General features: G+C 67.7%; 59 protein-coding genes, 1 tRNA gene and 2 pseudogenes. 39 read left to right on the forward strand and 23 right to left on the reverse strand.

What is annotated here, in order from left to right:
• Positions 1-77 precede the first annotated feature (77 nt).
• From fdh to AWC17_RS16465, 7 genes are all read left to right on the forward strand, one after another.
• Positions 78-3,413 (forward strand): formate dehydrogenase, encoded by a 3,336-nt coding sequence (gene fdh, locus AWC17_RS16435; RefSeq protein ID WP_244193500.1) that lies wholly within the window; start codon positions 78-80, stop codon positions 3,411-3,413.
• Entirely contained in the window at positions 3,376-4,347 is a 972-nt protein-coding gene (locus AWC17_RS16440) for a 4Fe-4S dicluster domain-containing protein (RefSeq protein ID WP_046186952.1), read from the forward strand. The genes fdh and AWC17_RS16440 overlap by 38 nt, the downstream gene beginning before the upstream one ends.
• 7 nt (positions 4,348-4,354) lie before the next feature.
• On the forward strand, positions 4,355-5,452 hold the full coding sequence (gene nrfD, locus AWC17_RS16445; RefSeq protein WP_085164862.1) for an NrfD/PsrC family molybdoenzyme membrane anchor subunit: 1,098 nt from the start codon (positions 4,355-4,357) through the stop codon (positions 5,450-5,452).
• A gap of 45 nt (positions 5,453-5,497) precedes the next feature.
• On the forward strand, positions 5,498-6,484 hold the full coding sequence (locus AWC17_RS16450; protein ID WP_046182794.1) for an LLM class F420-dependent oxidoreductase: 987 nt from the start codon (positions 5,498-5,500) through the stop codon (positions 6,482-6,484).
• A gap of 179 nt (positions 6,485-6,663) precedes the next feature.
• Positions 6,664-7,218 (forward strand): type 1 glutamine amidotransferase domain-containing protein, encoded by a 555-nt coding sequence (locus tag AWC17_RS16455; protein ID WP_046182793.1) that lies wholly within the window; start codon positions 6,664-6,666, stop codon positions 7,216-7,218.
• A 99-nt stretch (positions 7,219-7,317) separates the two neighbouring features.
• Positions 7,318-8,007: a HemK2/MTQ2 family protein methyltransferase gene (locus AWC17_RS16460; protein ID WP_046182792.1), complete on the forward strand. Its 690-nt coding sequence runs from the start codon at positions 7,318-7,320 to the stop codon at positions 8,005-8,007.
• Positions 8,004-8,252 (forward strand): CDGSH iron-sulfur domain-containing protein, encoded by a 249-nt coding sequence (locus AWC17_RS16465; protein WP_082122912.1) that lies wholly within the window; start codon positions 8,004-8,006, stop codon positions 8,250-8,252. The genes AWC17_RS16460 and AWC17_RS16465 overlap by 4 nt, the downstream gene beginning before the upstream one ends.
• On the opposite strand, the gene AWC17_RS16470 is transcribed toward AWC17_RS16465, so the two are convergent.
• From AWC17_RS16470 to AWC17_RS16495, 6 genes are read right to left on the reverse strand one after another with little or no spacing between them, the layout of a single operon-like run.
• On the reverse strand, positions 8,200-9,219 hold the full coding sequence (locus AWC17_RS16470) for an iron-containing redox enzyme family protein (protein ID WP_046182797.1): 1,020 nt from the start codon (positions 9,217-9,219) through the stop codon (positions 8,200-8,202). The two genes, AWC17_RS16465 and AWC17_RS16470, sit on opposite strands and share 53 nt — an antisense overlap.
• Positions 9,220-9,262: 43 nt before the next feature.
• The gene (locus AWC17_RS16475; protein ID WP_046182791.1) at positions 9,263-11,485 is read right to left on the reverse strand and encodes a SpoIIE family protein phosphatase; all 2,223 of its coding nucleotides are present in this window, start codon (positions 11,483-11,485) and stop codon (positions 9,263-9,265) included.
• Positions 11,482-12,108: a SpoIIE family protein phosphatase gene (locus tag AWC17_RS16480; RefSeq protein ID WP_046182790.1), complete on the reverse strand. Its 627-nt coding sequence runs from the start codon at positions 12,106-12,108 to the stop codon at positions 11,482-11,484. The genes AWC17_RS16475 and AWC17_RS16480 overlap by 4 nt, the downstream gene beginning before the upstream one ends.
• On the reverse strand, positions 12,101-12,511 hold the full coding sequence (locus AWC17_RS16485; RefSeq protein ID WP_046182789.1) for an anti-sigma regulatory factor: 411 nt from the start codon (positions 12,509-12,511) through the stop codon (positions 12,101-12,103). The genes AWC17_RS16480 and AWC17_RS16485 overlap by 8 nt, the downstream gene beginning before the upstream one ends.
• Entirely contained in the window at positions 12,501-12,890 is a 390-nt protein-coding gene (locus AWC17_RS16490; protein ID WP_046182788.1) for an STAS domain-containing protein, read from the reverse strand. Before AWC17_RS16490 ends, AWC17_RS16485 begins: the two co-directional genes overlap by 11 nt.
• A gap of 22 nt (positions 12,891-12,912) precedes the next feature.
• Complete coding sequence (locus tag AWC17_RS16495) at positions 12,913-13,815, reverse strand: STAS domain-containing protein (protein WP_046182787.1); 903 nt, start codon at positions 13,813-13,815, stop codon at positions 12,913-12,915.
• A 162-nt stretch (positions 13,816-13,977) separates the two neighbouring features.
• On the opposite strand from AWC17_RS16495, the gene AWC17_RS16500 reads away from it, so the two are divergent.
• Positions 13,978-14,346, forward strand: a complete 369-nt coding sequence (locus tag AWC17_RS16500) for an STAS domain-containing protein (RefSeq protein WP_141224653.1) — start codon at positions 13,978-13,980, stop codon at positions 14,344-14,346.
• Positions 14,347-14,533: 187 nt separating this feature from the next.
• On the forward strand, positions 14,534-15,034 hold the full coding sequence (locus tag AWC17_RS16505) for a DUF6328 family protein (RefSeq protein WP_046182796.1): 501 nt from the start codon (positions 14,534-14,536) through the stop codon (positions 15,032-15,034).
• Here AWC17_RS16505 and AWC17_RS16510 read toward each other — a convergent pair.
• Positions 15,002-15,693, reverse strand: a pseudogene (locus AWC17_RS16510) (HAD family hydrolase). The gene AWC17_RS16505 and the pseudogene AWC17_RS16510 overlap by 33 nt on opposite strands.
• A 410-nt stretch (positions 15,694-16,103) precedes the next feature.
• Here AWC17_RS16510 and AWC17_RS16515 point away from each other — a divergent pair.
• The 3 genes from AWC17_RS16515 (at position 16,104) to AWC17_RS16525 (ending at position 18,225) form a co-directional block, all read left to right on the forward strand.
• Positions 16,104-16,394, forward strand: coding sequence for a hypothetical protein (locus AWC17_RS16515; RefSeq protein WP_052742728.1), 291 nt, complete (start codon positions 16,104-16,106; stop codon positions 16,392-16,394).
• A 75-nt stretch (positions 16,395-16,469) separates the two neighbouring features.
• A complete protein-coding gene (locus AWC17_RS16520; RefSeq protein WP_046182785.1) occupies positions 16,470-16,772 on the forward strand; it encodes a DUF4193 domain-containing protein in 303 nt (100 codons plus the stop codon).
• 97 nt (positions 16,773-16,869) lie between these two features.
• Positions 16,870-18,225 (forward strand): cytochrome P450, encoded by a 1,356-nt coding sequence (locus AWC17_RS16525; protein WP_085164864.1) that lies wholly within the window; start codon positions 16,870-16,872, stop codon positions 18,223-18,225.
• Between the two features lie 27 nt (positions 18,226-18,252).
• Here AWC17_RS16525 and AWC17_RS16530 read toward each other — a convergent pair whose 3' ends face one another.
• Both AWC17_RS16530 and AWC17_RS16535 read right to left on the reverse strand, forming a co-directional pair.
• Positions 18,253-18,828, reverse strand: a complete 576-nt coding sequence (locus tag AWC17_RS16530; protein WP_046182784.1) for a hypothetical protein — start codon at positions 18,826-18,828, stop codon at positions 18,253-18,255.
• A gap of 298 nt (positions 18,829-19,126) precedes the next feature.
• Positions 19,127-19,663, reverse strand: a complete 537-nt coding sequence (locus AWC17_RS16535) for a hypothetical protein (protein ID WP_052742727.1) — start codon at positions 19,661-19,663, stop codon at positions 19,127-19,129.
• Between the two features lie 163 nt (positions 19,664-19,826).
• Here AWC17_RS16535 and AWC17_RS16540 point away from each other — a divergent pair, with 163 nt between their 5' ends.
• Complete coding sequence (locus AWC17_RS16540; RefSeq protein ID WP_167385593.1) at positions 19,827-20,732, forward strand: S1 family peptidase; 906 nt, start codon at positions 19,827-19,829, stop codon at positions 20,730-20,732.
• Positions 20,733-20,758: 26 nt separating this feature from the next.
• Here the strand turns inward: AWC17_RS16540 and AWC17_RS33875 are convergent, their stop codons facing one another.
• Entirely contained in the window at positions 20,759-20,893 is a 135-nt protein-coding gene (locus tag AWC17_RS33875; RefSeq protein WP_264055616.1) for a hypothetical protein, read from the reverse strand.
• A 58-nt stretch (positions 20,894-20,951) separates the two neighbouring features.
• Between AWC17_RS33875 and AWC17_RS33565 the strand changes: the two are divergent.
• Positions 20,952-21,149 (forward strand): annotated as a pseudogene (locus tag AWC17_RS33565) (tyrosine-type recombinase/integrase); the annotation flags it as partial.
• A gap of 106 nt (positions 21,150-21,255) precedes the next feature.
• Here AWC17_RS33565 and AWC17_RS16550 read toward each other — a convergent pair.
• From AWC17_RS16550 to ponA2, 4 genes are all read right to left on the reverse strand, one after another.
• A tRNA-Pro gene (locus tag AWC17_RS16550) sits at positions 21,256-21,329 on the reverse strand.
• 61 nt (positions 21,330-21,390) lie between these two features.
• On the reverse strand, positions 21,391-22,506 hold the full coding sequence (gene cds1, locus AWC17_RS16555; RefSeq protein WP_046182780.1) for an L-cysteine desulfhydrase Cds1: 1,116 nt from the start codon (positions 22,504-22,506) through the stop codon (positions 21,391-21,393).
• Entirely contained in the window at positions 22,503-23,462 is a 960-nt protein-coding gene (locus AWC17_RS16560) for a metallophosphoesterase (RefSeq protein WP_046182779.1), read from the reverse strand. The genes cds1 and AWC17_RS16560 overlap by 4 nt, the downstream gene beginning before the upstream one ends.
• A 79-nt stretch (positions 23,463-23,541) precedes the next feature.
• Entirely contained in the window at positions 23,542-25,971 is a 2,430-nt protein-coding gene (gene ponA2 / locus AWC17_RS16565) for a transglycosylase/D,D-transpeptidase PonA2 (protein WP_046182778.1), read from the reverse strand.
• A 361-nt stretch (positions 25,972-26,332) separates the two neighbouring features.
• Between ponA2 and AWC17_RS16570 the strand changes: the two genes are divergently transcribed.
• Positions 26,333-26,683, forward strand: a complete 351-nt coding sequence (locus AWC17_RS16570) for a WhiB family transcriptional regulator (RefSeq protein ID WP_046182777.1) — start codon at positions 26,333-26,335, stop codon at positions 26,681-26,683.
• 21 nt (positions 26,684-26,704) lie between these two features.
• Here AWC17_RS16570 and bagB read toward each other — a convergent pair whose 3' ends face one another.
• Together bagB and bagA are read right to left on the reverse strand one after the other, a co-directional pair.
• Entirely contained in the window at positions 26,705-27,874 is a 1,170-nt protein-coding gene (gene bagB / locus AWC17_RS16575; RefSeq protein ID WP_046182776.1) for an ATPase BagB, read from the reverse strand.
• Positions 27,871-28,890: an ATPase BagA gene (gene bagA / locus AWC17_RS16580; RefSeq protein ID WP_046182775.1), complete on the reverse strand. Its 1,020-nt coding sequence runs from the start codon at positions 28,888-28,890 to the stop codon at positions 27,871-27,873. Before bagA ends, bagB begins: the two co-directional genes overlap by 4 nt.
• 77 nt (positions 28,891-28,967) lie before the next feature.
• Between bagA and sp36 the strand changes: the two genes are divergently transcribed.
• From sp36 to AWC17_RS16590, 3 genes are read left to right on the forward strand one after another with little or no spacing between them, the layout of a single operon-like run.
• Positions 28,968-29,129 carry a Sp36 family protein gene (gene sp36 / locus AWC17_RS32110; RefSeq protein ID WP_007166633.1) on the forward strand — a complete coding sequence of 54 codons (162 nt, stop codon included), beginning with the start codon at positions 28,968-28,970 and terminating at the stop codon, positions 29,127-29,129.
• A complete protein-coding gene (locus AWC17_RS16585) occupies positions 29,130-29,594 on the forward strand; it encodes a RidA family protein (protein ID WP_046182774.1) in 465 nt (154 codons plus the stop codon).
• Positions 29,591-30,382, forward strand: coding sequence for an MBL fold metallo-hydrolase (locus AWC17_RS16590; RefSeq protein ID WP_046182773.1), 792 nt, complete (start codon positions 29,591-29,593; stop codon positions 30,380-30,382). The genes AWC17_RS16585 and AWC17_RS16590 overlap by 4 nt, the downstream gene beginning before the upstream one ends.
• Before the next feature lie 82 nt (positions 30,383-30,464).
• Here the strand turns inward: AWC17_RS16590 and crp are convergent, their stop codons facing one another.
• On the reverse strand, positions 30,465-31,139 hold the full coding sequence (crp, locus tag AWC17_RS16595) for a cAMP-activated global transcriptional regulator CRP (protein WP_046182772.1): 675 nt from the start codon (positions 31,137-31,139) through the stop codon (positions 30,465-30,467).
• Between the two features lie 95 nt (positions 31,140-31,234).
• Positions 31,235-31,630 (reverse strand): hypothetical protein, encoded by a 396-nt coding sequence (locus AWC17_RS16600; RefSeq protein ID WP_046182771.1) that lies wholly within the window; start codon positions 31,628-31,630, stop codon positions 31,235-31,237.
• Positions 31,631-31,803: 173 nt separating this feature from the next.
• Here AWC17_RS16600 and nth point away from each other — a divergent pair, with 173 nt between their 5' ends.
• The 4 genes from nth to marP are packed head-to-tail and all read left to right on the forward strand — an operon-like array spanning position 31,804 to position 35,176.
• A complete protein-coding gene (gene nth / locus AWC17_RS16605; protein ID WP_046182770.1) occupies positions 31,804-32,484 on the forward strand; it encodes an endonuclease III in 681 nt (226 codons plus the stop codon).
• 12 nt (positions 32,485-32,496) lie between these two features.
• The gene (locus AWC17_RS16610; RefSeq protein ID WP_085164866.1) at positions 32,497-33,141 is read left to right on the forward strand and encodes a TlpA disulfide reductase family protein; all 645 of its coding nucleotides are present in this window, start codon (positions 32,497-32,499) and stop codon (positions 33,139-33,141) included.
• 29 nt (positions 33,142-33,170) lie between these two features.
• The gene (locus AWC17_RS16615) at positions 33,171-33,971 is read left to right on the forward strand and encodes an NUDIX hydrolase (RefSeq protein WP_046186692.1); all 801 of its coding nucleotides are present in this window, start codon (positions 33,171-33,173) and stop codon (positions 33,969-33,971) included.
• 11 nt (positions 33,972-33,982) lie between these two features.
• Positions 33,983-35,176 carry an acid resistance serine protease MarP gene (gene marP / locus AWC17_RS16620; protein ID WP_141224656.1) on the forward strand — a complete coding sequence of 398 codons (1,194 nt, stop codon included), beginning with the start codon at positions 33,983-33,985 and terminating at the stop codon, positions 35,174-35,176.
• Here marP and AWC17_RS16625 read toward each other — a convergent pair.
• Positions 35,169-36,122 (reverse strand): alpha/beta fold hydrolase, encoded by a 954-nt coding sequence (locus AWC17_RS16625; protein WP_046186690.1) that lies wholly within the window; start codon positions 36,120-36,122, stop codon positions 35,169-35,171. The genes marP and AWC17_RS16625 overlap by 8 nt on opposite strands.
• The gene (locus tag AWC17_RS16630) at positions 36,123-36,650 is read right to left on the reverse strand and encodes a phage holin family protein (protein ID WP_046186693.1); all 528 of its coding nucleotides are present in this window, start codon (positions 36,648-36,650) and stop codon (positions 36,123-36,125) included.
• 204 nt (positions 36,651-36,854) lie between these two features.
• Between AWC17_RS16630 and AWC17_RS16635 the strand changes: the two genes are divergently transcribed.
• Positions 36,855-37,553, forward strand: coding sequence for a chymotrypsin family serine protease (locus tag AWC17_RS16635; protein WP_047322467.1), 699 nt, complete (start codon positions 36,855-36,857; stop codon positions 37,551-37,553).
• A gap of 5 nt (positions 37,554-37,558) precedes the next feature.
• On the opposite strand, the gene acs is transcribed toward AWC17_RS16635, so the two are convergent.
• Positions 37,559-39,517 carry an acetate--CoA ligase gene (gene acs, locus AWC17_RS16640; RefSeq protein WP_046186028.1) on the reverse strand — a complete coding sequence of 653 codons (1,959 nt, stop codon included), beginning with the start codon at positions 39,515-39,517 and terminating at the stop codon, positions 37,559-37,561.
• A gap of 115 nt (positions 39,518-39,632) precedes the next feature.
• Between acs and AWC17_RS16645 the strand changes: the two genes are divergently transcribed.
• The 6 genes from AWC17_RS16645 (at position 39,633) to AWC17_RS16670 (ending at position 46,138) form a co-directional block, all read left to right on the forward strand.
• Positions 39,633-40,175 (forward strand): DUF4232 domain-containing protein, encoded by a 543-nt coding sequence (locus tag AWC17_RS16645; protein ID WP_197083486.1) that lies wholly within the window; start codon positions 39,633-39,635, stop codon positions 40,173-40,175.
• A 171-nt stretch (positions 40,176-40,346) separates the two neighbouring features.
• Positions 40,347-41,975 (forward strand): peptide ABC transporter substrate-binding protein, encoded by a 1,629-nt coding sequence (locus AWC17_RS16650; RefSeq protein WP_197083485.1) that lies wholly within the window; start codon positions 40,347-40,349, stop codon positions 41,973-41,975.
• A 3-nt stretch (positions 41,976-41,978) separates the two neighbouring features.
• Positions 41,979-42,905 carry an ABC transporter permease gene (locus tag AWC17_RS16655; protein ID WP_046186025.1) on the forward strand — a complete coding sequence of 309 codons (927 nt, stop codon included), beginning with the start codon at positions 41,979-41,981 and terminating at the stop codon, positions 42,903-42,905.
• Complete coding sequence (locus AWC17_RS16660; protein WP_046186024.1) at positions 42,898-43,761, forward strand: ABC transporter permease; 864 nt, start codon at positions 42,898-42,900, stop codon at positions 43,759-43,761. The genes AWC17_RS16655 and AWC17_RS16660 overlap by 8 nt, the downstream gene beginning before the upstream one ends.
• Positions 43,749-45,368, forward strand: coding sequence for a dipeptide ABC transporter ATP-binding protein (locus tag AWC17_RS16665; protein ID WP_047322468.1), 1,620 nt, complete (start codon positions 43,749-43,751; stop codon positions 45,366-45,368). Before AWC17_RS16660 ends, AWC17_RS16665 begins: the two co-directional genes overlap by 13 nt.
• An 11-nt stretch (positions 45,369-45,379) precedes the next feature.
• Positions 45,380-46,138 carry a hypothetical protein gene (locus AWC17_RS16670; protein ID WP_047322469.1) on the forward strand — a complete coding sequence of 253 codons (759 nt, stop codon included), beginning with the start codon at positions 45,380-45,382 and terminating at the stop codon, positions 46,136-46,138.
• Positions 46,139-46,581: 443 nt separating this feature from the next.
• Here AWC17_RS16670 and AWC17_RS16680 read toward each other — a convergent pair whose 3' ends face one another.
• The gene (locus AWC17_RS16680) at positions 46,582-47,415 is read right to left on the reverse strand and encodes an HAD-IB family hydrolase (RefSeq protein ID WP_046186897.1); all 834 of its coding nucleotides are present in this window, start codon (positions 47,413-47,415) and stop codon (positions 46,582-46,584) included.
• Positions 47,416-47,904: 489 nt separating this feature from the next.
• Here AWC17_RS16680 and ssd point away from each other — a divergent pair, with 489 nt between their 5' ends.
• The 10 genes from ssd to AWC17_RS16735 are packed head-to-tail and all read left to right on the forward strand — an operon-like array spanning position 47,905 to position 55,170.
• A complete protein-coding gene (gene ssd / locus AWC17_RS16690) occupies positions 47,905-48,957 on the forward strand; it encodes a septum site-determining protein Ssd (protein WP_082123223.1) in 1,053 nt (350 codons plus the stop codon).
• On the forward strand, positions 48,954-50,114 hold the full coding sequence (locus AWC17_RS16695; RefSeq protein WP_047322470.1) for a TadA family conjugal transfer-associated ATPase: 1,161 nt from the start codon (positions 48,954-48,956) through the stop codon (positions 50,112-50,114). Before ssd ends, AWC17_RS16695 begins: the two co-directional genes overlap by 4 nt.
• Positions 50,111-50,911 carry a type II secretion system F family protein gene (locus AWC17_RS16700; protein WP_047322471.1) on the forward strand — a complete coding sequence of 267 codons (801 nt, stop codon included), beginning with the start codon at positions 50,111-50,113 and terminating at the stop codon, positions 50,909-50,911. Before AWC17_RS16695 ends, AWC17_RS16700 begins: the two co-directional genes overlap by 4 nt.
• Positions 50,908-51,504, forward strand: a complete 597-nt coding sequence (locus AWC17_RS16705) for a type II secretion system F family protein (protein ID WP_197089747.1) — start codon at positions 50,908-50,910, stop codon at positions 51,502-51,504. Before AWC17_RS16700 ends, AWC17_RS16705 begins: the two co-directional genes overlap by 4 nt.
• Before the next feature lie 15 nt (positions 51,505-51,519).
• A complete protein-coding gene (locus AWC17_RS16710) occupies positions 51,520-51,723 on the forward strand; it encodes a DUF4244 domain-containing protein (RefSeq protein WP_046186205.1) in 204 nt (67 codons plus the stop codon).
• A 50-nt stretch (positions 51,724-51,773) separates the two neighbouring features.
• Entirely contained in the window at positions 51,774-52,049 is a 276-nt protein-coding gene (locus AWC17_RS16715; RefSeq protein WP_231588663.1) for a TadE family type IV pilus minor pilin, read from the forward strand.
• 31 nt (positions 52,050-52,080) lie between these two features.
• Positions 52,081-52,368 (forward strand): Rv3654c family TadE-like protein, encoded by a 288-nt coding sequence (locus AWC17_RS16720; RefSeq protein ID WP_308292889.1) that lies wholly within the window; start codon positions 52,081-52,083, stop codon positions 52,366-52,368.
• Between the two features lie 38 nt (positions 52,369-52,406).
• Positions 52,407-53,192, forward strand: a complete 786-nt coding sequence (locus AWC17_RS16725; protein WP_046186203.1) for a prolipoprotein diacylglyceryl transferase — start codon at positions 52,407-52,409, stop codon at positions 53,190-53,192.
• On the forward strand, positions 53,189-53,623 hold the full coding sequence (locus AWC17_RS32115) for a hypothetical protein (protein WP_141224657.1): 435 nt from the start codon (positions 53,189-53,191) through the stop codon (positions 53,621-53,623). The genes AWC17_RS16725 and AWC17_RS32115 overlap by 4 nt, the downstream gene beginning before the upstream one ends.
• A gap of 5 nt (positions 53,624-53,628) precedes the next feature.
• On the forward strand, positions 53,629-55,170 hold the full coding sequence (locus tag AWC17_RS16735; protein ID WP_046186207.1) for a radical SAM protein: 1,542 nt from the start codon (positions 53,629-53,631) through the stop codon (positions 55,168-55,170).
• Here the strand turns inward: AWC17_RS16735 and AWC17_RS16740 are convergent.
• On the reverse strand, positions 55,167-56,204 hold the full coding sequence (locus tag AWC17_RS16740; RefSeq protein ID WP_046186201.1) for a PAS domain-containing protein: 1,038 nt from the start codon (positions 56,202-56,204) through the stop codon (positions 55,167-55,169). The genes AWC17_RS16735 and AWC17_RS16740 overlap by 4 nt on opposite strands.
• Positions 56,205-56,350 lie beyond the last annotated feature (146 nt).

Genomic DNA, 56,350 nt, shown 5'->3' on the forward strand with positions numbered 1-56,350 from the left:
TTTGGCCACCTCCACACCGACCAACAAACCCACAATCGGCCGTGCCAACCGGCAGCGGCTTGACATAGGAGAAACGCATGGCCCCGAAAAACACCCTGCGGAAACTTTTCCTGGAATGGCCCGTCCTGCGTCAGCTGCGTTCGGGAGACAAGTTCGGCCGCGGCTCGGCCGTCACGTCGAAGCAGACCCGCGCCATCACGCCGCGCACGACGACGGCCGACCGCGTGGTGCAAAGCATCTGTCCCTACTGCGCGGTCGGTTGCGGTCAGCGGGTGTACGTCAAGGACGAGCGGGTGGTCGGAATCGAGGGCGACCCGGACTCGCCGATCTCGCGAGGCCGCTTGTGCCCCAAAGGTGCTGCCAGCGAACAGCTGGTGAATTCGCCGGGCCGGCAGCTGCAGGTGCTCTACCGCGCGCCGCGGGCGACCGAATGGCAGCCCCTCGAGCTGGACACCGCGATCGACATGATCGCCGACCGGTTCGTCGAATCCCGCCGCCACACCTGGCAGGACATCGACAAGAAGGGCAACCTGTTGCGCCGCACCATGGGGATCGCCGCGCTGGGCGGTGCGACCCTGGACAACGAAGAGAACTACCTCATCAAGAAGCTCTTCACCGCCGCGGGCGCCATTCAGATCGAGAACCAAGCCCGTATTTGACACTCCGCCACGGTTCCCGGTCTGGGAGCCTCCTTCGGGCGCGGTGGCGCCACCCAAACACTGCAGGACATGGCCAACGCCGATTGCATCGTCATCCAGGGCTCCAACATGGCCGAGTGCCACCCGGTCGGTTTCCAGTGGGTCGAGGAGGCTCGCGCCCGCGGCGCGCGGGTGATTCACGTCGACCCGCGATTCACCCGAACGTCGGCGGTGTCGGACAGACACATCCCGATCCGGGCCGGTTCGGACGTGGTGCTGCTCGGCGCGCTCATCAACCACATCCTCACCAATGATTTGTGGTTCTCCGAGTACGTCGTCGCGTACACCAACGCCGCTACCCTGATCAACGAAAAGTTCAGGGACACCGAGGATCTGAATGGCCTGTTCTCTGGGTTCGACTCCGAGACCGGGCAATACGACAGGTCGACGTGGGCGTACGACGAACCAGAGAACGGCCAGATCGAGTCCGCCGGCGGCGGCCACACCCACGGTGCCACCGCATCGCCCAGCGCGGCCGGCGACGAGCACGGCAGCGGCGGCCCCCCGCTCGCGCACGCCCGGGTGAAGCGCGACGAAACCCTGCAGCACCCGCGCACCGTCTTCCAGATCCTCAAGCGCCACTACGCCCGGTACACCCCGGAGATGGTCACAAACGTTTGCGGCATCAGCCGCGCGGACTTCGACTACCTCGCCCGCTCCATCGTCGAGAACTCCGGGCGAGAGCGCACCACCTGCTTCGCCTACGCCGTCGGATGGACGCAGCACACCCTGGGGGCCCAATTCATCCGCACCGCAACGATTTTGCAACTCCTGCTGGGCAATGTGGGCCGCCCGGGCAGCGGCATTATGGCGCTGCGCGGCCATGCCACCATTCAGGGCTCCACCGACATTCCGACGCTGTTCAACCTGCTGCCCGGCTACCTGCCGATGCCCAAGGCGGGCACGCACGACACCCTGGCCGACTATCTCGGCGCGGTGGGATCGAAGAAACAGAAAGGCTTTTGGGCCAACGCCGACACCTACGCGATCAGCCTGCTCAAGGCGTGGTGGGGGGAGGCGGCCACGAAGGACAAAGACTGGGCCTACGACTACCTGCCGCGGCTGTCCGGCCCGCACGGCACCTATCAGACCGTCATGGGCATGTTGGCCGACGAGGTCGAGGGCTACTTCCTGCTGGGCCAGAATCCCGCGGTCGGGTCGGCGCACGGCCGGATGCAGCGCCTCGGCATGTCCCACCTCAAGTGGCTGGTGGTCCGCGACCTCAACCTCATCGAGTCGGCCACCTGGTGGAAGGACGGCCCCGAAATCGCCTCGGGCGAACTGAAAACCGAGGACATCGAGACCGAGGTGTTCTTCCTGCCCGCGGCCACGCACGTCGAGAAGGCGGGATCGTTCACCCAGACCCAGCGACTGGTGCAGTGGCGGCACAAGGCCGTCGAGCCGCCGGGACAGTGCCAGAGCGAATTGGCCTTCTTCTACGAGCTGGGCAACCGCATCCGGCAGCGGTTGGCCGGATCAACCGACGAGCGTGACCGGCCCCTGCTGGACCTCACGTGGGACTACCCGACCGACGAAAGCGGCGACCCGGACGGCGAAGCCGTGCTGGCCGAAATCAACGGCTACCACGTCACCGACGGCACGCCCTTGTCGTCGTACACCGAGTTGCGCGCCGACGGATCGACCGCCGCCGGTTGCTGGATCTACACCGGCGTCTATGCGAACGCCACCAACCAGGCGGCGCGCCGCGTTCCGCACGGCGGTGAGTCGCCGAGCCAGCACGAGTGGGGCTGGGCGTGGCCGGCCGACCGGAGAATTCTCTACAACCGCGCCTCGGCCGATCCGGACGGCAAGCCGTGGAGCGAACGCAAGAGGTACGTGTGGTGGGACACCGTGCAGCAACGGTGGGTCGGTTACGACGTGCCCGACTTCGTGGCCGACCGGGCGCCGGGCAGCCGGCCCGATCCGGATGTCGGAGGGCCCGATGCGCTCGCCGGGGACGACCCGTTCATCATGCAGGCCGACGGTAAGGGCTGGCTGTTCGCGCCAAAGGGTTTGGTCGACGGGCCGCTGCCCACGCACTACGAACCGCAGGAGTCGCCGGTCGCCAACGCGTTGTATCCCCAGCAGCGGAACCCGGGACGAATCACGTTCCCGCGCAAGGACAATCTGAGCGCGCCCAGCGCAGGGGAGCCCGGGGCCGACGTGTATCCGTACGTGTTCACCACCTACCGGCTCACCGAGCATCACACCGCCGGGGGGATGAGCCGGTGGCTGCCCTACCTGTCGGAGCTGCAACCGGAGATGTTCTGCGAGGTGTCCCCGGAGTTGGCCGCCGAACGCGGTCTCGAGCCCTACGGGTGGGCCACCATCATCTCGCCGCGCTCAGCGATCGAGGCCCGGGTCCTGGTCACCAAACGTGTTGCGCCGCTGGTCATCAGCGGCCACACGGTGCACCAGATCGGGCTGCCATACCACTGGGGCGTCGGCAGCGACGCCGTGGTCAGCGGGGACGGGGCCAACGACCTGCTCGGCGTGACGCTCGACCCCAACGTCCAGATCCAGGAGTCGAAGGCCGGCTCCTGCGACATCCGGCCGGGGCGCCGGCCGCAGGGCGAGGACCTGCTGCGCCTGATCGCCGAGTATCAGTCCCGCTCGGGGGTCACCACCGAGACCGGCAACGTCCGGATCAGCGACGGCGTATGGGAAGGGGGAGCCGATGGGTCAGCTGAGCGGACCGACCGACCCGACGAGTGACGCCGGCTGGATAGAACCCAAGCCGCGCAAGGGATTCTTCACCGACACCTCCATCTGCATCGGTTGCAAGGCCTGCGAGGTCGCGTGCAAGGAGTGGAACCGCAACCCGCGCGACGGCGACCTCGAGCTGCTGGGTTCGTCCTACGACAACACCGGATCGCTGGGTGCCAGCACCTGGCGGCACGTCGCCTTCATCGAGCAGGGCCGCGACCGGATCGAAGAGGCGCGCGAATCCGGGCGCGCGCTCACCGATTTGGGCATGCCCGCGCTCCCCGGGGCCGCACCGAGGCCAGACATCACACCGCCGGACACTCCCGAGTTCCGCTGGCTGATGTCGTCGGACGTGTGCAAGCACTGCACGCACGCCGGCTGCCTGGACGTCTGCCCGACGGGCGCGTTGTTCCGCACCGAGTTCGGTACCGTCGTAGTGCAGGACGACGTCTGCAACGGGTGCGGCACCTGCGTGGCCGGATGCCCGTTCGGCGTGGTCGAGCGGCGAAGCGACGGCACGTATACGACACCGGCGCAACGACCGGACCGTCCCGCCGAGAAACCCGTCTCCGGGGTGGCCCAGAAGTGCACCCTGTGCTACGACCGCCTTGTCGAAGACCAGATCCCGGCCTGCGCCAAGACCTGTCCGACGACGTCGATCAAGTTCGGAGACCACGACGATCTGGTGGTCAAGGCCCGGGAGCGGGTCGCCACGCTGCATGCCCAGGGTCTGACGGAGGCCCGCCTCTACGGCGCCAACGAGCACGACGGCGTGGGCGGCACCGGGTCGATCTTCCTGCTGCTCGACGAGCCGGAGGTCTACGGCCTGCCGCCCGACCCGCGCGTGTGCACGGCCGACCTGCCCCAGATGTTCAAACGAGCGGGCGTTGCCGCGGCGGGGATGTTCGCCGCCGCGGCGCTGGCCTTCTGGAAAGGCCGGTGAAAAACCCATGAGCACTTCGGAATACGACAGCCTGCGCCCGCCGGAGCCTGCGGGCGACAAGCGCCGCAAAGGAAAGCGGGCGGGCCGCCCACCGACTCGGAAGGGTGGCGGCGACGGCTCGCGCGAAATGCCGATGGTGCCCGAGGCCGAGTTCAGTTCCTATTACGGGCGTCCGGTGGTCAAGCCCGCGCCATGGGGGCACGAAGTGGCGGCGTACTTGTTCTTGGGCGGCGTCGCTGGCGGATCCGGCCTGCTGGCGGCCGGTGCCCAGCTCACCGGGCGAAACACTCTGCGCCGCAACACAAGGCTGTCCGCCCTGATCGCGGTGCTGCTCGGCGCGGTCGCGCTGGTCAAGGACCTGGGCCGGCCCGAGCGTTTCGTCAACATGCTGCGGACGGTCAAGCTCACCTCACCGATGAGCATCGGCTCGTGGATTCTCTGCTTCTTCAGCGCGGGCATCGGGATCGCGGCGGTCTCCGAGGTCGACCGGATGACGGGTGAGCGAATCCCGTTGGGGCCGTTGCGACCCGTTCTGCGCGCCGTGGAGGGACCGGCCGGATTGGAAGCCGCCGCCTTCGCGCCGCCGCTTGCCGTCTACACCGCGGTGCTGCTCACCGACACTGCGACACCCACCTGGAACGCTGCGTATAGGGACCTGCCGTTCGTGTTCGTTAGCTCGGCGAGCCTGGCCGCATCGGGATTGGCGATGATCACCACCGGAGTCTCCGAGGCCGGGCCCGCCCGCAGGCTGGCCGTCATCGGTGCAATCGGTGACCTGATCTCCGCCAGGTTCACGGAATACCGGATGGATCCGGTGACCAGAGAACCGCTGCACCAAGGCACGCCCGGCCGGCTGCTGGCATGGAGCGAACGCCTGGCCGCCGTGGGCGGTCTTGGCGCATTGCTGGGCGGGCGACACCGCGGTGTCGCCGCCCTGTCCGGCCTGGCATTGCTGACGGCGTCGGCAATGCTGAGGTTCGGGTTCTTCGAGGCGGGACTGGAGTCGGCCCGCGATCCCCGCTACACGATCGAGCCCCAGAAGCGCAGGCTGGCGGCCCGCCGGGCCCGCGGAGCCGCCGGCGACTCGATCACCACCGCGGGCTGAGCGTCGAGCGGTTTGCGCCCGGCGCACCGGGGTACGTATAGGAACATGACGAATTTTGGCTACACTCTGATGACCGAGCAGAGTGGACCCAAAGACCTTGTACAGCAATCCGTTTCGGCCGAAGAGCGGGGTTTCGACTTCGAGGTGTGCAGCGACCACTTCTCCCCCTGGCTGGTGTCACAAGGGCATGCGCCCAACGCCTGGGCCGTGCTGGGAGCGGTTGCGCACGCCACCGAACGGGTGGACCTCTACACCTACGTGACGTGCCCCACGATGCGCTATCACCCGGCCGTCGTCGCCCAGCAGGCCGCCACCGTGCAGATCCTGTCCGACAACCGCTTCACCCTGGGCCTGGGCACCGGCGAGAACCTCAACGAGCACATCGTCGGCAAGGGCTGGCCGACCGTCGAGCGTCGGCAGGACATGTTGCGCGAAGCCATCAAGATCATCCGCGAGCTGTTCGGCGGCCACCTGGTGAACTTCCGCGGCGACTACTTCCAGGTCGACTCCGCACGCCTGTGGGACGTGCCCGAGGTCCCGGTCGGCATCGCGGTGGCGATGGGCGGCACCAAGGCCATCGACAGATTCGGCCGGCTGGCCGACCACTTCGTCGCGGTGGAGCCCGACGGGGAGCTCGTCGACGCGTGGCACGCCGCGCGTCAGGCCGCCAACCTCGCCGGCGGCGGCCGCGTGGTCGGCCAGATCCCGGTGTGCTGGGACCCCGACCGCGACACCGCCGTCAAACGCGCCCACGAGCAGTTTCGTTGGTTCGCCGGCGGCTGGAAGGTCAACGCCGACCTGCCGACGCCGGCCGGTTTCGCCGGCGCGACCCAATTCGTCCGACCCGAAGACGTGGCCGATTCCATCCCCTGCGGCCCCGACCTCGATGCGATCGTCGAGGCCGTCCGGCCGTATTGGGAGGCCGGGTTCACCGACGTGGCGCTCGTCCAGGTCGGTGGGGAGTCGCAGGACCTCTTCCTGTCCGAAGCCGCCGAACCTTTGCTTGCCGCGCTGCGGAGCGCAGCAAACTAATCGACGTTTGGGCGTTACTCGCCCGGGTATCCGGCTTCCATCGTGGACATCCGGTGAGTAGGGGTCGGTGCGGCACCATCCCGGCCGCACCGCTCACACTTCAAGAACAACGAGGACCGGCCGACCAAAATCATCCTCAATCCGACGTAATCGAAAGAGTGGGGTAAAACGGAATAGCTATGGCAAATGAATTGAAAGGCAAGAAAGTCGCGATTCTCGCGGCCGATGGCGTAGAGAAGGTAGAACTCGAACAGCCTCGCGCGGCGCTCCGAGAGGCCGGCGCCCAAGTCGAGTTGCTTTCGCTGAAGACCGGAGAAATCCAGGCTCGCAACCACGATCTTGAGCCGGCCGGCACCTTCGAAGTCGACCGGGCGGTCTCGGACGCGTCGGTATCCGAATTCGACGGACTGGTACTTCCGGGCGGCACCGTGAATCCGGACAAGCTGCGGATGGACAGCTCTGCGGTCTCCTTCGTGCGGGACTTCGTCGGTTCCGGAAAACCGGTCGCCGCGATCTGTCATGGCCCCGTGACGCTGGTGGAAGCCGGTGTGGCAGAGGGCCGGACGCTGACGTCGTATCCGTCCATCCGCACCGACCTTCGCAATGCGGGCGCAAACGTGGTGGACGAAGAGGTCGTCGTCGACGGCAATTTGATCTCCAGCCGCTCACCGTCGGATCTGCCGGCGTTTTGCGCGGCCATTGTCAAGCAATTCGCCGATGCGCCTGCAGGTTAGCGCCAAAAAGTGTTTCCCCGCTCCGTTTGAACCCATCGGTTTGCGGGCATTACCCAGGCCAAGCAGTGATCGCCGCGGCGATCTGTCGGAAGGCCAAAGTTGACCACAATATATCCAGGACCCGCTGTCTCGGCTGCTTCGACGGTTTATCAGCCGCAAGATGATTCGCGATTGCTGGTAGATGTGATGCACGAGAGTGCGCTCATTCGGGGACGGCGCGTTCTCGACCTATGTACGGGTAGCGGATTCGTCGCGATTGCCGCCGCCGAGATGGACGGCGCCAGCGTCACGGCCTTCGACATCTGCCCGCATGCGGTGGGCTGTTCGCGCGGCAACGCGACGGCCGCCGGCGTGAATGTCGATGTCCGGAAGGGCACGTGGGGCGACGCCCTCGACTGCGCGCCGTTCGACGTCGTGGTGTCGAATCCGCCGTATGTGCCGACACCGCCGCACGACGACACGGCGGCGATCAGCCCGAGTGCGGGGCCGTCGTGGGCCTGGAACGCCGGCCCGGATGGGCGAATGGTGCTGGATCCGCTGTGTGAAGCGGCGCCGAAGTTGCTGTGCGACGGCGGTACCCTACTTCTCGTACACTCGGCGCTCGCCGGTGTCCAACAATCGCTGGATTCCCTGAAATGGGCCGGCATGGACGCGAAAGTCGTTGCATCCAAATGGATACCGTTCGGCCCCGTGATGACGGCGCGGGCAACCTGGTTGGAGAGCGTCGGCTTGATACCCCGCGGACGCCGCGAAGAAGAGCTGATCGTGATCCGGGCGGACAAGCGGTGACCGCCACCCGGGTCCAGGTGGTGGCGGGCGGGCCGGTGCTGGTGTCCGGCCCGGTGCGCATCGAGATGCCCAACGGGGAGGTCGTCGAGTCCGACCGGTTCATGGTGGCGATCTGCACCTGCCGGCGCAGCGAGACGTACCCGTTGTGCGACACCAGCCATCGCAGGTGCCGGAACATCGGGCGCCGAACCTCTAGTCCAGCTCCCTCCGCAACGACGTCCGATCCTGCTGCCACGACGCCATAACCGTGTCGGCCAACCGGTTTTCGACGGCGGCGTGGGCGCGGATCCCGAACACGACGTCGCGATCCAGCTGTGGCTCCCGGGCGACGAGGTCGCCGACCACGTCGATGCGCACCACGTGCTCGTGCACCGCGTCGGCCTCGACATGCTCGGCGTAGAACTCGACGCAGGCCGACGGTGCCTCCATCCGCTGGAGGGCCTGCACCATCCGGCGGGATCCCGGCGGAGAGGTGATCTCGGTCGACGCAAAGTGCCCGATGGCGGCCCCACGCAGCTCGCGGTGCAGCCCGAACAGGGACATCAGGTTCACCGCCGCCAACGCTTCGGCGCCGACGACGTCCACGTAAGCCAGATACGTCGTGTCGAGGTTCGCGGCCGCCATCAGATCGGCGTAAAGCTGCTGGTGCAGCCGGGGACCCTGCCCGGCGCCGTACTCGTCGAATTCGATTGCCACGAAAGCCGCTTTCGCGACACCCATCAGTCGCGGGATGGCCCACGCGTGCGGGTCGCCCTCTTTGAGGTGATACACAGACCGGTGTACGAAGTATTCGCGCATCTGCTGCCAGGTACCGGTGTCGCGCAAGTAGTAGGACGGGCCGGTGCCGTCGACCGGTTCGACCGAGATGGCGTCCATTTCGGCGGCCGCCGTCTGATCTGATGCGATGGGCCCGACATCGCGGCGCACGCCCGCCAAGAAAACGCGTTCCAGTTCGCCGCGTAGCGCCAGCAGCGCCGGATTCCACTCCCAGCCGGGGTCCACGCCCGCGAAGCCGCGGTAGTGCAGCTCGTAGCACATGCACAGCGCCAGCTGTAAATCCAGGCCGTAAGGGTCCGAGTCGCGCACGGAAGCGCCGATGCGGGTCAGGTGGTCGTGTGACGGCGGTCCAGTCAGGGCGTGGCGAACGGCGGTCGACAGCGGCCCGTGTGCCGCCGGCAGGGCGGGTTCGGTCGTGATTGATGCGCGGGTCACGCCCACGTCTACCCGCAATCCAGGGACCACAAACGGTGTGGCGTCACCGCTGCCCGGCCCCATCCGGCAGACGGAAGATGATGTCGGCGGTCGTGCCCGTGGGGGTGCAGTCGAGCTCCATCGCGTTACTGAGCGCCCTCATCAGCAGTAGGCCCCGCCCACCGTTGCCCGGGTTGGCGGCCGGTGTCTTCCACGATCCGTGGTCGGTGATCCGGGCGCGGATTTCGCCGTCTGCGAGTTCCACGTCGAGCAGCATCGTGCCAAGGGGGTGCCCGGAGTATGCGTGCTCGACGCAGTTCGTGCAGGCTTCGTTGATGACCAACACGATGTCGGCGGCCAACTCATCCCCGACGTCGGCGGTGCGCAGCCAATCGGCCACCCGATGCCGGATGCCGACCAATCGATCTGCGCTGGCCTCACTTTCGATCCGAAGTGGGGACTGCTGGTGTCGGTAGATCACCATCGCCACATCGTCGTCATACCCCGCCGCGGGGGCCAGCTCACGCAGGACCGCGTCCGCGACGGAGTCCAACGGCAACGTCGTCGTCTTCACCAGAACCGCTGCGGCTCGGGCAATCCCGTCGTCAATGGACTCGTGTTTGCGCTCGACCAGCCCATCGGTGAACAGCATCAAGGTGGAGCCGGGTGGCAACACCCGGCTGGTTTGCGGGCGAGGCTCCGTCCGGCGGACCGCGAGCGGGACCGACGCGGCATCGGTCAATAACGTCGTCGTGCCGGGCTCGGACCCGACGAGCACGGCGGGCATATGGCCGGCGTTGCTGTACTGCAGGACCCCGGATTCGGTATCCAGGATCGCCAGGAAGACCGTGGTGCAGTACGCATTCGGAATGAGCGATGCCGCCGAGTCGAGTTGCTCGAGCAACAACGCGGGCTCGGCCCCGTTGATCAGCAGCGCTCGCGCCGAGCTGCGTAATTGACCCATGACCGCCGCCGCCGGCAGGCCACGACCCACGCAGTCGCCGACGACGATGCCGATGTGATGATCGGCGATCGGCAGCACGTCATACCAGTCGCCACCGATTTCCAACGGCGGGACCGCGGGCTCGTAGCGCACGGCGAACCCCGGCGGCGGCTGCATCGTCGGCAGCAGGGCGCGCTGCAACGTCAGCGATGTCTCGCGGGCGCTTTCGAATTGGCGGACATGCTGCATGGCCAGGCTGAGGTGACCGATGAGAACCGTGACCAGCAGCCGGTCTTCGGCACTGACCCAGCGCGGTGAGCGCAGCTCCAGCCACAACGCCACGTCGCCCGCGCCGGAGAGCACCGCCACCAATCCCTGTGCCTTACCCGGATTGTCGGGCCGCTCAACCGTTTTGGCCGTCAGCGGCAGCTGATGACGAGCCTCCTCAAAGGTATGGCGCAACCACGGATCCAGCGTCCGCCAGGATGTTTCGGCCGGCTCGCCCGCCACCTGGACAGTCGGTTCGCCCTCACCGTTCGGCCAGGAGATCGCGACGACCCGTTGCACGTCGATCGCCGCGCTGCACTCGTCGAGGGTGGTGGACAGCAGCTCGTCCACGCTCTTGGCCACAGCCACCGCTGTCGCCAGGCGCAGGACCGCGCTTTCCCGTGCGGCGAAAGCCCGTTCGGCGGTGATGTCACGCATCGTGCCCACGAAGACGTCCTGGTCGCTGCCGCTTCCCTGGACCGCGTTGATGCTCACCGTCACCCAGACCAGGTGCCCGTCGCGATGCCGAATCGGTGTCTCGTAGGCGGTGGTGCCGATGCTCTTCACCAGCCCTTGCTGCTGGCGGGCACCCCTTTGGTCGACCAACCACGGGTGCGGCCACCGGTAGGGCAAACCCTCGGCGGGATAGCCGAGAATTTCGATCAGGGCGTTGTTCATCTCGATCACGGAGCCCTCGTGGTCGCTGACGAAGAACCCCTCCTGCAACGAATTGACCAGCGCGGTGCGGAATTTGTCGCGGTCGGCCAGCCCCTCGGCGCGGGCGCGCTCGCGCGCGAAGCGCCGGGTGCCGTCGAGAAACCCGCGGGTGGCGATGTCGAGCGGGACCAAGGTCTGCAACAGGAATTCCAGCGCGATCGGTGCGTCGATCTGAATGTCCTTGGCCAGTTCGAGGATCAGCTGGACGTGGCGCTCGATGATGGCGAGCATGCTGACTTCTTCTTGCAGGGCCCGGCGCCCGAGCTCGTACGCGATCCCCAGGCTGTCCTCGTCGCGCGCCTTCAGATAGGTGCGCAACGCCCCGGCGTACTGGGCGTGGAAGTCGTGGTCGTCGCTCATGTCGAGGCTCCCCGATGACGGGCGGTCAGCACCAGGGCATCGTCAGTTTCCTTGGCGTCCTTACCGAGAAGTTCTTCAGCGATGGCGACAGCGGGGGCCGAGAAGTCGATGTGGTCCAGGTAGTTTTCGGCAATTCCGTCGGTACTTATCACGAGCAGGTCACCGGGACGGATCGAAACAACCTGAGCCGGCCTGATTTCCGGTATGCGGTAGCCGACGATTCCCGCGGTCAGCCGCGCGCTGGATCGGATTTGGACGCCAGACGGGGACTTCGCGACCAGGTCGGCGGTGACGTTGCCGACGCCCGTCCAGCTCAGCGTGTTGGCCGCAAAGTCCACCCGCGCCAACGTCATCGCGACCCCTCTGGTGCCCTCCAACACACGGTGGCAGAGTTGGATCAAGACTTCGAGCCGCTCCGAGCTGGAGCGTTTGACCGCCTCGACGGCGCGCAGCGCAGCGGTTGCGGCATCCGGACCGTGGCCGAGGCCGTCCACCACGCCGAACAGAGCGGCCTCACGATCAATTTCGACGGCGAGACCCCGGTCTCCTGAGATGTACTCGCTGGGCAGGGGACGCCCCGCCCTTGCCCACTCGATCGGTCCGAACCGGCCGTGTTCATGCATGGGGCGGGACCCATTTCCACATCTCGACGACCGTTCCCCGGCCGAGCGCGGACTCCACGAACAACCTGTCCATCAGCCGGCGGGAGCCGGGCAGGCCCATCCCCAACCCGCGGCCGGTCGAATATCCGTCCTCCATCGCCCGCTCGATGTCGGCGATGCCGGGTCCCTGATCCTCGGCGCGCACCACCACGGCCTTGCGGCCCTCCCGGTCGCCCACGAAGACCCGGACGGTGCCGCGACCGGCGTAACTGGTGATGTTCCGCGCGATCTCGGAGATCGCCGTGGCGATCATCGTGACGTCGGTGAGAGAGAATCCGAGATCGAGTGCGAGTTGGTGTCCGGCCTTGCGGGCGGCGACGATGTCGTCAGATTTATGGATGTCGACGACGATGTCACCCGCCACCGTCGCGCCCGATCGTCGACTTCCCCACTCCGCCTTGGCGATTCAGCAGCGCGAGGCCCTCTTCGAGGTCCAGCGCCGTGTTCATGTCATCGAATGCAAGGCCCAGCTGGACCATCGCGAAGGCCACCTCTGGCTGCAGGCCCACGATCACCGTGTCCGCGCCCCGCAGTCGGGTCATGTGCGCAATGGTCCGCAGCGATCGGGCGGCGAACGAATCCATCACGTCGATGGCGGTGACGTCGACGATGATGCCCTGCGCGCGGAACTGGCTGACCCGCTCCATGAGGTCGAAGCGAAGGCGTTCGGCGTCGGAGTCGGTGAGGGCGGCCTGCACCGAGGCGATGAGAATCGAGCCCTGTTTCAGAATCGGTACTGGCATGGGGTGCTCGTGTCGATCGCGGTTATCCGGTCTGCTCGCCCGTGCGCGTGACTTCGTAGCCCAGTAGGCGCTCGGCTTCCTCGATGCCACCCTGCAGGTCGCCGACGGCGTTCATCTTCGACAGGTCCAGCCCGATCGTCACCAGCGTCAGCGCGATTTCGGAGGACAGGCCGGTGATGATCACGCTGGCGCCCATCAGGCCCGACGCGTCGACCGTCTGCACCAGGTGGTTTGCCACCGTGGAGTCGATGGTCGGCACACCGGTGATGTCGATGACCACCACTTTCGCACGGTTCGCGCGGATGGCTCTCAGCAGTTGCTCGGTGACCTGGCGGGCGCGCTGAGAATCGAGCACACCGATGATCGGGAGAATCAGCAGCTGTTCACGCACCTGCAGCACCGGCGTCGACAGCTCGCGGATCGCCTCCTGCTGCTGGCGGATGATGCGCTCGCGCTCCTGCACGAAGCTGACGCCGACGGTGTTGGCGATGCGGTTGGCCGCCGGTTCGTAGGCGTCCAGAACCCGGTTGAGCATCTCGAACTCGGTCTGGTACTTCTCGAACAGCGACCGCGCCAGCACGTCACGCAGCAGCAGCACGATGCCGAGCACTTCGTCGGTCTCCACGCCCCGGGGAATGATGCGCTCCGACAGGTCGCGCGCGTAGGCCTGCAGCGCCTCGACGCTACCGGTCTCGAGCACCTCCACGTAGTTGTCGTAGACGGCGGTCGCCTCGGAGAACAGCTCCTCCGGGGTCATCGCGGTGAGCAGCTCGGCCTCGGTGATCCTGCGCGCCCATTCCTCCCGCAGAACGGTTCGGTTCTGCCGCAGGTGCTGGACCAGCTGGGGCAGCAGGCCCTCGCTGGAAATGGTTACCGCCTGCGCGGTGGCGCCAGCGCTGCTGAACTCCGACGGCGAATCTGACATGTGGCCTCCCGACTACCGGTCCGCGCCCCGCCGTGTGCAGGCTCGATTTTGCGAGACTAGCGTGGGTTGTCGCGGGGCAGGTGTTGAGGGCATATTCTTCTCGCAGTTCGCAACGCAGGCTAGGCTTGCACCACACTTAAAGCCCAGGACAAAGGATCGCCATTGTCAGCTCCTGATTCGATTACCACGTTGGTCGAGGACCACGATGGGGTGTCCGTGGTCAGTGTCAGCGGTGAAATCGATTTGGTCACGGCGCCGGCCCTGGAACAGGCCATCGGCGCCGTCGTTGCGGAGAACCCAACGGCACTGGTCATCGATCTTTCCGCGGTGGAGTTTCTCGGGTCGGTGGGGCTGAAGATCCTGGCGGCGACGTACGAGAAGCTGGGCACGGCGACGGGGTTCGGGGTGGTTGCCCGCGGTCCGGCCACCAGGAGGCCGATTCACCTGACCGGTCTGGACAAGACCTTCCCGCTGCATCCGACGCTGGACGACGCGCTGACCGCGGTGCGGGACGACAATATCAGCCGCTAGTCGCGTTATCCCCGCGCCGACGTTGTGGGACAACATGTTTGGCGAAATCGCCGGCGTGCATCGAGGTATACGGATTCCAAATAGGCGGACGCCGAATCAATTCAAATTGCAGCAGCGGATGACGATTCTCGCGGCCCTTCGGCGCGAAACGGCGCTGGCACATACGACAGGTGCGATGATCACGGCTATGGACGTCGATCATCCGCAAGACGACCAGCGGTGGGATAGCAACCAGCGTGGCGAAACCGAAATCCAACGGCTGGACCGCAATTGGAACAGCCTGCTGCAGGAGCTGCGCGTGGTGCAGACCGGTGTGCAATTGCTGACCGGTTTCCTGCTGACGCTGCCGTTCCAGCAGCGTTTCGACGTTCTGGACCCGCCGATGCGCAACCTCTATCTCGCGACGGTGGGATGCTCGGTGGGCGCAACGGTGCTGCTGATCGCCCCGGTCGGCATGCATCGGCTGCTCTTCCGGCGCCACCGCCTGCAGGTGCTGGTGTCCGGCGCGCACCGCTGTGCGTACGCCGGGCTGGCGCTGCTCGGCCTGGCGCTGACCGGGATGACGATCATCGTCTTCACCGCGGTGGCCGGGAGCAGTCCGGGCCTGATCGCGGGAGTGTGTGCGCTGGCGCTGTTTGCGTTCTTCTGGTGGCTGCTACCCCTGCTGCTGCGCACTCACGGCATCTGACGCGAGTGCGGCGATGCGGGTCGAGTCCAGATGCTCGAGCAGGTCCTGCGGATCGGTGAAGATCGGGGACGCACCCGCCGCCTGCAGTTCCTCGCGGGCGATCCCGCCGCTGAGCAGGCCGATGCAGGACAATCCGGCGCCCGCCGCGGCATGCGCGTCCCACACGGCGTCCCCGACGAACACGGCATGGTCGGCGTCAACCCCGGCTCTTTCCAGCGCGACCTGCACGATGCCGGGGTCGGGCTTGGCGGTGTCGACGTCGCGCGACGACGTCGTTTCGAAGATGACGTCGTCAGAGTCGAGGACCTTGCGCAATATCTCCAGTTCGTCGTCGGGCGCCGAGGTGGCCAGCACGACCTGCAGCCCGAGCTCGGCGACGCGGTGCAGCAGCGCGCGGGCACCCGGCAGCGGTGCGAGCAGGGGGTGCTCTCCCGGTAGTAACGGCTGTGCCCGTCGCTCAGCCGCTCTTGGACGTCGTCCGGGGCGTCGTTGGAGAGCGTTCGCACCAGCGTGGAGCCGTCCATGCCGATGCAGCGGTGGATCTGCCAGGCGGCCACGGGTAGGCCCTCGGCGTCGAAGGCGCGTTGCCACGCGTAGACGTGCAGATAGTTGGAGTCGACCAGACTTCCGTCGACGTCGAACAGGACGGCGGGTTTCATCTGCGCGGCATACCCAGGCCGCGGCCGGCTGACACCAGTGCGCGGTGTCCTTTGGGTTTCAAGGTGGCGGGTCACCGCCGTGCGTGATCCGCGTGACGGTTGCGGCTCCATAGCCGCCGGTGGCCGCCCCGGACAGCCCAACCGCACGCCGCGCGAATCGCCCTGATACACAGACTTTCTCACGTGAAGTTGGATTACCCATGAGTCGACCCGGTCGATCACCAACGGAACGGTGTGGTTGCTGCGCATGCGCCGTAGGGTGCGCGACGCCGAACTGGCCTCGCACGCCGCGAATTCCGATGAGCCCGCCCCTTGCCGAGCAGTTGACCCGTGAGCTAACGAACACCGATCCGCGCGCGGCCGCCCGCCGAGACGTTTAATCGCCGGGGTGACCGGGTAAGAGCGGGGTCATGGTCGCACCCGTTTCGCTGCGAGCAGCAAACTACCCGGTCGAGTACGAGCGTGATTTCCCTCTGCCCGGCGTCGCGGCCGTGGCGGTCTGGGCGGTCAGTTTGGCGATCGGGCTGTTCGAGCTGTGGGTCGGGCATGAGAGGGTGGCCATCGGGGCGCTGATCGTGTCCGTCGTCGCGCCGTGGTTGGGCCTGGCGCTGGTGCATCACCCCGCGGTTGCCCGGCACCTGAGGCGGCTCAATTGCCGGCGGCGCGACTTTTTCGAATCGTTCGGTGTAACTCGCGCCTGAATGGGGTACTGCCTGCGCCAACGGGTGAGTACAGGAAAGTGCGTCAACCCGGCTCATTTGCAGGAAGGAACTGCCATGACGAGCGCAAGCGACTATGACGCACGCCGGGTGTCCGACATGGAAACCCAGGACAAGTCCCCGATACGCGAGCTAGCACCGACCTTGCAGGGATCCGCCACCGCGGTGGTCGACGAGGACCCCAACGATGTGCACTTCTTCGAGCTGCCCGGCGCCGACCTGTCCGGTGAAGAGCTGTCGGTGACGGTGATTCCCCAGCGGTCCGACGAGTTCACTTGCTCGAGCTGTTTTTTGGTGCAGCACCGCAGCCGGTTGCGCAGCTCGAATGCGGGCCTGTCCATCTGCGCCGACTGCGCGTAAGGCCGCCACCCTGGTCAGGGTCACGCGCTTGGCGATAACCGCGCCTTGACCAAAGGAGAAACGCCGTGTTTGTGTCGTCAGCGTGGCAGCAGCGGCGATGGGCCGGCGGCACAGGCCGGACGTTCTGACGCGTCCGCCAGGCCTGCCCGCGCCGCGCCCACTCCGCTCGGCCTGCGCCGCGGCGTACGCCATCGCCTATCTTGTCGGCGGCGAGCGCCGGATGCTGCGGTTGATTCGCCGATACGGGCCCATCATGACCATGCCCATCCTCAGCCTGGGCAACGTGGCGATCGTGTCCGACCCGGAACTGGCCAAGCAGGTTTTCAGCGCCGCACCGGACGTCCTACTTGGCGGAGAGGGAGTCGGCCCGGCGGCGGCGATCTACGGGTCCGGGTCGATGTTCGTTCAGGAGGAGCCGGAGCATCTCCGGAGACGCAAGCTCTTGACCCCCGCACTGCACGGCGCGGCGCTGAGCAACTACGTCCCGATCATGCAGGACGCGGCCCGCGCGGCGATGCACAGCTGGCCCGTCGACCGCCCGTTCGAGATGCTGACCGCGGCCCGGGCCCTGATGCTGGACGTGATCGTCAAGGTCATGTTCGGGGTGGATCATCCCGACGAGGTGCGCCGCTTGGGCGCGCCCTTCGAACGCCTGCTGAATCTCGGTGTCTCCGAAGAATTAACGGTGCGGTATGCGTTGCGCCGGCTCGGCGCGTTGCGGGTCTGGCCGCGCCGCGCCCAGGCGGGCAAGGAGATCGACGACGTCGTCCTGCCGCTCATCGCCGAACGGCGAAACGATCCCCGGCTCGGGGAACGCTCCGACATCCTGGCGTTGCTGATGTGCGCACGGGGGGAAGAAGGAGAATGCTTGTCGGACAGCGATATTCGCGACGACGTGATCACCCTGATGCTGGCGGGCCACGAAACTACCGCGACCACGTTGGCCTGGTTATTCGACCTGCTGCTGCACCATCCGGATGCGCTGCGGCGCGTCCGGTCCGAAGCCTGCAGCGGTGCGGAGGACTTCACGATGGCGGTGATCAACGAGACGTTGCGGATACGCCCCCCGGCCCCATTGACGGCCCGCCTTGCCGCGCAACCACTTACGATCGGAGGCTACCGGATCGACGCCGGCACCCGCGTCGTCGTCCACATCGTCGCGATCAACCGCAACCCCCGCAGCTACGATCAACCGAACGACTTCTGCCCGGAGCGGTTCCTGGGTGCCCAGCCGCCGACATACGCATGGGTCCCGTTCGGGGGTGGCGCGAAACGCTGTCTTGGGGCGAGCTTTTCCCTGCGGGAGTTGATCACCGTGCTGCACACGCTGCTGCGTGAAGGCGAGTTCAGCGCCGTGGACGACAGGCCCGAACGAATCGTCCGGCGCTCCATCATGCTGGCCCCCGGGCGCGGCACGAGGGTGCGGTTCAGGCCCATTCCGTCATCGTTGTAGCTGCTGTGGGCTTGGCGCGGAATCGATTTAGGCCTGCGCCCATTCGCGTTCACACACGGCGCAACGCCGGGTGACCATCGCCCAGTCTGGTTCGTCCTTGACGGGCTCGCGGATCAGGTGGGCGGACGCGTCGCCGCAGCCGGGGCAGGCGCAGATGGCGCGGTAGGTCTCGACGGGCTGGTCCGCCATCAGCCGCAAGTTCTCCGCGCGGGTGAACGGCACGATCGTCAACGACTCGGGGCGGGGGACCGGGTGCGGATTGTCGAACCACAACAGACCACAGGTCACCGTCGCCACCGCCGTGAAGATGGCCACGATCATCGTCGGGATGTCCCACGGCCAGTTCGGCGGGATGGGCGTCACCGCGAGAACCACCAGCAGGGCGGAGATCAGCGAGCCGATGATGGTGCCGGGTTTGGCGAACCGGTAGCCGCCGACGTTCAGCGCTTCCCATGCCTGGATCTCATGCTGCCGTTGCGCGATCTCCGCCAGGGTGGGGTGGCCAGGGCAGTGGACTGGCGCCGCGGAATCAGCAAATGTTGTGACCTGTCGGCCAACCCCGTGCGGCTTGCCCCGCCCGGGCGACGGGCTTGCCAGCGCCATGCGGGCAGAGCTTAATGGCAAAGGCTCATCGCTGCAGTGTCAGACACTGCGGTCGGCTGTCGTGCCAGCTAACACAACTGGGTCGGGGTGGCGGGATTTGAACCCACGGCCTCTTCGTCCCGAACGACGGCGACCGGGGAAGATGGCTGACGTTGGCTAGTGATGGACGTGATCAGGAAATAGCTGTTGATCGGCACTCTTCCGTCGACTTCCCACAGTCCTTAGCAAGGGCCATCGAGACGGAAAACGTACCCATCTGCGTACCCAGTATGAGTCCCTCGCGGTGCGCCGCAACGGGTCAGTCTGCGAGTCGCTCCATCTCCTCGTCGGCGACCCCTCTCAATTGGCCGAGGAGGGCGCGCCCGAACTCCGTGATTTCGCGGACATACATCGGGGGTCCGGCAGCCATGCCGGGTGTTGCCACGCCGGTGTAGATCAGAGCTGCTGCGACGGGTTCGGCCAACGTTCTGTGGACGGCCAATTGGTCCCACTCGGCTGCCTGCTCGTACTTGAGATCAGTGTGCCTCTCCAACCGGATGAGAGCGCGGACATGCAGCGGTTCCAACTGCGTCAGGGCCGTCACAATCAGCGCAGCGTAATCGACGGCGGCCTCATCTTCGCTCAGCAAGGCATCGGCAACAGCCCTGCCAAGCAGCCGCCGCTTTGCCTCGAAGCCGGTTCTTGCCGCCGCCTCCAGCGCCTCACCGAGGAGCGCCTCGACCCGTGAGTCCTCCAACACGCGTTCCACTAGACGGTCATGCCCGGCCAAGTCGGCAATCTCTCTGGCGGTCGACTCAATCCGGTAGCGTCGCCGCTCGTCGATGGCGTCGTACACGGTTTGCAGCGGGCCGCCAACTTGTGGGATCGCAGATAGTGCTGCGCTGACAATTACGACGGGGATTGGGCGCGGTGTGCTCATGTCGGAAAAGCTATACGCTCCCCGGTACACCATCACGAAGGCCGACTTGGACAGTCGTCGTATCGAGGGAGTCTGCGGCATGGCGGAGCCCGCCGCACGTAAATTCGAACCTATGCTCTACGTTCAGCGGTTCGTTGACCGACAACACCTCTACTTGGCCGCTTCGGTCACGGCACACTTCACCGCTGAGCTTGCTGGCGACGGTCCCGAAGACTACGAGACGAAAACGGGCACGGCATTCGTCGTGGAGAAGCAAGGGTCCCTGTTTTTCGTCACCAACCGCCACGTGTTCGACTACAACTACAAGCCTCCCCACGGTGTCATCCCGTCGGCGAAGCTTCGGGGCGTTGAGATTCGTGGATACGCCCAACCGAGCGACCTTTCTCAGCCTGCACCCCCCTGGACCTGGACATGCACACAGGAGACATCTGGAATCGCCTTTCACCCAGACGAATCGACTGACCTCGCGGTCGTTAGCGCCGGACGCGGTTCCTTCAACCCGGGGGACCCCGGTCCAAACTGCTTGGGGATGGAGTGGCTTGCGTCGGCAACGGAGATCGACGGGCTGATGCCGGGAGAAGAAATATTCCTTGCCGGATACCCCGGCATGGCCGGGCCGATTGAACGCCCGTTGATCGTCAGGGGAATCATTGCTAGCGATCCCAGGCACCCGGCGACCTTTGGCAAAGCGCATCTCGGAAACGCTGTCCTGTGCCATTCATTCAGCTGGAGTGGAATGTCCGGCGCTCCTGTATTGGGGATCTCGCAGTCGATCGGCAAAGTCAAGCTCATCGGTGTTAACGCCGGACACGTTGGAGGCTCGGGCATCACGGGAGGTGTGATCTCTCATTTCGTGCGGTCGAGCGCACTGACGGAGTTGATGGGAAATTTCGTCACGCTCCCCCCTCTTCTCGGCGGTGGTTGGCGCGCTGAAACCCCCGAGGAAATCGCTGAGTCGCTTCGATTTCAAAACCCGTCTCAGTAAAGACGCCGCTTGGGTATCGGATCGCCCTAGGCCAGGCGGATTTCCCATTTGATTTTGACGGAGACATGTCCGGTCCCGCCGTAGTCAGGCGTGGGTTCGATGTCGATGACTTTGCAGAGCAGATGCCCGTGCTCGTTGCGCATCACACCTATAGATCCCACATTGACCTTCGCAGACCCGCGTGTCTTCAATGTGGCTAGGGACTCCCTGCAGGAGTTCCCGAAGGTGACGCCGCACGACCCCCGTCACACAGCCGCCAGCTTGGCGGTGTCGGCGGGCGGCAACGTCCTTGCGCTCGCGCGGATGCTCGGACACGAGGACCCAAGCCTCACACTGCGAACGTACGCGGACCTGTTTGACTCCGACCTTGATGCGCTGGCTGATGTGCTGGACCAGCACCGTGCGGCGGCGCTCTGACCATCAACTGCCAACAGCAACAGTGAAACTAACGAGGAAAACGTACCGAGTACGCTGCAGCGAACTGCCTAGTGACCTCGTTGAGCCTGCTACCAGGCTCTTTGGGTCGGGGTGGCGGGATTTGAACCCACGGCCTCTTCGTCCCGAACGAAGCGCGCTACCAAGCTGCGCCACACCCCGCTTGAAGCTCCGACAGCCTATCGCACCGGCCGGTCGGCTGGCCAAATCGCGGTGTGGCGGGTCACTTCCATAGGCAGGAGCGCTCGAACTCCGCCAGCGCCTCGGCGGGGCCGCTCGAGTCGAGTCCCTGCGCGCTGACCCACTCGTCGCTGAAATAGGTGTCGGTGTAGCGGTCGCCGCTGTCGGCGAGCAGCGTGACCACCGAACCGCTGCGCCCTTCCGCGACCATCTCGGCGAGCAGGCCGAAGGCGCCCCACAAGTTGGTGCCCGTCGAGGGCCCCACCCGGCGTCCCAGGACGGCGCTGACATGGCGGGCGGCGGCGATGGACGCCGCGTCGGGCACCGCCACCATGCGGTCGACCACGCCGGGCAGGAACGACGGCTCGACCCGCGGCCGGCCGATGCCCTCGATCCGCGACGAGGTGGGCATCACGATGTCGTAGCGGTCCTCGGCGTAGGCGGGAAAGAACGCGGAGTTCTCCGGGTCGACGACGCACAACCGGGTCGCGTGCCGCCGGTAGCGGATGTAGCGGCCGATCGTCGCGCTGGTACCGCCGGTGCCCGCGCCGACCACGATCCATTCCGGGATGGGGTGCGTCTCCTCGCCCATCTGCTCGAAGATCGACTCGGCGATGTTGTTGTTGCCCCGCCAGTCGGTGGCGCGTTCTGCGTTGGTGAACTGGTCCAGGTAGTGCCCGCCGGTGTCGCGGGCAACGCGCTCGGCCTCGGCGTACACCTCACTCGAGTTCTGCACGAAATGGCAACGCCCGCCCTGGGCTTCGATCAGTGCCACCTTGGACGAGCTGGTGGACGCCGGCATCACCGCGACGAACGGCAGACCCAGCAGGGCCGCGAAGTAGGCCTCCGAGACCGCCGTCGAACCCGACGAGGCCTCGACCACCGTGGTGCCTTCGTTGATCCACCCGTTGCAGAGCGCATAAAGAAACAACGAGCGCGCCAACCGGTGCTTGAGGCTGCCCGTGATGTGCGTGGTCTCGTCTTTGAGGTACAGCGCCACATCGACATCGCTGCCGTCCGCGCCCCACGCCGACGGCAGCGGGTAGCGCAGTAAGTGCGTATCCGCGCTTCGGCGCGCGTCGGCGTGGATCAGCCGGACCGCGTTGTCCGTCCAGCACCGCGAGCGGCTGCGGACCGCGATCCGGGTCCGCTCGGTCAACGCACCGAAGCTGTTGGCTGCGAATGGCTCAGGTCACTGGCTGAATCGCGACCGCCCATCGGGGAGGCGATCAACGTCAGCAGGGTGGCCTCGGGCCTGCAGCAGAACCGCACCGGCGCGAACGGCGATGTGCCGATCCCGGCGGAGACGTGCAGCTGCATGTTCGCGCCCCACCGGGACGGTCCCTTCGCGCGGGACCGGTCCAGGCCGCAGTTGGTCACCAGGGCGCCGTAGAGCGGCAGGCAGACCTGCCCGCCGTGGGTGTGTCCGGCCATCACCAGCTGGTAGCCGTCGGCGGCGAAGCGATCCAGCACCCGCGGCTCGGGCGAGTGAACCAGCCCCAGCCGCAGGTTCGCGGCCGGGCTGGCCGGGCCCGCGATCGTTTCGTAGCGGTCGCGGTCGATGTGCGGGTCATCGACGCCGGCGGCGGCGATGTGCAGGCCGGCCGCCTCGAACTCGCGCCGGGTGTGGGTGAGGTCGAGCCAGCCGCGCTCGGTGAAGGCCGCCCGCAGATCCTGCCAGGGCAGCGGTTCACCGTGGACCCGGTGCGACGGGTTGGTCACATACTTCAGCGGGTTCTTCAGGCGCGGCCCGAAGTAGTCATTGCTGCCGAACACGAAGACACCCGGCCGCGACAGCAGATCCCCGAGGGCCTGCACCACCGCGGGCACCGCTTTGGGGTGGGCGAGGTTGTCGCCGGTGTTGACCACCAGGTCGGGTTCCCAGTTGCTCAGCTCGCGCAGCCAGGCTTGTTTGCGACGCTGGGCGGGCAGCATGTGGAGATCGCTGATATGCAGCACCCGCAGCGGCGTTGAGCCGGGCGTCAAGACGGGCATGGTTATCTCACGCAGGACGAAGGCGTTGCGCTCGACGACCGCGGCATAACCGATGCCGGCGACGGCCGAACCGAGTGCGACGGAACCGGCGCGGATCAGCGTGGGCAATACATCAGCCATGCTGGCAGCCTACTGCCGGTTGCGCTTTGGCAACGTATGGCTTGCGCGACGGCGTCAATGGTGGCGGCTTTGCGCTGGCCTACGGAGGCGGCTGCCCCGGTGGTGGAGGCGGCGGCGCCAGCAGCGGAATGGTGATCGGGGGCAGACCCGGGATCTCCACCACCTGCGACCCGACCGGCACCGGGGCGCCCTCCGGCGGCGGCGGCGGAGCCGGCGGGATGCCGTTGCTGACCTGGATGGTGATGATCGACCCCGGGATCGTCGCGCCGCTCGGCGTCGTTCCCACCACCTCGCCCTGCTTCGCGGTGCTGTTGACGAAATTGCTCTGATCGGCGACCTGGAAGCCCGCCTCCTTGAGGCGCGAGCGTGCCGCCTCGATATCCAGGCCGGCGACGCTGGGCACCCGAGACCCGGGCGACCCGTCGACATAACGGGGATCGGTGGGCGGCAATTGCACCGGCCCGAAGTTGGTGGCGATCGGCTTCATCGCGGTGAACCAGGTGCGGGCCGGCTCGTTACCGCCGTACAGGTCGCCCTCGCCGCAATGGCGCAGCGGCGACGAGCACAGGTCCGTCGGCGTCGTCGAGTCGTCGTAGATGTAGTTGGCCGCCGCGTAGTGGTTGGTGAATCCAACGAAGCCCGAGGAGCGGTGCGCCTCGGTGGTGCCCGTCTTACCGGACATGGGCAGGGTCCAGCCCGCGGCGCCGGCCGAGCCGGAGGCGGTGCCACCGCCCACCGCGTCTTTGCTCATCGCGTTGGCGAGGGTGTTCGCCAAGCCTTCGGGCACCACCTGGTCGCAGGTTTCGGTGGTGACGGCGACTTCGTTGCCGTGCCGGTCGATCAGCTTGTCGATCGGGTTCGGCGGGCACCACGTGCCGCCGGAGGCCAGCGTGGCCGCGACGTTGGACAGCTCCAGCGCGTTCACCTCGATCGGGCCCAGGGTGAACGAGCCGATGTTCTGCCGTTTGACGAAGTCGGCCAGGCTCTCGTTGCTGTCGGGGTTGTAGTCGCGGGCGGTGCCGGGATCGGCGTAGGACCGCAGGCCCAGCTTGATCGCCATGTCCACCGTGCGGGTCACCCCGACCTGCTGGATCAGCTTGGCGAACGCGGTGTTCGGCGAGGTGGCCAGCGCCTCGGTCACGTTCATCGATCCGCGGTAGTTGCCGGCGTTGACCACACACCAGGTGTCCTTCGGACAGCCCTTGGCCCCGCCGCTACCCAGTCCCTTGGCCTGGAATCGGCTCGGTACCTCGAGCGTGGCGTTGGTGCCCATGCCCATGTCCAGGGCGGCGGCCGTGGTGAAGATCTTGAAGACCGATCCCGCGCCGTCGCCGACCAGGGAGAACGGCTGTGGTCGCATGGTCTCGCCGGCGTCGAGGTTCAGGCCGTAGGTGCGGTTGCTGGCCATCGCCATCACCTTGTGCGACGTCTTGCCGGGCTGGATCACGCTCATCACGCTGGAGATGCCCGGCAGGGTCGGGCTGGCGAACTGGTCGATGGCCGCCTTGACCGGGATCTGCACGTCCGGGTCCAGCGTGGTGCGGATCAGGTAGCCGCCGCGGGCCACCTGTTCTTTGCTGATGCCGGCGCGGGACAGGTACTCCTGGACGTAGTCGCAGAAGAACGCGCGATCGCCGGCCGCGATGCAGCCCCGCGGCAGCTCGTTGGGCTGCGGCAGCACGCCCAGCGGGGTGGCCTTGGCGGCGCGCAGCGCGTCGGCCTCCTGCGGGATGTTCTCGATCATGGTGTCCAGCACCAGGTTTCGCCGCGCCAGCGCGCCCTCGGGGTTGGTGTAGGGGTTCAGTGCGCTGGTCGACTGCACCATGCCCGCCAGCAGCGCCGCCTGCTGCCAGTTCAGGTCCGAAGCGTTGATGCCGAAGTAGGTCTGCGCCGCGTCCTGCACGCCGAACGAACCGTTGCCGAAGGACACCAGGTTCAAGTAGCGGGTCAGGATCTCGGGCTTGGTGAAGGTCTTGTCCAGCGTGAGCGCCATCCGGATCTCACGCAGCTTGCGCGCAGGGGTGGTTTCGACGGCGGCGCGCTTCTCGGCGTCGGTCTTCGCCGTCACCAGCAACTGGTAGTTCTTGATGTACTGCTGCTCGATAGTCGAACCGCCGCGGGTGTCGACGTCGCCGCGCGCGTAGCCGGCCAGCCCGGTCAGCGTGCCCTTCCAGTCCACCCCGTTGTGGTCGGCGAACCGTTTGTCCTCGATGGACACGATCGCCAGCTTCATCGTGTTGGCGATCTTGTCGCTGGGCACCTCGAAGCGGCGCTGGGAGTACAGCCAGGCGATGGTGTTGCCCTTCGCGTCGACCATCGTCGACACCGCGGGCACCTCACCCTCGAGGAGTTGGGCCGAGCCGTTGGCCACGACTTCGGAGGCGCGGTTGGACACCAGTCCCAATCCGCCCGCGAACGGAAACATCAGTGCCGTGGCGACCACACCGGCCAGCAAGCAGTACCCCGCAAGCTTGAGAATCGTGAGGAAGGCCTGGGGGCGGTCTGACATGGCTACTACAGTAGCGGCCCCCAGTCACGTCGCCACGCTGCGAGTTCACCCACTTTTTCCCCCGTCATTGACCAGCGCTTTACCGCCGCGGCTGCGATAAAATTTGCATGTGCGTAAGTGGGCAGGCCCATGCGCGCACGTGTGCAAGATCACTTTCTCGCCTATCCTCCTGAGGCGAGACGGCACGCCCGTCCCAAAAAAAGCGTTATCGGACTGTTGCGCAATTGGGGGCTGACCACCTAACTTAGACACACGGTGAGATTCAGGTAACACCGATGTACACAGTGTGGCGTAGATCGCAGGTGGGGATCTGCACCCGGAGGGCGGTCACGAAAGCGGCCGGTAGGGAAGGGAACAGTTCGTGTCAGGAACACGGCCTGCGGCGCGTAGGACAAACATTGCGGCCGCACAAGGGGTACTCCGCAGCGTTGACGCCGAAGAACGGATCGCCTGGGTTTCCAGAGCACTGTGCCGGACCACGGACCCGGACGAACTTTTCGTTCGGGGAGCGGCCCAACGCAAAGCCGCCGTCATCTGCCGGCACTGCCCGGTCATGCAGGAGTGCGGCGCGGACGCTCTGGACAACAAGGTCGAGTTCGGCGTCTGGGGCGGCATGACCGAGCGTCAGCGCAGGGCCCTGCTCAAGCAACACCCCGAGGTGGTCTCCTGGGCGGACTTCTTCGACAAGAGGAGAACCCGCAACGTCGGCTGACCCACCGGCCCGACCCGACTCCTAGCGCAGGGGTCCCTGGGCCGTGGTACGGGCCGTGTCGTCGCCGGCCGACGTGATCTGATCGGCGAGCGCGCGCAACGCTTCCAGGTCCGAGACGTCGAACGGCAGCGACGGAACCCCGATGACCGCCACGTGCGGATTGGCCCCGGTGAACCGCGACAGCAACCTGATCTCCCGTTTGGCGGTCTGCGCACGATCGGCATGAATCCTCAGCACGGCCGCGGCCAACGACGCCGCCTCGGAATCCGGCTCGGCCTCCAACGTTTCGGTTCCGTCGATCGCCCGCTCGGCGGGCAACGAACACAACGTCGGGTGGGTACGGTTCAAAACCAGCCCGGCGAGCGGCATGCCTTCCTGGGACAGCCGGTCGACGAAGAATGAGGCCTCGCGCAGCGCATCGGGTTCGGCCGCCGACACCACCACGAATTGCGTACCGCGCCTCTTCAGCAGCGCGTACGTGCGGTCCGCCTTCTCCCGGAAACCGCCGAAGGTGGCGTCCAGCGACTGCACGAATTCCGCCGCATCGCTCAACATCTGTGAGCCGAGCACGGTGGATATCGCCTTCATCGCCAAACCCATTGCGCCCGTGACCAATCGGCCTATGCCCCGGCCCGGCGCGAGCAGCAGCCGCCACAACCGGCTGTCCATGAAGCTGCCCAACCGTTTGGGCGCGTCCAGGAAGTCCAGCGCGTTGCGCGACGGCGGGGTGTCCACCACCACCAGGTCCCACCGGTCCTCGGCCAGCAGTTGACCGAGCTTCTCCATCGCCATGTACTCCTGCGTGCCGGCGAGGGAGCTGGCGACGGTCTGATAGAACTGGTTGTCCAGAATCGCTTGCGCCCGGCCGTTTCCGGAGTACTGGACCACCATCTCGTCGAACGTGCGACGCATGTCGAGCATCATCGCGTGTAACTCACCGGGGACCTCGGACGCCAAGGGCACCCGTTGCGGGGTGTTGCCGAGGTCGTTGACCCCGAGCGCCTGCGCCAATCGCTTGGCCGGGTCGATGGTCAAAACGCAGACGTTGCGGCCGTATTCGGCCGCGCGCAACGCCATCGCGGCCGCGGTGGTGGTCTTGCCCACCCCGCCGGCACCGCAGCACACCACCACCCGGTTGGTCGTGTCGGCCAAGATCGAGGCCATATCAAGTCTATTCGGTGTGGTACTCATCGAACCCCCTGCTGCGCAAGCGATTCCGAAAGCTCATAGAGGCTTCCGAGGTCGACACCGTCGGAGATCGCCGGCAGCTCGAGCCGGGGCACGTGCAACGCGTCCAGCTGTTGCGCGACCTCGGCTCGCGCGGCGATGACCGTCGCATGCTCGATGGTTTCGGTCAGCAGGCCGGCGAACTCGGCGTCGTTCAGCTTGATCCCCGCCATCTCCAGCCCTGCCCGCACCGAGTCCGCGTCGACGTGTCCCTCGGCGGCCTTCGCCAGGTCGGCGGGCTGCAGGTGGGACGCGATGTTGCGATTCACGATCACGCTGCCGATCGGCAGCTCCATCTCGGCGAGCTCCTCGATGGCTTCCAGGGTTTCCTGCACCGGCAACGCCTCCAGCAGGGTGACCACGTGGATGGCGGTCTGCTCGGAATGCAGCAGCCTCACCACGCCCTCACTCTGTGAGTGCACCGGCCCGCCCTTGGCCAGATCCGACACGGCCTTGGTGACGTCCAGGAAGCGGGCGATCCGCCCCGTCGGTGGGGCGTCGACGACAACCGCGTCGTAAACGGGAAGCCGGTTCTTATCGACGCGCACCACCGACTCCTTGATCTTCCCGGTGAGCAGCACGTCGCGCAGCCCGGGCGCGATCGTCGTCGCGAACTCGATGGCGCCGATGCGGCGCATCGCCCGCCCGGCGATACCGAGGTTGTAGAACATGTCCAGGTATTCCAGGAACGCGGCCTCGATGTCGATCGCCAGGGCATTGACCTGACCGCCACGTTCGGCGGTCGCGATCTTGACCTCCTGGTAGGGCAGCGGTGGCACGTCGAAGAGTTGCGCAATGCCTTGCCGCCCTTCGACTTCCACGAGGAGAACCTTGCGGCCTCCGGCTGCCAGGGTCAGCGCCAGTGCGGCCGCTATCGTCGACTTGCCCGTACCGCCTTTGCCGGTGACGAAATGCAGGCGGGCCTTCGAAAGCCGCGCCGGCCAGCCGACGGCGCTACCGCCGCTCGATGTGTTTGCCACCTTCGCATGCTAGCCCGACCCGCGCCCGGCCCCCGGGCAGGCCAGAGCCGTTCACATCCGACCGATAAGCTCGCGCCATGAGCCAACCGACCGCATGGGAATACGTCACGGTCCCGCTGCTGACACACGCCACCAAACAAATTCTCGACCAGTGGGGTGCCGACGGCTGGGAACTGGTGTCCGTATTGCCCGGGCCAACCGGCGAGCAACACGTCGCGTATCTGAAGCGCCCGAAGTAGATGACTGCGTCGGCCCGGCTCGCGCAACTTGGTGTCGCGCTTCCGGAGGTGGTGGCGCCGCTGGCCGCCTATGTCCCCGCCGTGCGGACGGGCGACCTGGTCTACACCGCGGGTCAGCTACCGATGCAGGCGGGACAGCTGGCCGGGACCGGCAAGGTCGGGGCCCAGGTCAGCCCGGACGAGGGCAGGGCGATGGCGCGGATCTGCGCGCTCAATGCCCTGGCGGCCATCGATTCGCTGGTGGGCATCGACGCCGTGACCCGGGTGGTCAAGGTCGTCGGCTTCGTCGCGTCGGCTCCGGGTTTCAACGGCCAGCCCAGCATCATCAACGGGGCTTCCGAGCTGCTCGCCGAGGTGTTCGGCGATGACGGCGCCCACGCGCGGTCGGCCGTCGGCGTGTCCGAGCTGCCGCTGGATGCGCCGGTGGAAGTGGAGCTGATCGTGGAGGTCGGCTCACGACCGTGACCGACGCACCCGAGTCGCTGAGCCATCCCGCATACGGCAGGCTGCGGGCGGTCACCGACACTGCCTCGGTGCTGTTGGCCGACAACCCCGGATTGCTGACGCTCGAGGGCACCAACACCTGGGTGCTGCGCGGCAGGGGCAGCGACGAGTTGGTCGTCGTGGATCCCGGGCCGGACGACGACGAGCACGTCGCCCGGCTCGCCGAGTTGGGCCGCATCGCGCTGGTCCTGATCAGTCACCGGCACGGCGATCACACCGACGGCATCGACAAGCTGGTCGAGCGCACCGGCGCGACGGTGCGGTCGGCGGGCAGCGGATTCTTGCGCGGCCTTGGCGGCCACCTCACCGACGGCGAGGTCATCGACGCGGCCGGCCTGAAGATCAAGGTGATGGCCACCCCCGGCCACACCGCCGACTCGCTGTCCTTCGTGCTTGATGATGCCGTGCTCACCGCGGACAGCGTGCTGGGCCGCGGGACCGCCGTCATAGATAAGGAAGACGGCAGTCTGGCCGACTACCTGGAATCGTTGCGCCGGCTGCGCGGGCTGGGCTCGCGCACGGTGCTGCCCGGTCACGGGCCGGACCTGGCCGACCTGGAGGCCGTCGCGTCCGGCTACCTGATGCACCGGCAGGAACGCCTGGAACAGGTGCGCGGGGCGTTGCGGGACATCGGCGACGACGCCACCGCACGCCAGGTCGTCGAACACGTCTATGTAGACGTCGACGAGAAACTCTGGGACGCGGCCGAATGGTCCGTTCAGGCGCAGCTGGACTATTTGCAGCGTTGAACTCTCGCCGAAATCGACGCTAACGCGGAAAAGTTCGAGAGAACGTGCCGATAACGTCGATCTCGACGCAATTCGCGCGCGCTTACCTCGCCCGGCGCGCCAGCCTTTCGGAGTCCGAAATCAGCACACTCTTGCCCTCCAGGCGGATCCAGCCGCGGTGGGCGAAATCGGCCAGCGCCTTGTTCACCGTCTCCCGGGAGGCGCCCACCAGCTGGGCGATCTCCTCCTGGGTCAGGTCGTGGGTGACCCGCATCGCGCCACCCTCCTGGGTGCCGAAACGCTGGGCGAGCTGCAGCAGCTGCTTGGCCACCCGGCCGGGGACGTCGGTGAAGATGAGGTCGGCCAGATTGTTGTTGGTGCGGCGCAGCCGTCGGGCCAGCACCCGCAGCAGCTGCTCGGCGATCTCGGGACGATCAGCGATCCACGCCCGCAGCGCATCGCGGTCCATCGACACCGCGCGCACCTCGGTGATGGTGGTCGCGCTGGAAGTCCGGGGGCCCGGGTCGAAAATGGACAACTCGCCGAACATGTCCGACGGGCCCATGATCGTCAGCAGGTTCTCCCGGCCGTCGGGTGAGCGACGGCCAATCTTGACCTTCCCCGAGACGATGATGTACAGCCGATCGCCCGGCTCGCCTTCGGCGAAGACCGTGTGCCCACGGGGAAAGTCGACGGGTTGCAGTTGCTTGGTCAGCGCTGCGATGGCGCCGGGCTCAACCCCTTGGAAGATTCCTGCCCTTGCCAGGATCTCGTCCACATTGCCTCTTCAGATTTCCAATGATTGTGATACGGGCAGGTTAATCCCGTGCTCGCATGAGTCTAGCGGTAGGACATTTTGTCCAACGTGCAACGCTACACACGATTGACGTATCGAGTGGCCTTAAACTGCGGATTGATGCGCGCATGGGCGTGTATTCGCGTCGGCAATGTCAGCTCGCCATGGTCAACGAAGCTGGCGGCAAACGACGGCGCCGCGTGACGCGGCCCGGCGGTCAACCCGGCCAGCGCGGCCTCCGAAAGTTCCCGAGCCTCGCGCAGATGCAGGTATTCCAGCGCCTCCGGCATGCCTTCGCGAGCCAGCGTGTGGAGGTCGACGAACTCGGCCCGCTCGAAAAGCTCGGTGACCGCGATCATCGCGACGTCATCGCGGGCGAGCTCCCGTTCGAGCCGCCCCAAGCCGAGCGCCGCCAGCATCAGCAGCCCCGGAACGCAGGCCACCAGCAACCATGACACAAGGAGAGTAAACATGGCCTTCAATCAACACGAGGTCTCGGCGAGATCACGAAATCAGTACTCTGTCGTAGGTGACAGCGGCAAAGTCGTCCGGGCGCTCGAAGTCCACGTCAGCCACGCCGGGCGGTGACGCCGCGCGGCGCTGGGCTGACGAGACCCGAGTCGGCTTGGTGCGACGGGCCCGCCGGATGAATCGGGCGCTGGCGCAGGCGTTTCCGGACGCGCACTGCGAGCTCGACTTCACCACGCCGCTAGAGCTGACCGTCGCCACCATCCTTTCCGCGCAGAGCACCGACAAACGGGTGAACCTGACGACGCCGGCTTTGTTCAAGCGGTACCCCTCGGCGCTGGACTACGCGCAAGCCGACCGCGACGAACTGGAAACCCTCATCCGCCCGACGGGGTTCTTCCGGAACAAGGCGACCTCCCTCATCGGCCTCGGGCAGGCCCTGGTCGAACGGTTCGACGGCGAGGTGCCCTCCACCATGGAAGAACTCGTCACGCTGCCCGGCGTGGGCCGCAAGACCGCCAACGTCATCCTGGGCAACGCATTTGGGGTCCCCGGCATCACGGTCGACACCCACTTCGCACGGCTGCTGCACCGGTGGCGCTGGACCGCCGACAAGGACCCGGTCAAGATCGAGCGTGCGGCCGGCGAACTGATCGAACGCAGCGAGTGGACCATGTTGAGCCACCGCGTGATCTTCCACGGCCGCCGGGTGTGCCACGCCCGCAAGCCGGCCTGCGGTGTGTGCGTGGTGGCCAAGGACTGCCCCTCCTTCGGCCTCGGTCCCACCGAGCCGCTGCTGGCAGCGCCCCTGGTGCGGGGCCCGGAAACCGAGCACCTACTGGCCCTGGCCGGCCTGTAGACGTCTACGACCTTGACGCGGACCACGCGCTGGACGATCGCCATCCTCGCGGTGGTGGCGGCACTGACCGCGGCCCTGGTGGCCCAGCTGCGCGATGATTCCGCGCCGACGAAACCCGGCAGCGCTGTGAACACGCCCGGCCGCGAACACCGCGACGCCGACACGGCGGCCGCGCTGGCGGGTCCGCGGCAGCGGGCCAACCTGGCGCCTTGTCCCGCCCCCGGCGACGGTCCCGGCCCCCAGGCGCTGCGCGGTGTCACGGCCGAATGCGCTGCGGACGGCTCGGTTGTCGACGTCGCCCGCGCGCTGGCCGGGCGCCGGGTCGTCCTCAACCTGTGGGCATATTGGTGCGCGCCGTGTGCGGCCGAACTGCCCGCGATGGCCGAGTATCAACGGCGCGCCGGGCCGGACGTGATGGTGGTGACCGTGCATCAGGACGAGAACGAGACGGCCGCGTTGCTGCGGCTGGCCGAACTGGGCGTTCGGCTGCCAACCCTGCAGGACGGCCGCCGTCGGGTCGCGGCGGCCCTGGGCGTCGTGAACGTGATGCCCGCGACGGTGGTTCTGCGGCCGGACGGTAGCGTTGCGCAGATGCTGCCGCGGGCTTTCGCCAGCGCCGACGAGATCGCTGCCGCGGTCGGAAATGACAAGGGATAAGCCGAAAATTGGACCGACTGGAGCGCCCGGTGAGTGTTGGGGATACGTCCCCGCCTGCGCAAGGTGCGACTCCCGCCCGCTCGCACGGGACGGTTTCGCTGGCGCCCGACGACTCCCCGCCGTGGCTGCGTCCCCTGGTAGATAACGTCGCGCGGATGCCGGACGCGTACCGGCGCCGGCTACCGGCCGACGTGCTGGCGATGATCACCGGAATGCGCGGCAGCGGTCGCGAAGCCGCCGTCTTGGTGTTGTTCTCGGGACCTCCATCCGCACCGGCCGACGGTGGCGTCCCCGACGATGCCGACTTGCTGGTCACCGTGCGGGCCTCGACGCTGCGCCACCACGCCGGCCAGGCGGCGTTTCCCGGCGGTGCGTCCGATCCCACCGATGAGGGCCCGGTGGCCACCGCCCTGCGCGAAGCCCAGGAGGAAACCGGGATCGACGTGTCCCGGTTGCGTCCCTTGGTCACGATGGAACGCACGTTCATTGCGCCGTCGCGGTTTCATGTCGTCCCGGTCTTGGCCTACTCGCCGGATCCCGGTCCGGTGACCGTCGTCAACGAGGCCGAAACCGCGATCGTGGCGCGAGTTCCGCTGCGCGCCTTTATCAACCCGGTCAACCGGCTGATGGTCTACCGGGGCGACCTCGGCCGCCGGTGGGCCGGACCGGCGTTTCTGCTGAACGAGATGCTGGTTTGGGGATTCACTGGCCAGGTGATCTGTGCCATGCTCGACGTCGCCGGCTGGGCCCAGCCCTGGGACACCACCGACGTCCGCGAGTTGGACGCGGCGATGGCGCTGGTCGGCGAGCAGGGTGGCTCCCCCCGATGAACATGAATTCGATGACCCCGTCGCAGTGGCTTGACGTGGCCGTGCTGTCGGTCGCCTTCATCGCGGCCGTCTCGGGCTGGCGTTCCGGCGCGCTGGGCTCGCTGCTGTCGTTCGTCGGCGTGTTGCTGGGCGCGATCGCGGGCGTGCTGCTGGCTCCCCACCTGGTCAGCCACATCGCCGCGCCCCGGGCCAAGCTGTTCGCCGCGCTGTTTCTGATCCTTGCGCTGGTCGTCATCGGTGAGGTCGCAGGGGTGGTGTTGGGACGGGCGGTCCGCGGCGCGATCCGCAGCCGCAGCATCCGGACGGTCGACTCGTTCATCGGGGTGGGGGTCCAGGTGGTGGTGGTGCTGACCGCGGCCTGGTTGTTGGCGACACCGCTGACCCAGTCGAAGGACCAGCCGGAGCTGGCCGCCGCGGTCCGCGGCTCGCGGGTGCTGGCCCAGGTCAACGAGGTCGCCCCGCCGTGGCTGAAGACGGTGCCCAAGCGGTTGTCGGCCCTGCTGAACACCTCCGGCCTGCCCGCGGTGCTGGAGCCGTTCAGCCGCACTCCGGTGATTCCCGTCGCCTCGCCCGACCCCGCCCTGGCCAACAATCCGGTGGTGCAGGCCACCGCGCCGAGCGTCGTCAAGGTGCGCAGCCTGGCACCGAGCTGCCAGAAAGTGTTGGAGGGCAGTGGATTTGTGATCGCCCCCGACCGGGTGATGACCAACGCGCACGTGGTGGCCGGTTCCAACAGCGTGCAAATCTACGCCAGCGGCAGTCCGCTCGATGCCTCCGTCGTGTCCTATGATCCGTCGGTCGACATCGCCATCCTCGCCGTCCCCAACCTGCCGCCACAGCCATTGGCGTTCGCTCAGGCCGAGGCGAAAACCGGTACCAGCGTTGTGGTGCTGGGCTACCCGGGCGGCGGCAACTTCACCGCGACCCCGGCCCGCATCCGCGAGGTTATCAAACTCAGCGGCCCCGACATCTACCGCGATCCCGCGCCGGTCACCCGTGACGTCTACACCATCAGAGCCAATGTGGAGCAAGGCAATTCGGGCGGACCGTTGATCGACCTGGATGGTCACGTGCTCGGCGTGGTGTTCGGCGCGGCCGTCGACGACCCCGACACCGGTTTCGTGTTGACGGCCGACGAGGTGGCCAGTCAGCTCACCAAAATCGGTGACAGCCAGCAGGTGACTACCGGGTCCTGCGTCAGCTGACCACGTAGTCGAGGAACTTCATCAAGTGCCTGTTGATTTCCTCGGGCATCTCTTCATGGCTGAAATGCCCTGCGCCGGTGATGGATACGTAACGGCCCTGCGGGGCGTAACGCTGCGTCCGGTCGACCGGGTCGGCCAGCACGTAGGGATCGGCGTCGCCGCGCAGGTGTAGCAGCGGCACGCTGAGCTGCTGGCACATCGATTTCATGAATCGGCGGCCCTCGTCGCGCAGCTGACTGCGCACCGCCCAGCGCTGATATTCCAGTGCGCAGTGCGCCGCCGACGGAATCTGGATGGCCGTCCGCAGGTAACCGATGGATTCGGAAAAGTCTTCGGATGCAAGCCATTTGGCGCAACTGCGGCTGCGGACCAGGCGCTCGATCTCGGCCGCGTTGTCACGGGTCAGCAAGCGCTCCGGCCAGGCCGGCAGCTGGTAGCGCAGCAACGTCGGCAACAGTGCGTATCCCTGGTCGCGCCGGGTCAGCGTGGACCGCCGCAGCGCCGCCGGGTGTGGCGAGCTGATCAGCGCGATGGCCGACACCAACCGGGCGTGCAGCAGCGCGGTGGCCCAGCAGGCCAGCCCGCCGTCGGCGTGACCGACCAGCGTCGCCGACGAGTGCCCCAGCGCGCGGATGAGGCCGGCCGTGTCGCCGGCGAGCGTCCAACCGTCGTAGCCGCGGGGCGGCTTGTCGCTGCCGCCGTAGCCGCGCAGGTCGACCGCCACCACCCGCGCCCCGGTCAGTCCCCGCAACTGATGGCGCCACGACCACCAGAACGAGCCGAAGCCGTGCAGCAACATCACCAATGGGCGGGCCGTCGGTGGTGCGGCCGTGTCCGCGCCGGCGGGCAGGGCCTCTACGACATGGAACCGGATGCCGTTGGCGTGTACGTCCAAATGGCGCCAGGGCCCGTCGATGCGGGTTACCGACGGATCCGGCGGGGCCATTTACCAACCCGATGGATCGGTTTCGGGCTTTTCGTGCCTGCCGCGCTCGGCGAGCTCCTTGGCCGCGCCCTGCGCCTTGTCGTGGCCCGGGGTGAGTGCGGTGCGTGTCTCCTTGACCGATTCGATGGTCTGCCGCGGCCCCCGGATCCGGCGCACCTTGAGGAAGCCCAGCAGGGCGAGCAGGGCCCCGACCACCACCTGGACCCCGAACACGATCAGGAACGCCACCCAGCGCCACAGCCAAGTGTCGAGCAGCTCGGCGACGAAGAAGAAGAAAAAGAATGTGGAGTAGAACAGCACCACCAGCGCGGCGATGAAGTACACGCTCCCGGTCAGGCCCTTTTTGACGTCCCGGGTGATCTCCGCCCGGGCCAGTTCGACCTCGGCGCGCACCAGCGTGGAGACCTGCGTGGTCGCGTCCTTGATCAGGTCGCCGATCGATGGCTCGGCGGGCCGGGCGTGCGGGTCGGTCAAGGGGATCGTGGTCAGGGTGCTGGGTACACCGTTCTTGCCATCGGCTTTGCTCACAGACGGTCCCCTCTTTTCGTCATTGCCCGGCGCGCTGTCGTCGCGGTTCATGTTGCCATGCGGCGCCATCGCAGACGAGGCCAGCCGCAGACGGCGACGGGCCCGCGTCCGGGACGGCGCGTTGAGCACGGCGAGCGAGACGCCTGGCCGACTAGACTGGCCAAGCCGGTCGGAGATGTCCGGCCTGTCGATGGGAGTGGTGCTGTGCAGACGGCGCACAGGTGCTTCGTGGCGGCAACGGCGGCGGTGCTCTTGGTCCTGGTGGGTTGCCCCGCACGCGCCGCGGCCGCCGATGTCAGAATCCCGATGGGCGGCGGCGCCGGCATCGTCATCAATGGGGACACGATGTGCACCTTGACGACCATCGGGGGCGATGCCGCCGGTGAGCTGATCGGCTTCACCTCCGCGCACTGCGGCGGCCCCGGCGCGCAGGTCGCCGCCGAGGGCGCCGAAAATGCCGGTGTCCTGGGCACCATGGTGGCCGGCAACGACAACCTCGACTACGCGGTCATCAAGTTCGATCCCGCCAAGGTGACACCGACCGCCAACTACAACGGCTTCGCGATCAACGGCCTCGGCCCGGATCCGGCCTTCGGCGAGATCGCCTGCAAGCAGGGCCGCACCACCGGAAACTCGTGCGGCGTCACCTGGGGGCCGGGCCAGGACCCGGGCACCATCGTCATGCAGGTCTGCGGCCAGCCGGGCGACTCCGGGGCGCCGGTGACCGTCAACAGCATGCTGGTCGGCATGATCCACGGGGCGTTCAGCGACAACCTGCCGACCTGCGTCATCAAGTACATCCCGCTGCACACGCCGGCCGTGGTCCAGTCGTTCAACGCGGTCCTGGCCGACGTCAACACCAAGCACCGGCCCGGCGCGGGCTTCACGCCCCTACCGGCCTGAGTCGGCTATTTCGAGGTTTGGATCGCGTCGAACACGCTGGGGTCCAGCAGCGTCGACGTGTCACCCAGCTCGCGGTTTTCGGCGACGTCCCGCAGCAGCCTGCGCATGATTTTGCCGCTGCGCGTCTTGGGCAGTTCGGGCACCACATGGACCTCCCGGGGCTTCGCGATCGGCGAGATCTCCTGGGCGACCTCGATGCGCAACTCGTCGACGATCCCGTCGTGCACCTCGAACTCGGCGCATAGCACGACGAACGCGCAGATGGCCTGGCCGGTGGTTTGATCGGTCACCCCGACGACGGCCGCCTCCGCCACCGCGAAGTGCCCGACCAGCGCCGACTCCACCTCGGCGGTCGAGAGCCGATGCCCCGACACGTTCATCACGTCGTCGATGCGGCCCACCACCCAGATGGCGCCGTCTGCGTCGTAATAAGCGCTGTCGCCGGCGAAGTACCAGCCCTGCTCGGCGAACCGGGACCAGTAGGTCTCGACGTACCGTTCGGGGTCACCCCAGATGCCGCGCAGCATGGACGGCCACGGCTGGTCCAGGACCAGGTAGCCGCTGACATGCTCGCCCTTGTCGTTGCCCGGCGGGAGCTGATCGCCGTGGTCGTCGACGATCTTGGCCGAGATGCCCGGCAACGGCCGCATCGCCGAACCGGGCTTGGCCGCGGCCACCCCCGGCAGCGGGGTGATCATCGCGGAGCCCGTCTCGGTCTGCCACCAGGTGTCGACGACGGGCAGGCTGTCCGCGCCGATCACCTTGCGGTACCAGCGCCACGCCTCCGGGTTGATCGGTTCACCGACCGAACCCAGCAGCCGCAGGCTGGACAGGTCGTGCGCGTCGGGGATCTCGCGGCCCCACTTCATGAACGTCCGGATGAGGGTGGGCGCGGTGTAATAGATTGTCACGCCGTACTTTTCGATGATCTCGAAGTGCCGGTGCTGGGTGGGTGTGTCGGGCGTGCCCTCGTATAGAACCTCGGTGGCCCCGTTGGACAGCGGACCGTAGACACCGTAGGTGTGTCCGGTGACCCAGCCGATGTCGGCCGTGCACCAGAACACGTCCGTCTCGGGCTTGAGATCGAAGACGTAGTAGTGCGTGTACGAGGTCTGGGTCAGGTAGCCGCCGCTGGTGTGCACGATGCCCTTCGGCTTGCCGGTGGTGCCAGAGGTGTACAGCAGGAACAACGGCTGCTCGGCGTCGAACGGCTCGGGCGTGTGTTCGGCAGACGCGGCGCCGACGACGTCGTCCCACCACACGTCGCGGTCGTCGTTCCACGACACGTCAATTCCGGTGCGCCGCACCACCAGGACGCGCTCGACGGGACTGTCGCCGTCCGGACCGGACGCAACCGCCTCGTCGGCCGCGTCCTTCAGCGGCGCGGGTTTGCCGCGGCGGAATTGCCCGTCGCTGGTGATCAGCAGCTTGGCCTGGGCATCGGCGATCCGGGCCCGCAGCGCCTTCGCGGTGAAACCGGCGAACACGACGCTGTGCATGATGCCCAGCCGGGCGCAGGCCAGCATCGCGACCACCGCTTCGGGGATCAGCGGCAGGTAGATGGCGACGCGGTCACCGGCGACCAGGCCCAGGCCGGTCAGCGCGTTGGCCGCCTTGCAGACCTCGGCCTGCAGATCGGAATAGGTCAGGCTGCGGCTGTCGCCGGGCTCGCCTTCCCAGTGAATGGCGACGCGGTCCCCGCGGCCGGCCTCCACGTGCCGGTCCACGCAGTTGTAGGCGACGTTGAGCTTGCCGTCGGCGAACCACTTGGCGAACGGGGCATTCGACCAATCCAGCACCTCGGTGAAGGGCGTCGCCCACGAGAGCCGATTGGCCTGCTTGGCCCAGAAGGCCAGCCGGTCCTCGTCGGCCTCGCGGTACAACTCCTCGCCCGCGTTGGCCTGCTCGGCGAACGCTGCCGGCGGGGGATACGACGACGGGCCTACGGCGTCGGTGGCGGTCACTGGCTTCCTCCTATTGTCGAGGCTCGTCAACCGTCAGAGAGCCTAGCCCTACAAGGTGAAAAGCGACGCTTCGAATAGAGGGTCAAAGCGCGGACCCATGGCGGATAATCACCATGTGCCGGATCACGGGCGGCGCATCCGCCGACTAGTTTCGAGCTTCGCCGCGGCCGCAATGGCTTACGCGGCCACCGCCGTGCTGGGGCCACCGGCCTGGGCCATGCCGACCGACACCGCCGACGCGCCGACCCCATGCTGGTCGGACCGGATCGCCGTAACCGCCTCGCCGACTCAGGCCGCGGTCGGCCACCGCGCGGCGACCCTGGTGTTCAGCCTCGCCGGCGGTGCGGAGCCCTGCACATTGACCGGATACCCCGGCGTCGACTCGGGTTCCGGCGGTCCGCTCATTCACGCCCAGCCCACGCTGCGCGGCTACATGGGCGGCCTGCCGGGCGGCTCGGAAGTACCCCCCACCGTCATCCTGTCCCTGTCGACCCAGGCGCAGGCCGTCGTGGAGGGCGTGGCCATCGACGCCAACGGCGACCCGTGCCCCACCTATACCGACCTGCTGGTCAACCCGCCGGACACGACCGCGGTGCTGACCGTGCCGGCCACCATCGACGCCTGCGCGCTGCAGGTGCACCCCGTCACGCCCGTCTGAGCGACGTCACGAGTCGGCTTTCGCGAGAACGTCAAATAGCCTGCTTGCACACCCGATTCATGCGAGGGCAGGTACGCGACAGTCACGGCGGAATTCCAAATTGACGAAGCCGCGCCAGGCACGTCACCGCCGGCGCGATGGCAGCCCCTAAGGTCGGGTGTCATGCGTCGGATGCGGGCCCCGCAGGCCTTGCTTGCCGTTGCGGCCGCCGGGATCCTGGCGGCCGCGTCGCTGACGGGTTGTGGTGGCGGCGCGCTGAGCCCTGAGTCCGTGGTCGTGAACGGCGGAGAACCGCCCAACCCGCTGATTCCGACCGGCACGAACGACAGCCTCGGAGGGCGGATCCTGGATCGACTGTTCGCCGGTTTGGTGTCCTACGACGCCGCTGGCAAACCGTCGCCGGAAGTGGCGCAGTCGGTCGAGACAACCGACAACATCAACTACCGAATCATTCTCAAGCCTGGATGGAAGTTCACCGACGGCTCGCCGGTGACGGCCCATTCGTTCGTCGACGCGTGGAATTACGGAGCGCTGAGTACCAATGCCCAACTGCAACAGAGCTTTTTCAGCCCGATCGTCGGGTACGACGAGGTCGCCGGCCTGACCGGAGACGGAAAGCCGGCCCGGACCATCATGTCCGGGCTGCAAGTGGTCAACGATCTCGAGTTCGACGTGCGGCTCAAGGCGCCGACCGTCGACTTCACGTTGCGGCTGGGACACAATGCGTTCTACCCGTTACCGGACATGGCTTTTCGGGATATGGCCGCGTTCGGCCGCCATCCGGTCGGCAACGGCCCATATGAGTTGGCGGACGGTCCCGACGGGCCGGCCTGGGAACACAACGTCAAGATCGACTTGAAACCCAACCCCGACTACCACGGCAATCGCAAACTCCACAACAAAGGTTTGAGATTCGAGTTCTACGCCAACCTGGACACCGCTTATGCCGACCTGCTGTCGGGCAATCTTGATGTGCTGGACACGATTCCGTCCAGCGCGCTGACAATTTACCAGCGTGACCTGGGCGGCAACGCCGCCAGTGGGCCCGTCGCGGTCAGCCAATCGCTCGACACGCCGTTGCGGCTACCACATTTCGGGGGCGAAGAAGGTCGGCTGCGCCGCTTGGCGTTGTCGGCGGCCGTCAACCGGCCGCAGATCTGTCAGCAGATCTTCAACGGCACCCGCAGCCCGGCCCGCGATTTCACCGCCAGCTCGTTGCCCGGATTCGACCGGAACATCCCGGGCAACGACGCATTGGACTTCAACCCCGAACGGGCACGCCAACTCTGGGCGCAAGCCAACACGATCTCGCCATGGAGCGGGCGGTACTCGATCGCATACAACGCCGACAGCGGCCATCAAGAGTGGGTGGACGCGGTGGCCAACAGCATCAAGAACGTGCTGGGTATCGATGCCGTCGGCGCGCCGCACCCCACGTTCGCGGGTTTCCGCACCCAGATCACCAACCGCACCATCGATACCGCGTTCCGCGCGGGCTGGATCGGCGACTACCCGTCGATGATCGAGTTCCTGGCCCCGCTGTACGCCACCGGAGCGGGATCCAACGACGTTGGATACTCCAGCCGGGAGTTCGACGCCGGGCTGGCCGCCGCCGAGGCAGCCCCCAACCTGCGGCAGGCGGATGTGCTGGTCAACGTCGCCCAACGAATCCTGTTGCGCGACATGCCCGCTGTGCCGCTGTGGTACTACATCGCGGTGGTTGGATGGTCGTCGCAGGTCAGCCGCGTCAAGCTCACCTGGAACGGTCTGCCCGACTACGAGAATCTCGTCAAGGGCTAAGACATGGGTTGGTACATCGCGCGCCGGATCGCCGTCATGGTGCCCGTCTTCCTCGGGGCCACGCTGCTGATCTACGGCATGGTCTTCCTGTTGCCGGGCGACCCGGTGGCCGCGATGGCCGGGGACCGGCCGCTGACGCCCGAGGTCGCCGCGCAACTGCGGGCGCGCTACCACCTCGACGATCCGTTCATCGTGCAGTACCTGCGCTACCTCGGCGGCGTCCTGCACGGCGACTTGGGCCGTTCCTACTCCGGACTGCCGGTGAGCGACGTTCTGGCGCATGCCTTTCCGGTTACGCTGCGGCTTGCGCTGATCGCCCTGGCCGTCGAGGCGGTGCTGGGCATCGGCTTCGGGGTGATCGCCGGCCTGCGCACGGGTGGACTTTTCGATTCCACCGTGCTGATCGCCGGCCTCGTCATCATCGCGACCCCCATCTTCGTCCTGGGGTTTCTGGCCCAGTTCGTCTTCGGGGTGAGGTTGGGCATCGCGCCGGTGACGGTGGGGGAGCGGTCGACGTTTGGGCGTCTGCTGTTACCCGGCATCGTGCTCGGTTCGGTGTCGTTCGCCTACGTGGTGCGGTTGACCCGCTCCGCGGTGGCGGCCAATGCGCACGCCGATTATGTGCGCACCGCCACCGCCAAGGGGTTGTCCCGGGCGCGCGTCGTGACGGTGCACATCCTGCGCAATTCGCTGATCCCGGTGGTGACTTTCCTGGGGGCCGACCTGGGGGCGCTGATGGGCGGAGCGATTGTGACGGAAGGCATTTTCAACATCCACGGCGTCGGCGGTGTGCTGTATCAGGCCGTCACCCGGCAGGAGGCGCCGACCGTGGTGTCGATCGTGACGGTGCTCGTGCTGATCTACCTGATCACCAATCTGACGGTGGACCTGCTGTATGCCGCGCTGGACCCGAGGATCCGGTATGGCTGAGCGAAACGGATTCTGGCGCGACACGTGGCGCGGATTGCGCGGGCGCCCGAAGTTCATCATCGCCGGCCTGCTGATCCTGTTCATTGTTGCAGTCGCGATGTTTCCGGCGTTGTTCACCGGGGCCGACCCCACCTACGCCGATCCCGCTCAGAGCCTGCTTCCGCCGTCGCCCGCGCACTGGTTCGGCACCGACCTGCAGGGCCACGACGTCTACGCCCGCACGGTCTACGGCGCACGTGCCTCGGTCACCGTCGGTTTGGGGGCCGCCCTGGTCGTGTTCGTCGTCGGCGGCGCGCTCGGCGCGCTGGCCGGCTTCTACGGCGGCTGGATCGACGCGGTGGTCTCCCGCGTCAGCGACGTGTTCTTTGGCTTGCCGCTGCTGCTGGCAGCCATCGTGCTCATGCAGGTCATGCACCACCGCACGGTGTGGACCGTGATCATCATCCTCGCCCTCTTCGGTTGGCCGCAGGTGGCCCGCATCGCGCGGGGATCGGTGCTCGCGGTGCGCGCCAGCGACTACGTGCTCGCCGCGAAAGCCCTGGGGCTGAGCCGCTTTCAAATCCTGCTGCGCCACGCGGTGCCCAACGCCTTGGGCCCGGTCATCGCGATGGCCACCATCGCCTTGGGCGTCTTCACCGTCACCGAGGCCACGCTGTCCTACCTGGGTGTCGGACTCCCGACCACGGTGGTGTCCTGGGGCGGCGACATCAACCTCGCCCAGACGCGGCTGCGGGCCGGCTCGCCCATCCTGTTCTATCCCGCCGGCGCACTGGCGATCACGGTCCTGGCCTTCATGATGATGGGCGACGCGTTGCGCGACGCCCTCGATCCGGCGTCCCGAGCGTGGCGGCCGTGACCGCCAGACCGCTGCTGTCCGTCGAAGGGCTCAAAGTCAGCTTCGGCGATCACTCCGCCGTTCGCGGCGTCGATTTCGCCGTCTTGCCGGGCCACACCGTCGCGGTGGTGGGTGAATCGGGATCGGGGAAATCCACCACGGCGGCCGCGATCCTCGGGCTGCTTCCCCCGGGCGGCCGGATCACCGCCGGGCGCATCGTCTTCGACGGATCCGACATCGCCAGGGCCGACCGCCGGGCGCTGCGTTCGATCAGGGGCCGCGAGATCGGCTACATACCCCAAGACCCGATGACCAACCTCAATCCGGTCTGGAAGGTCGGGTTTCAGGTCTCAGAAGCATTGCGGGCCAACACTTCCGACCGTCGGACGCGGCGACGCGCGGTGGAGCTGCTCGCCCAGGCCGGCATGCCGGACCCGGCGAGACAAGCGGGCCGCTATCCGCATCAGCTGTCGGGCGGCATGTGCCAGCGGGCGCTGATTGCGATCGGGTTGGCGGGCCGGCCGCGACTGCTGATCGCCGACGAGCCGACGTCCGCGCTGGACGTCACCGTGCAGCGGCAGGTGCTCGACCATCTGCAGGGGCTCACCGCGGAACTGGGCACCGCGCTGCTGCTGATCACCCACGATCTGGCGCTGGCCGCCGAACGCGCCGAGTCCGTGGTCGTCATGCGCGACGGCGTCGTGGTGGAATCCGGTGCGGCGCGGGCGATCTTGCGGGAACCACAGCACGAGTACACCCGGCGGCTGGTGGCCGCGGCTCCGTCGCTGGCGGTCACAAGCCCCGCGCGGCCGCCGGCGTCCACGCGGACGGAGGACATCCTCGTCGCCTCAGAGCTGGCCAAGGTCTACCGGGACTCGCACGGCGCTCCCTGGCGGCGAGCGGAATTCCGTGCCGTCGACGGGGTTTCGTTTCGGCTGCGGCGGGCGAGCACCCTGGCGATCGCCGGGGAGTCGGGTTCGGGCAAGTCCACGCTGGCCCAGATGGTGCTCGGCCTACTGCAGCCGAGCTCGGGCTCGGTGGTGTTCGACGGCGCCCGCGTCGACGCCACACTGAGCCGGGAGCAGCAATTGGCCTTCCGGCGGCGGGTGCAGCCGGTCTTCCAGAATCCCTACAGCAGCCTGGATCCCATGTACACGGTGTTTCGCGCCATCGAGGAACCGCTGCGCATCCATCGCGTGGGCGACCGCCGGCAGCGCGAGCGTGCGGTGCACGAGCTCATCGACCAGGTGGCGCTGCCGTCATCGGTGTTGGGGCGGCTGCCGCGCGAGCTGTCGGGTGGCCAACGGCAGCGGGTGGCGATCGCTCGGGCGCTGGCGCTGCGGCCCGAGGTGCTGGTCTGTGACGAGGCGGTCTCCGCGCTCGACGTCGTGGTACAGGCGCAGGTATTGGATTTGCTGGCCGGCCTACAGACCGAGCTCGGCCTCACCTACCTGTTCATCAGCCACGACCTGGCGGTGATCCGGCAGATCGCCGACGACGTCCTGGTGATGCGCGCCGGCCGCGTGGTGGAGTGGGCCGCCACCGAGGAGCTGTTCACCCGGCCCCGCCACGAATACACCCGCCAACTGCTGGAGGCCATTCCGCACGCGCCGGCGCCACCGGGATAGGTTGGCAAACTGTGACGGCTGATCCACTGGCCCCGCTGATGGAGTTGCCGGGCGTCGCCGAGGCCAGCGACCGGGCCCGCGACGCTCTGGGTCGCGCCCATCGCCACAAGGCCAACCTGCGTGGCTGGCCGGTGACCGCAGCCGAAGCGGCGCTGCGGGCGGCCCGCGCCTCGTCGGTGCTGGACGGCGGTCCCGTGCGGCTGGAAGACCTCGCGGACGCGGCGGTCGTCAGCGATCCGGTGTTCGGCGGGGCGCTGCGGGTGGCCCAGGCGCTGGAAGGCGGAGAGGGTCCCCTGGTCGGGATTTGGCGGCGGGCCCCGCTACAGGCGCTGGCCCGCCTGCACATGCTGGCGGCTGCCGATCTGGTCGACGAGGACCGGCTTGGCCGACCGCGCGCCGACGCCGGCGTCGGGCCGCGGCTGGAGTTGCTGGCGGAGTTGGTGAGCGGCGGCACGCAGGCGTCGGCCCCGGTGGTCGCCGCGGTCGCGCACGGTGAACTGCTGACGCTGCGGCCCTTTGGCAGCGCGGACGGCGTGGTGGCCCGCGCGGTGTCGCGGTTGGTGACTATCGCCAGCGGGCTGGATCCACACGGATTGGGTGTGCCCGAGGTGAGTTGGATGCGCCAGCCCGCCGACTATCGCGACGCCGCCCAGGGCTTCGCCGATGGCACACCGAAGGGAGTGGGGGCTTGGTTGGTGTTGTGCTGCCGGGCGATGCGAGCCGGTGCACAGGAGGCTTTGACGATCGCCGAGTCGTTGTCCAGTCGATAGCTGAATCGGTAATCGCGGTCCGGGCAAACGCCACCGGACAATGCAAAGCGGGCGACGTCCCGAAGTATTCGGTCCGCCGCCCGCTAGCACGGAACTCGGTTACCATGCGTGCATCTCGGGGCTGCGTGGGTTGGCCTCGGCGATCTTGCGATGCTTCCGGTCGCGACCCCACCCAAAGGGCCGTCGATACCGTTCCACATTTCGCAATTACGCAGGCCCGCAACACTTCTGCCATTATCGCGGCTATGACTCCGCGTGGGTGCCGAGCACCGTGCTGGGCGCCCGGATCAGGAGATCGAACCTTCTCTTCCGGATCGACCTAGGCCTCACCGGGCTTCCGTGGTTCCTTTGTACTCCTAGACCCTTAGCGCAGCAAGGCCCAATTCTGCAAAAATTGCGAAGGGATGCCGGAATGTGTTTGCTGCGTATAGGCCTGCGCGGCGCTAGAACGCGAAGCGGCGCAACAGTGAATAGGTGACCGCGCCGGCGGCCAGCGCGCTGACGCCCACCGCGGCCGTTGTCGCAATCGCCGCACCGGAGGGCGCCGGAATGCGGTCGCGCAGCGACACCGGCCGGGAGAACGACAGCACGGGCCAACCACGCTCGACGGCTTCCCTGCGCAGTCCGCGGTCGGGATTCACCACGCTGGGGTGGCCGACGGATTCGAGCATCGGCAGGTCGGTCATCGAGTCGGAGTAGGCGTAGCAGTGCTCCAGTGGGTAGCCCTCACGGGCGGCCAACTCGCGGATCGCTTGCACCTTGCCCTCGCCGTAGCAGTAGAACGCTATCTCGCCGGTGTACCGGCCATCCTCGACGACCATCCGGGTCGCCATCGCATGGGTGGCGCCAAGCGCACGGGCGATCGGCGCCACGATTTCCTCGCCGGACGCGGACACCACGACCACGTCGCGGCCGCACAACTTGTGGGCGGCGATCAGGTCCGCGGCTTCGGCGAACACCAGCGGGGTCACGATCTCGTGCAGCGTTTCGTTGACGATCGACTTGACCTGTTCCACGTCCCAACCAGTGCACATGTTGGTCATGTGGACACGCATCCGGTCCATCTGGTCATGATCGGCCCCGGCGAGCAGATAGATGAACTGGGCGTAGCTCGACTTGAGCACGGCGCGGCGGTTCAGCAGTCCCTGGTTGAAGAACGGTTTGCTGAACGCCAGCGTGCTGGACTTGGCGATGATCGTCTTGTCCAGGTCGAAGAAGGCCGCGGTGCGGGCCCGGGGAGCGGTGCGCTGCTCCGCGGCCGGGTCGAAGACGGTCACCGACCCAGCATAGGTCGGTCGTTCGGCGGGGCTATGGTCCTGGGCCGGAATTGGCCGCTCAGCAAAGTGGGACCGGCGGTAACGCCAGTGTTTTTGCGGCTCAACGTGTTCTTTCATAGAAAGAGCTATTGCGTTACCGCGGCTTGTCATGTGTATAGTAAGCATTACTCGGCCTGAGCCGAGGGTGTATCAGCCCGACCCCCCGGGGCTGATACACGACGACCCTCGCCTCCTCCCCCCCTGGCGGGGGTCGTCCCTTTTCCGGGGTCATTTCCGCTCGTATGGACCGCCGAGTGCGGTCGCCCAAGTGGTTGCGGACATTCCGTCTTCCGTGCGCCGGCCGAGCGTCGGCCGAGGTGTTTGTGCACACTCGCGTCTCTATCCACAAATCCGCGTTTGGGACTGGCGTCCAATATCGCGAGCTCGCAGAGTGGGCACGTGACTAGCACCTCCCCGGCCGAAGCGGCGGCCTCCACGGGCGTGTTGGCGGTGTTGGCGGACCCGGAACTGCGCCGGGAATTGGATCGCGTGGCGGCGGCCGTCGGTGTCCGGGTGGTCCACGCCGGCGGCGTCCTGAGTCGCAAGACGTGGTCGGCGGCCGGGGCCGTGGTGCTGGACGAGGCGGCGGCCGACCGATGCGGGCGGGCGGCGCTGCCGCGCCGCGCTCACGTGGCCGTGCTGACGGCGGTCGACCCGGCCACCCCGACGTGGGCGGCGGCCGTCGCGGTCGGTGCCGGGCATGTGCTGCGGCTGCCGGAGCAGGAGCGCGACTTGGTGCGCGCGCTCGCCGAGGCGGCCGAATCGTCTCGCGACGATGGGTCGCGCGGCGATGTCGTCGCCGTCATCGGAGGGTGCGGCGGGGCCGGCGCGTCGTCGCTGACGGTCGCCATGGCGCAGGCCGCCGCCGACGCGCTGTTGGTGGACCTCGACCCGTGGGGTGGTGGGATCGATCTACTGCTGGGCGCCGAGAGTGTTCCGGGCCTGCGCTGGCCGGACCTGGCGTTGCAGGGCGGCCGGCTCAACTGGTCGGCCGTGCGTGAGGCGTTGCCGCGACACCGGGGGGTCAGCATGCTGTCCGGCACCCGACGCGGATACGAGTTGGCCGCCGGGCCGGTGCACGCCATCGTCGATGCCGGTCGCCGTGGCCCGGTCACGGTGGTCTGCGACCTTCCGCGTCGTCTCACCGACGCGACGCAAGCCGCGCTGGATGCCGCCGACCTTGTCGTCGTGGTCAGCCGCTGCGATGTGCGCGGGTGCGCGGCGACGGGTGCGCTTTCCCCGGTGCTGGCCGCCATCAACCCCAACGTGGGATTGGTGGTGCGGGGTCCGTCGCCGGGAGGGTTGCGGGCGGCCGAGATAGCCGACATCACCGGGTTGCCGTTGCTGGCGTCGATGAAAGCGGAGCCGCACGTCGCCGAGCAGCTGGAGCGCGGCGGCCTACGAGTCGGACGGCGATCCGCGCTCGCGGCGGCCGCCCGCCAGGTGCTCGCCGTGCTGCCGAGTGCGTCGTCGAGGCCGGCACGAAACGGTAGGGCCGCATGAGCGGTTCTCTGATCGACCGGGTGCGTGAGCGGCTGGCCGCCGAATCCGCTCCGCTGGGTCCGAACGTCGTGGCCGCCGCCATCAGGGCCGAGTCCGGCGGGATGCTCGGTGACACCGAGGTGTTGGCCAATCTCCGGGTGCTGCAGACCGAACTGACCGGCGCGGGCATCCTCGAGCCGTTGTTGTGCGCGGACGGCACCACCGACGTCTTGGTCACCGCGCCCGACGCGGTGTGGGTCGACGACGGTAATGGCCTACGGCGCACGCAGGTTCGGTTCGCCGACGAAGCGGCGGTGCGGCGCCTGGCGCAGCGGCTGGCACTGGCGGCCGGTCGGCGCCTGGACGACGCGCAGCCATGGGTGGACGGCCAGCTCACCGGCATCGGCGCCGGGTTCGCGGTGCGGTTGCACGCGGTGCTACCGCCCGTGGCGGCCGCGGGCACGTGCTTGTCGCTGCGCGTGCTGCGGCCGGCCAGTCAGGACCTGGCGGCCCTAATCGCGGCGGGCGCTTTGGCGCCCGAGGCCGCCACCCTGGTCGCCGACATCATCGCCGCCCGGGTGGCCTTCCTGGTGTGCGGCGGAACGGGAGCCGGAAAGACGACCCTGCTCGCCGCGATGCTCGGCGCCGTGGCGCCCACCGAACGGATCGTGTGTGTCGAGGACGCCGCCGAGCTGGCGCCCCGGCATCCGCATCTGGTCAAGCTGGTCGCGCGGTGCGCCAACGTCGAAGGCATCGGTGAAGTCCCGCTGCGCCAACTTGTTCGTCAGGCCTTGCGGATGCGGCCCGATCGCATCGTGGTCGGCGAGGTGCGGGGCGCCGAGGTGGTGGATCTGCTGGCGGCGCTGAACACGGGCCACGACGGGGGAGCGGGCACGGTGCACGCCAACAGCCCGGGCGAAGTCCCCGCCCGGCTGGAGGCGCTGGGCGCGCTGGGCGGTCTCGATCGCGCGGCGCTGCACAGCCAGCTCGCCGCGGCCGTGCAGGTGCTGTTGCACGTCGCACGGGATCGCACCGGACGGCGTCGACTCGGCGAAATCGCCGTGCTGCGTGAGATTGCGGGCCGGGTGCGGGCGGTCACGGTCTGGCATGCCGACGGGGGGATGACCGACGACGCCGAGCTTCTGCATCGCGTGCTGCAAAGCCGGATGCCCGCATGAACGGCCCCGTGGCCGGCGCACTGCTGTTGGCGCTCGCGCTGATCGTCCTTCCGCCGTCACCGCACCGCCGGCTCGCGCCGGCGGTGACAAACCGTCGCTGGCGCCCGCTCGCCGGGCCACGCGGGGCAAGCAGCCTCGCCGCGGCGGTCGTGGGCGCCGCCATGCTGCTGCCGCTGACGGCGGTGGTGGCCGTCGCGGTCATGGGCGCGACGGCGATCCTGCGCTGTCGCCGCCGCCACCGCATCCGGCGCGCCCTGCGCGAGGGGCAAGCGCTGGAAGGCGCGCTCGACGTGCTCGTCGGCGAGCTGCGCGTCGGCTCCGATCCGGTGCGTGCGTTCGGGGTGGCCGCCGGCGAAACCACCGGTGCGGCTGCGGAGTCGTTGCGGGTGGTCGCGGCCCGCGCCAGATTGGGGGCCGACGTCGCGGCCGGCCTGCGCGCCGCGGCGAAATCGTCGACCCTGCCCCCGCACTGGGATCGCCTCGCGCTGTGCTGGCAACTGGCCAGCGACCACGGCCTGGCGATAGCCACCCTGATGCGCGCCGCGCAACGCGATATTGCCGAGCGGCAACGGTTCTCGGCGCAAGTGACGTCGAACATGGCCGGCGCGCGCGCAACCGCGGCGATCCTGGCGGGGCTGCCGGTGCTCGGCGTGCTGCTGGGCCAACTGATCGGCGCCCGACCGCTGGCCTTCCTGCTGAACGGGCACGCGGGCGGATGGCTCTTGGCCGTCGGTTCGACCCTGGTGTGCGGCGGCCTGTTGTGGGCCGACCGCATCACCGATCGGCTCGAGTCGTGACTACGGCGGCGGTGTTGCTGGCGGTGGCCGCGTGGATCGGCCCCGGCCCGTCGCTGGTGCGGGCGCGGGCGCGGATACCGGTCCATGAGCATCGACCCCGCCCGGGACACGGGCCGGCGTACGGCCCCGATCCGCTGGCGGTCGCATCCTGTCTCGACGTGCTGGCCGTGTGCCTGGGGGCGGGCATGGCAGTCGCCACCGCCGCGCGCGCCGCGGCAACGTCCGCGCCGCCGGCGTTGGCCCGCGTGCTGCGGCGCGCGGCCGACCTGCTGGCCCTGGGCGCCGATCCCGTTGTCGCATGGACGGTTACGCCGGAGCTGCGCGCCAACTCGGCCGACGCGCAGGTCGAAGCGCTGCTACGGCTGGCTCGGCGTTCGGCGGCCTCGGGTGCGGCGCTCGCCGAGGGCGTCGCCGAATTGGCCGACCAGTCTCGTCACGGCGCCGCGCATGCGGCCACCGCGGCCGCCGAGCGCGCCGGGGTGCTGATCGCCGGACCGCTCGGATTGTGCTTCTTGCCGGCGTTCGTGTGCCTGGGGATCGTTCCCGTGGTGGCTGGCCTCGCCGGTGACGTCTTGCAGTCGGGGTTATGGTGAGAAGAAAGGGAAGCATTGCGGCACAACATATTTCGGGATCTTGTCGCCCGCCTGACGGTTCTGGCGTCCGACGAGTCGGGCATGTCCACGGTCGAGTACGCCATCGGCACCATCGCGGCGGCCGCGTTCGGTGCGATCCTGTACACCGTCGTGACCGGCGACTCCATCGTGTCTGCGCTGACCAACATCATCGGTCGCGCGCTCAACACCAAGGTCTAGCCGGCAGTGCGGGCGCCAGCACCGTCGAGGCGGCACTGGGCATCGCCACGCTGGTCGTCGTGCTGGTGCTGTGCGTGGCCGGCGTCGCCGCCGTGTCGATGCAGGTTCGCTGTGTGGACGCCGCCCGCGAGGCCGCGCGGCTGGCCGCCCGCGGCGACGAACGCTCGGCACTTGGCGCCGCCCGGCGCATCGCCCCCGGCGGGGCGCGAGTCGAGGTGCACCACGACGGTGAGTTCCTGGTGGCCACCGTCGTCGCGCACTCGAAGTTGTTGCCGGCGCTCGACATTGCGGCCAAAGCGGTCGCAATGGCGGAGCCGTCTGGATGATCGGGGCTCGGCCACCCTGGCCGCGGCCTGGATGGTGGCGGTGCTGCTGTGCGTCACGGGGGCCGGGGCGTACCTCGGCTCGGTGGTGGTGGCGCGTCATCGCGCGCAGGCGGCTGCCGATCTGGCCGCGTTGGCCGCGGCGGCCCGGTTACCGGCCGGCGCCGAGGCGGCCTGCGCCCGCGCGACGGCGGTGGCCCGCGAGATGCGAACCGACGCCAGTTGTGCCGTGGACGATCTCGACGTCGTCGTCACGGTCCAGGTGGCGGTCTTCGGCGGCGCGGCGCGGGCCGCCGCGCGGGCGGGGCCGGTCAACGACTGAAGCGGACCCGTGCTTGCCGGACGTAATAGTCTGTCGGCGTGGTGCCGCGGTGGCGGATCGGCCCGCTGATGTTGCCGGTGCATGGTGTCTTCGTGGCGCTGGGCGTCCTGGCCGCCGCGGTCGTGTTCATCGCCGAAGCCCGTCGGCGTGGAGCGGTCAACGAGCAATCGTTGGTGGCGGTGACCGGTGCCCTTGTCGGCGGCGCGGTGGGCATGCGCCTCTCCGGTTGGGCCGAGCACCTCGACGTCCGCCTCAACCCGACGTTGCTGCAGGCGTGGGAATTCGGGTCGCGCAGCATCCTCGGCGGACTGCTGGGCGCCTACCTCGGGGTCCTGATCGCCAAGCGGATCGGCGGGTACACCGGCAAGACCGGTGACTTGTTCGCCCCGGCGGTCGCCCTGGGCATGGCGATCGGCCGCGTCGGCTGCCACCTCACCGAAGCGCCGGGACGCCCGACCAACCTGCCGTGGGGCATCCACGCCCCGGCCGGCACGCCCAAATGTCCGGGCTGCCTCACAGGTGCGGCGATGCACCCGTCATTCCTCTACGAAATCGCCTTCCAGCTGGCCGCATTCGCGGCGCTGCTGTGGCTGCGCAGCCGGGTGGGTCGGCCGGGCGAGCTGTTCGTCCTCTACATCGCGGGCTATGCGGTGTTCCGGTTCTTCGTCGAGTTCGTACGGGCCAACGAGACCGTGTGGCTGGGCTTGACCCGGCCGCAGTGGTTTCTCCTGCCCTCCCTCTTCCTCATTGCCGCCCGGCTGCGCCTGGGATATGGGCGCGGCTACTACGACGCCGTACTGCGACGGAAGGCGGTTGCCACGTGACGAACCCACCGCCGGGTCCCCCTCCTCCGGACGGCTGGCGCCCTCAGGACTGGCCCCCGCCCGGCTATCCCTATGACATGAATCAGCCCTACCCCGGCTGGCAACCGCCGCCGCGCAAGCCGAGCGGCGGGGAAATCCTCGGCGCGGCCATCGCCGGGATGGCCCTGTATGCGGGAATCAACACCGTCGTCGGCCCGCTGGTGTTGTTCGGGCTCGCCAATGCCGTCTCACCGAGAATCGCCTTCGCGACCGGAGCCGTCATGCTGGGGCTGATCGCCTTCGTCGGCGGGGGAGCGCTGTTGTTCGTGAAGAAGAGCGCCTGGGCGAGGGGAATCGGTATGGGATTGATGATCGGCTGGGCGCTCACCTCTATCCTCACCGTCGGTATCTGTACCGGATTGAACCCGATGCTGTATCACCTCACCCGATGAGCGGCATGGAACTGCGGGGCGATCGAATCCACCGCTACGTCAACGCGTTTTGCCCACACTGTCACGCCGAGCAGCCCGATCGCCAGTTGGGCGACGTGGCGCGGCTCAGCGGCTGGCTGGCCGTGCGCGGCGACGGGCAGGTCTGGCTCGAACGTGGCTGTCCCGCACACGGACTCGTTCGGACGCTGTACGACGAAGACCCCGAAATCCTTGGCTACCTTGAGGAGTGGACCGCGCCCACCAAGGCCCATGTCCCCGATGCGCCCGGCAACTTCGACCCCATCCCGTCGGCCTATCTGCGCGGCCTGCCGCAGATGCAGACCCAGCACACCTGCATCCTGCTGGAGGACATCGCCGCGACCTGCAACCTGCGCTGCCCGACGTGTTTCGCCGACTCCTCTCCGGAGCTCCGCGACGTCGTCGCGGTCGGCGACGTGCTGGCCAATGTCGACCAGCGGCTCGCACGTGAAAACAGCCGCCTCGATGTGGTGATGCTCAGCGGTGGCGAGCCCAGCCTGCACCCGCAGCTGTCGGAGCTGCTCACCGAGCTCAGTTTGCGACCGATAACGCGAATCCTGTTGAATACTAACGGCATACGGATCGCCCACGATGATGAGCTGCTGGACCTGCTCACCGAGCACCGCGAACGCGCGGAGGTCTACCTGCAGTACGACGGGCTCTCGGCGGCCGCGCACCGCTACCACCGTGGCGGCGACCTGTCCCGCATCAAGCAGGCGGCGCTGCGGCGACTTTCCGAACGCGAAATCTTCACCACGCTCGTGATGACGGCGGCGGTCGGCGTCAACGACGGCGAGATCGGCGACGTCGTAAAGCTGGCGCTGAACACGCCCTACGTCGGCGGGGTTTGCATCCAGCCGCAATTCGCTTCCGGGCGTTCGGGTCTCATCGACCCGCAAAGGCGGCTCACGCACACCGGCGTGTTGAAGCGGTTGGGACCGCAGACCGATGACCTGATCACCTGGCGGGACCTGACCGCGCTACCTTGCTCACACCCGCATTGCTGTTCGGTCGGGTACATGCTTCGTGACGACAACGGGAATTGGCGCTCGCTGGTCGCACTGATCGGCCATGACAACCTCAAGGACAAGCTCGGGTTGGTCGCCAACCGGATTGCCGACTCCGACATTCCCCGGGAATTGCGGCTGGCCGTGCGGGAATCACTGATGGGCTTGCTGTCCGAGCAGTCTTCGCTGTCGCATCCCCAGATGTCGGACGTGTGGCGCTTGATCTGCGAGAGCTGCGACTTGGGCATGGCGACGTTGCTGACCGTGGCGTCCGCCGCGCTGCCCGGTCGGCGGCGCCAAATGCGGCGGATGCTGGGCGAGCGTGTCGTTCGGGTCACGGTCAAGCCGTTCATGGACATGTCGACGATGATCGAAGAGCGGCTGGTGCAGTGCTGCGTGCACGTCGGCACTCGTTCGTCGCAGGACCAGTGCGCGCCGTTCTGCGCGGTGCAGGCATGGCCGCAACTCGGCCGCCAGCGGTTATCGGTCGCCGCCGAGCGCTTGCTGCCGGTGGTGAGTTAGTCCGTCGGGGCAGAGCCGCCCGAGAGTCCCGCGGCGGCGAGTTCCTCATCGGAGGGCAACCGCAGCGAGACCAGTCCGGCGTAGGTACCCGGTTCGAGCTCCACCCTGTTGACCGTGACGTGCACCGGCACCCAATCGTTGTCGTGGCCGGGCATTCGCAGCACTCGGCTGGTCGCACCGTGGGCGAATTCCTCTGTCATCGAGGACACCAGGTGCTGATCGTCGGGGTGGATCTTCGGCTTGCCCGTCTCACTGCCCCGCCAGTCGTAGAACGTGCAGGGCTCGTCCAGCCATTTCAGCAGGGCCCAGTTCTTGAGGTCGATCAGCGCGCGGTGGACGCCGGCCTGGGCGAGCCCGCTCAGAATCCGTTGCGCCAGATCGTCTGTCGACACCTCGGGGCCCTTGAGTTCGGCGCGCCAGTTGATCGCCCGCGCGACCAAATGGTCCCGGCCGTCGGGGCCGGCCTCCAAGCCGGTGCGTGCAACAAAACCGATCCGCATGGGATTGCCCTGCCAATCGGTGAGATCCCAGGTGCTGCAGAGTGTTTGGTCAGGCTCGGCCTTGACGGCCATGGCGAGCACCTTGGTTTCGTTGGGATTGAGCTCGCGCGAGGGCAGGTCTTCCGCGAAGGCCCTGCCGAAGGTGACCTCGACCTCGGGATTCTTTCCGCTGTTGGCCAACGACTCGCGGGTGTCGGTGGCGACGCCCATGGTCAGGTCCCACTTCAGCGGCCCCGGGGTCGGCCGCTCGGGCGGTTCGACGTCGGCGGGGCCGGTCCACACGTGCACGCCGTGGATATGGCCGTCCGACATCACCACCGGTTCGGTGCGAATGACCCGGTCGCGCTTGGGAGTGATGCTGGTCAGGCTCTGCCCGGTCTGCACCGCCTCGGCGATCGCCGTCCGAACCGCGGAGAGATAGGGACTGCGGCGCATGAACGTGGTGATGGGGACGAGATTCTTCAGTTGGCGTCCCTGCGCCACCACGGTGGGTTCACCCCCCAGCGTTTCCACGAGCAACCAGTCGTGGCCCATGCGGCCGATTTTACGGCGACCGCCCGAACCCGTGGGACCTCGGGCCTATCGGCCATGCCGGGACAGGACGCAGTAAACGGTATCGTTCTCTGCCCCAATGGCTTCGGGCCTCCAGGCCGACCCCACCGGGGCACGGGTGAAGTTGC

Origin of the sequence: Mycobacterium nebraskense (genome assembly GCF_002102255.1) — a bacterium.
GTDB lineage: Bacteria > Actinomycetota > Actinomycetes > Mycobacteriales > Mycobacteriaceae > Mycobacterium > Mycobacterium nebraskense.

What these genes read in the sequence shown, in the direction of transcription:
- AWC17_RS16440 (WP_046186952.1), top strand. Translation starts at nt 3,376, where the DNA reads ATGGGTCAGCTGAGCGGACCGACCGACCCGACGAGTGACGCCGGCTGG.
- nrfD (WP_085164862.1), top strand. Translation starts at nt 4,355, where the DNA reads ATGAGCACTTCGGAATACGACAGCCTGCGCCCGCCGGAGCCTGCGGGC.
- AWC17_RS16450 (WP_046182794.1), top strand. Translation starts at nt 5,498, where the DNA reads ATGACGAATTTTGGCTACACTCTGATGACCGAGCAGAGTGGACCCAAA.
- AWC17_RS16455 (WP_046182793.1), top strand. Translation starts at nt 6,664, where the DNA reads ATGGCAAATGAATTGAAAGGCAAGAAAGTCGCGATTCTCGCGGCCGAT.
- AWC17_RS16475 (WP_046182791.1), bottom strand. Translation starts at nt 11,485, where the DNA reads ATGAGCGACGACCACGACTTCCACGCCCAGTACGCCGGGGCGTTGCGC.
- AWC17_RS16480 (WP_046182790.1), bottom strand. Translation starts at nt 12,108, where the DNA reads ATGCATGAACACGGCCGGTTCGGACCGATCGAGTGGGCAAGGGCGGGG.
- AWC17_RS16490 (WP_046182788.1), bottom strand. Translation starts at nt 12,890, where the DNA reads ATGCCAGTACCGATTCTGAAACAGGGCTCGATTCTCATCGCCTCGGTG.
- AWC17_RS16495 (WP_046182787.1), bottom strand. Translation starts at nt 13,815, where the DNA reads ATGTCAGATTCGCCGTCGGAGTTCAGCAGCGCTGGCGCCACCGCGCAG.
- AWC17_RS16505 (WP_046182796.1), top strand. Translation starts at nt 14,534, where the DNA reads ATGGACGTCGATCATCCGCAAGACGACCAGCGGTGGGATAGCAACCAG.
- AWC17_RS16515 (WP_052742728.1), top strand. Translation starts at nt 16,104, where the DNA reads ATGGTCGCACCCGTTTCGCTGCGAGCAGCAAACTACCCGGTCGAGTAC.
- AWC17_RS16520 (WP_046182785.1), top strand. Translation starts at nt 16,470, where the DNA reads ATGACGAGCGCAAGCGACTATGACGCACGCCGGGTGTCCGACATGGAA.
- AWC17_RS16525 (WP_085164864.1), top strand. Translation starts at nt 16,870, where the DNA reads ATGGGCCGGCGGCACAGGCCGGACGTTCTGACGCGTCCGCCAGGCCTG.
- AWC17_RS16530 (WP_046182784.1), bottom strand. Translation starts at nt 18,828, where the DNA reads ATGGCGCTGGCAAGCCCGTCGCCCGGGCGGGGCAAGCCGCACGGGGTT.
- AWC17_RS16540 (WP_167385593.1), top strand. Translation starts at nt 19,827, where the DNA reads ATGGCGGAGCCCGCCGCACGTAAATTCGAACCTATGCTCTACGTTCAG.
- AWC17_RS16560 (WP_046182779.1), bottom strand. Translation starts at nt 23,462, where the DNA reads ATGGCTGATGTATTGCCCACGCTGATCCGCGCCGGTTCCGTCGCACTC.
- ponA2 (WP_046182778.1), bottom strand. Translation starts at nt 25,971, where the DNA reads ATGTCAGACCGCCCCCAGGCCTTCCTCACGATTCTCAAGCTTGCGGGG.
- bagB (WP_046182776.1), bottom strand. Translation starts at nt 27,874, where the DNA reads ATGAGTACCACACCGAATAGACTTGATATGGCCTCGATCTTGGCCGAC.
- sp36 (WP_007166633.1), top strand. Translation starts at nt 28,968, where the DNA reads ATGAGCCAACCGACCGCATGGGAATACGTCACGGTCCCGCTGCTGACA.
- AWC17_RS16585 (WP_046182774.1), top strand. Translation starts at nt 29,130, where the DNA reads ATGACTGCGTCGGCCCGGCTCGCGCAACTTGGTGTCGCGCTTCCGGAG.
- AWC17_RS16600 (WP_046182771.1), bottom strand. Translation starts at nt 31,630, where the DNA reads ATGTTTACTCTCCTTGTGTCATGGTTGCTGGTGGCCTGCGTTCCGGGG.
- nth (WP_046182770.1), top strand. Translation starts at nt 31,804, where the DNA reads ATGAATCGGGCGCTGGCGCAGGCGTTTCCGGACGCGCACTGCGAGCTC.
- marP (WP_141224656.1), top strand. Translation starts at nt 33,983, where the DNA reads ATGACCCCGTCGCAGTGGCTTGACGTGGCCGTGCTGTCGGTCGCCTTC.
- AWC17_RS16625 (WP_046186690.1), bottom strand. Translation starts at nt 36,122, where the DNA reads ATGGCCCCGCCGGATCCGTCGGTAACCCGCATCGACGGGCCCTGGCGC.
- AWC17_RS16650 (WP_197083485.1), top strand. Translation starts at nt 40,347, where the DNA reads ATGCGGGCCCCGCAGGCCTTGCTTGCCGTTGCGGCCGCCGGGATCCTG.
- AWC17_RS16655 (WP_046186025.1), top strand. Translation starts at nt 41,979, where the DNA reads ATGGGTTGGTACATCGCGCGCCGGATCGCCGTCATGGTGCCCGTCTTC.
- AWC17_RS16660 (WP_046186024.1), top strand. Translation starts at nt 42,898, where the DNA reads ATGGCTGAGCGAAACGGATTCTGGCGCGACACGTGGCGCGGATTGCGC.
- AWC17_RS16695 (WP_047322470.1), top strand. Translation starts at nt 48,954, where the DNA reads ATGAGCGGTTCTCTGATCGACCGGGTGCGTGAGCGGCTGGCCGCCGAA.
- AWC17_RS16700 (WP_047322471.1), top strand. Translation starts at nt 50,111, where the DNA reads ATGAACGGCCCCGTGGCCGGCGCACTGCTGTTGGCGCTCGCGCTGATC.
- AWC17_RS16720 (WP_308292889.1), top strand. Translation starts at nt 52,081, where the DNA reads ATGGTGGCGGTGCTGCTGTGCGTCACGGGGGCCGGGGCGTACCTCGGC.
- AWC17_RS16735 (WP_046186207.1), top strand. Translation starts at nt 53,629, where the DNA reads ATGGAACTGCGGGGCGATCGAATCCACCGCTACGTCAACGCGTTTTGC.
- AWC17_RS16740 (WP_046186201.1), bottom strand. Translation starts at nt 56,204, where the DNA reads ATGGGCCACGACTGGTTGCTCGTGGAAACGCTGGGGGGTGAACCCACC.